Raw genomic sequence first — 57,671 nt, 5'->3', positions numbered from 1 at the left:
GATATATTTTACCAGTTAAAATATACTTTTGGTACGAGATGCTCTTTGGTATGTGCCTGACCATTTTTTATAGCTGTTGAATCCATTATAGATGAGGGAGGGATGATTTGTTTTGGAAAAATCGTCTTTAGGCGTGTTTAATTTTATGATTTACGTTCCTTTATCAAGTGATTCAGCTGGAATTGCAGAGGTAAAACCGGATTACAGATTATATGTCATGGCTCCACTAGGTGAAATAACGGATTGGGACGCCTTTAAAGCCAAGTTAATGCAGTTGAAGGAAAATGGCGTATATGCCATAACGACAGATATTTGGTGGGGATTGGTCGAGAGCAAGAAGGATAACCAGTTTGATTGGTCTTATTATAAAAGGTATGGCGCGGCAGTGGAATCCTCCGGTTTAAAATGGGTGCCCATCTTGTCCACACATCAATGTGGCGGGAATGTAGGTGATGATTGCAACTATCCCATCCCAAGCTGGCTCTGGAATAAAGATTCTGCCGAAAACATGTCATTCAAGAGCGAAAGCGGTTACTGGAATAAAGAAGTGCTGGCCCCTTGGTGGGAAGGGACCGCAACGCAATACGACGAATTGTACTGCTCCTTTGCAAAGAATTTCGCAGATAAAAAAGATTTGATCGCAAAAATATATTTAAGTGCAGGACCAGCTGGCGAACTAAGATATCCCTCCTACCAGAATGCAGATGGATGGGATTTTTCAGAAAGGGGGAAGCTTCAAGCTTATACAGAAGGTGCGAAAAGGGATTTCAGGCTTTCGATGCAATCAAAATATATATCGATAAAAAAACTCAATGCAGCTTGGGGAAAAAGATATAAGAACTGGGATGAGATTCAGCCTCCAGGTAACGGGGATCCATTTTTCATGAAAGGCGGTGAAATCGATACCGTCTTTGGAAACGATTTTATGCAGTGGTATCAGGGATCACTGGAAAAACATCTTGCAAGAATCTCGAAATTGGCCCATAAACATTTTGATGAAGTCTTCGATGTTCCCATTGGTGCTAAAATCTCAGGTGTCCATTGGAAAATGAATGATCCGATCATGCCGCATTCAGCAGAGTATAGTGCCGGGTACTATAATTATTCCCAACTTCTTGATCAATTCAAGGAATCAAAAATGGCCCTTACCTTTACCTGCTTGGAGATGGGGGACTCCGACGCTCAAACGGCACCATACTATAGCTCACCAAAGACGTTGGTTGCCCAAATTGCCACATTGGCGAAAGAAAAGGGTATTTCGCTGAATGGCGAAAACGCGCTGCCCATCAACAATGAAGGCGGATTTGATAATGTAGCGGAAATGGTTTACAACTTTGGTTTTGACGGTTTCACTTTCCTGAGGATGTCCTATTTATTCGATGACACAGGACAACCAACAGTTGAGTTACCAATGTTGGCGAATAAATTGCAAAGCAAATCGATCCCGGTTACATTCACGGTTGAAAATGTCCCTGCCGCACATGGTGTATACTTAATTGGTGACCGAGGAGAAATCGGAAGGTGGAATCCAGTTGATTATGAATACAAGCTCACTCAACGTGAAAAGGGCAGCTGGAGCGGAACTTTCCGTTTAGCGGCGGATCGATATTATCAATTCAAGTTCGTCATGAAAGATGAAAATGGTAAGATTACTTGGCAACAAGGTCCGAATGAAAGTCTTACAACCCCAGCCACCGGCAAAGGAGCTTATACATTCTTCTGGTAAGTCGTATGCCTGCAGAGGGGGGACGTAATCTAAATGTAATCGTTTGTCATTGGAATGCTCTTGATGTTAGGCGTTTCTCCATATACACTTTAAATACGATTGAGGAGTGGATAATTTGAAAGAAATAACGATGGATCAATTAATATTTAAAGAGCATTTATCGATGATCGAACAATTTTCATTGAAGGATTTTATGTTTAAGTGGCTCGGCAGCCCAGATGAAGGATTGGATCACTTACTGCCGCTTACGTACACAGTCCAAGACTTTGCAAAAATGGAAACGACAGCGGAAACCAATCTAAACATCAACGGCGATGAAACGTTCAAATATGTCACCATTACCAAAGATAATCAAATAGTTATGGGCGGCTTATGCAGCAACCAAGAATTGACCTTTCGGATTTTGTCCCTGGATGAACGTTTAGGGAGCTGCTAAAGAGCTGTTCGTGAATAAATAATATAAGGCAATGCTTTAAATGCCTCAGACCGTAGACAAACTCGATAATGATGGAGATTGTCTACGGTCTTTTTGGTTTTTATAGGAACTGTTGGAAATTCAGCTAAAGAAGATTATGTAAAGATATTGGGGCTAATATGGTTTGCACCTACGATACATTGGGGGAAATAGTATTAATGGAAACGAATAATTTGGGCAGCGTTGTTGGGACACTTGGTCAATTGGGCAATAGTAGTGGGCAAGCTGGCACGTTTAAAACAAGCGAAGGCCATACTAATTGTAGAAACATTAAAGGTTAGCTTGGGGGCGACGAGAAAACATGATCCAGAGCGATTAGCATCTGTCGCTGAAAAAATGGACACTGCCTATTGCTCAGCTCTTCAATTTATGTGATGCGGCACTTGCCCACAAATTAGTCATAGTTTAAAAACAATAGAATATTTACAAAATAAATCCAAATATGGAATTGACCTAGTGTATGATAAGGGTTGAAGCAAATTAATTAAAATGCTTGAAAGGGGATAGGGAAATGGGAAGGAAGTTGGCTGAATCGCTAAAAACGCTTTTGAATGAAACGTTTGAGGGACCGGGAAACGGAGGAAGCTATTATACTGATTCAAAACCAAATACAGGCATTTTTGGCACTCTCGAAGGGCTGAACGCGGAAGATGCATCTCTTTCCATTCACGGATCGACAATAGCCGCTCACGCTGACCACACCCGTTATTACTTATGGGTGGTCCGGACGATGATTAGTGGTGTGGAATTTGAAAAGGATTGGAATGCCAGCTGGACCATTTCTCAAGTTGATGAGACAAAATGGGCCGAAATCAAGGAAGGCCTACAGACTGAATACCACTCTCTTTTAGCCGAAATCGATACAATCGATTTAGAGGAATGGCTGACGAATGTAAATGCGATCATCGCTCATTCCGCTTATCATCTTGGAGCCTTAAGACAAATGATAAAAGAACTCGATAGTGAAAAATAAAGATTATAAGTGAATCTAACTGAAACCCAGCAATAAATGCTGGGTTTCTATTTATTGCTTTTTTCCTTAGGGGGGATTCGTAAACGGAAAAGGTGAAGCAAACGGCAGTCCATTGGCAGACGAATATACCTTGTAAATTTTTGCTGGAATGTGTCAGGTTATCTCGTAATCTAAGACTTTATAAAAGGGTTCAAGTCGTAATTGGAGAAATAGTAAGTATCATGACGTTTTTGGGCAGAGAATGATGCCTGCATGAAGATCGAAGGAATAGGAGGGTTTTTAATTAAAAAGAAGCTTTTGGCATTTTTATGTATAGTTTGTTATGCATTCATTTGGGAAGCATCAGGGACTTACAATGTTTTTGCTGAACAAAAAACCTATATCATTGCGGTAGAGAGTGCTCTTCCCCCATTTTCATTCAAAAATGAAGCCAATGAACCAAGTGGCATCAATATTGATCTGATGGAGAAAATAGCGAAAAATAACGGCACTGTTTTCGAGTATCTTCCAATGGAGATACAAGAAGCGGAAAAACGGTTAATGAACGGGTCCGTCGATGCCATCGTCGGGAGTACCTATAGTATCGAAAAAGATAATCAGCTAGATTTCACCCAGCCTTATTTTACCATGTCCCAATCAATCATCATCCCAAGCAATAGGAAAAAGGATATCCATACGTTAACGGACTTACGCGATGCCCATGTTGTCCTTGACCCCACAACACCTGTAATCAGCACTTTTCTCAATATGAGGAATACAAACTTAACGACTGTTTCGAATCAATACTCCGGAATGTTAACGTTAATGAATGACCGAGCAGATGCTTTCATAGGCAACAAATGGACGGCGGAATATTATTTGAAAAAACTCCGCCAGGGGAAAAACTACATCATTCTTGATGAGGTCATTGAACCTGCGGATTATACGATTGCTGTTAAGCAAGGAAATCAAACGCTTCTATTCATGATGGACAATGCACTCACTGAACTTAAAGCCAATCGTCAATTAAATGGGATCATCGATAAATGGCTCATGCCGCAATCCGATCAAAAAATCGCAAGACTGGAGCAATTCATTTTCTGGCTGACCATGATTTTAACCGCCGGAGCCATTATTCTTTTCATTGTTTACATATGGAATCAAAAGCTAAAAAAATCCGTGCTTGCCCAGACTCGGACATTGCACCTATTGAATGAGGATTTAGAGAAACAACGGCAAAAACTGGACAATAGTAAAGCTTTCAAAGAACAAATCTTAAACAACATCAATACAGGCATCATTACCTTCGATCACGATTTCCTGATTACAAGCTGCAATGAAAAAGCATCAGAGATCCTGAACATTTCCAAGGAAATGATTCTGAATATTACAAATCATGCTCAGCTATTGAAGATGTTCGAAGCTACCCATCCAGAACAAAGAGAAAAAATGGGCACAGGTTCCTTTCGGATCCGGGTTTTGCATGGACGGCATGAACAGAAGGAGATTTCCTATTCGATGCATAAGATGTTCAGTACGGAAAAGATACATACCGGGTACTTACTGTCCCTGAATGATGAAACGGAGAAGAAAACGTTGGAGAAAAAATTGGTCACACAGGAAAAACTGCACGCACTTGGTCAACTGGTTGCCGGGGTTGCCCATGAAATTAGAAACCCGTTAACATCGATAAAAACATTCATTGATTTACTTCCAAGCAAATATGATAAGCCTCAATTCCGGCAAGTTCTAATGGAGCACTTGCCCACTGAAGTCAACCGTCTCAATGCAATCGTTACCGATTTAATTGAATATGCACGTCCACGACCGCCGAATATAACGAATTGCCCTGCTCATGAACTTATTTCATTACTTGCATTCCATAAGGTGACAATGGCAAAAAAGCAAATACATTTTGAACAGGCAATAGATGAGGACCTTATCTTTTATATAGATTTACAGCAGATTCACCAAGTTATCCTTAATCTGGTATTGAATTCGATTCAAGCTGTGGAGGAAAGAGAGGTAAAAACGATTACCATTTCCATTGATAGAGAAAACGAGAAAACCGGGCGGATTACCATATCGGATTCAGGCATTGGCATTAAGCAGGATGAGCAGAACCACATTTTTGAACCTTTTTACACAAATAAAGACAAGGGAGTCGGCTTGGGCCTAACGTTATCGTATAGGCTAATCAAAGAAAACAATGGAGATATCCAAGTTAAAAGCCATCCTGATTGTGGAACGACATTCATCATTTTGCTGCCTTTATATACGAATGAACTCAAGAAGGAGGAGAAATATGATGTTACATGTATTAGTGATCGATGATGAACCCGCCATTTGCAACGCGCTTGGCTTTGCGTTGGAAGACTCCTATCAAGTCACGACAACGACAGACCCGGATGAAGGCCTTCGGAAGATTGAAAATCAAACATTTGATATCGTTTTGCTTGATTTGAGGATAGGCAATAAAAGCGGGCTTGATATCCTTCTGAAAATCAAACAACTCGCTCCTAACGTGGCAGTCATCATGATGACTGCCTATTCATCCATCGATACTTCCATCGAAGCCATAAAAAAAGGAGCCTATTATTATATTGAGAAGCCTCTAAATATAAAAGAACTTTCGATGCTTATGATGAGGGCAGCCGAATTCAATCAGATGACGAATCAATTGGAGACACTTCATGAAGAATTGGAGAAACAAAGGGGAATGGAGAATTTTCTTGGTAATAGCAGGGCGATGCAGCGCATTTTTTCCATGATCGATAGAGTGAAAGATATTGATTCCAGTGTGCTTATTACAGGTGAAAGCGGAACGGGCAAAGAGCTTGTAGCCAGGAACATCCATACGCTGGGAAGAAGGAAAAATAAGCCCATGCAAATCGTCAATTGCGCGGCTATTCCCGACATGCTGCTGGAATCTGAATTGTTCGGATATGAAAAGGGAGCTTTTTCAGGTGCCACCCAGAGGAAGGATGGGAAGTTCGTTGCCGCTAATGGAGGCATTCTATTTCTTGATGAAATTAGTGAAATGCCCTTGCCCCTCCAAGCCAAATTATTACGGGTGCTGCAGGAACGGGAAGTGACTCCCCTCGGTTCCAATACGAAACGATCATTGGATGTCCGCATAATCAGTGCGGCCAATAAAAATCTGGAGCAAATGGTGATGGACGGGGAGTTCAGGGAGGATTTATTTTTCAGGCTGAATGTCATTCCCATTTCCATGCCGCCGCTTCGGGAAAGAAAAGAAGATTTGCCGATCCTGATGGATTATTATATGAAAAAACACGCAAGGGACATGAACAGGGAAGATAAGACATTTTCGGCGGCCGCACGGCAGATCCTGCTCGATTATCATTATCCCGGGAATGTCCGCGAGCTTGGGAACATGATCGAATATGCGGTAGCCCTATCAAATACTACATGTATGGAGGATACAGACCTGCCACAATATGTTCAAGAACAAAAGTTCGTCTTTCAGCCGGATGTGTTGGAGGATGATCGAAACAGTTTTCGCGTTCCTCTTGGCATGTCCATGAAAGACATAGAGGAAAAAGTCATTACGGCTACTCTGCAATATTGTAAGAACCATCGGCAAAAAACAGCGCAAGTCCTAAAAATATCGGAAAGAAGCCTGCGTGATAAAATTAAACTCATTTCCCAAAAAGAATAAACTAAAGGCTGAACCGGCAAATTTTTCTGGGGATTCGGAAAATATTGCCGGTTTCCTCTAGATTTGCATCGATACATCGGCAAAATTCCCATGATGAAGCGATTACTTCACTTGGCATGTTACTTGCATCTAAATAGAGTAAGAGAGGAGATCACTATGAAAAATGGAACACTCTTTCTACCATTCATATTGCTATTTTGTTTCATAACGGGATGTTCTTTCATGAATGAGCAGCAGGAAATCTCTCAACCTGCTTCTGCCCTGAGACAGGGACAACCAGATTCAAGCGGACAGGATTTGTCGAATCGGATGCTAATCATAGCAACCGGGGACATGTCAGGTGTTTACTTTACCGTAGGCCAGAGACTGTCTGCGTTGTACGAAAGATATAACGGAGCCGTGTCGGGGACACAGGTCACACAAGCTTCCATCGAAAATACCGAGCTAGTCAGCCAGCACAAGGCCGAAATCGGCTTTACGACAGTGGACGTACTTGAGTTGCCTTCTACGAACAAATCAAGATTACGAGCATTGACGACCCTCTATTCCAACTATGTTCAAATTGTTACCACAAAACGACATGATATTGATTCCTTGGATGATTTAGCTGGAAAAAGGGTTAGTGTGGGTACAAGCGGCAGCGGCACTAGACTAATTGCAGAACGGATCCTTTTGGAAACGGATTTACAGCCTGAACAATTGAATTTATCTTATCTTTCTTTTACCCAAGCTGCCGAAGCGCTGCAAAATGGTTCCATTGATGCGGCTTTCTTCTCTTCAGGCATCCCGAATTATGAAATCGCTTACACATCCAAGCAAACCGAGCTCTCAATCATTCCGATACCGAAAGACATTATTGACCGTTTGCAGAAGCAATACGGTGTGTACGCTCAAAATGAACTCCCAGTTGATACATACAAGGGAATGCAGAAAGAGGTCCAAACGATTTCCATCAAAAATGTCTTGGTCACTTACGATGAAATGTCCGACCGGCATGCTTACAATCTTGTGAAAACATTATATGAGCATCTGCCGGAGCTGCAGGATACACATCCCGCCGCTTCTGACATTTCATTGAATGACGCAGCAGGGCCAGTTCCGCTCGATTTTCATTCTGGTGCAATGAAATATTTTACCGAACATGGATTGATGAAAAAATGAAAAAATGGAGGAAATGAGTATGAAGAAAATAATGAGTTTACTATCCATCATCATCTTGGTTGCTCTTGCAGGCTGCGGTAACCCGACTCCACAAAAACCGGGCGAATCCGTACAAACCAATTCAGGAGAAAAAGGAGAGAAAAAAATAACGATTGCCGGGAATGGAGGAGTCATCGAAAGTGCCATTCGTGATGTCATCGCTCCTAAGTTCAAAGAAGAAACGGGAATAACCGTCAATTATATTTCCGGCTTATCGGGAGAAATCCTATCGAAAGTGGAATTACAGAAAAACGCGCCACAAATCGATATCGCCTTTTTTGTACCAGTGGACGTAATCCGGGCAAAGGAGAAGGAGCTGATCGAACCGGTTGATGAGTCCAATGTGCCGAATATGAAATCGGTGGATCCGCGTTTCATTCCGGCGGAGAAGGCAGCTGCCCCCGTATTCGGGTTAGTCATTGCACCGGCGTATAATACGGAAACCTTCAAAAAGGAGAAGTTGAAACCGATTGAATCGTGGAATGATTTGGTCTCACCGGATTACGAGGGGAAAACGGCCTTTGCGGATATTACGAATGACTGGGGCTTCAATACCCTTAATGGTTTAGCGATTTCAAACGGAGGAAGTACGGAAAATATCGAACCAGGGCTTGAAAAGGCAAAAGACCTTGCTGGCTATTCCAATACGTTTTATAAGAATTCAACACAAATGATGCCTGCGATCCAGCAAGGGGCCGCGGATATAACGGTCATGGGCAGTTATTCAATAGGTGAACTGGCCGTATCCGGAATTCCCATCAAAATGGCTGTACCGAAAGAAGGCGTACCGCTGCAGGCTTTCAGCGCCGGGTTAGTGAAGAATACACCCAACAGTAAAGAGGGCCTAGAGTTCATTAATTATTTAGTCAGTAAAGAGGCCCAACAACTCATTTCCGAAAAAGGATTTTATCCGACGGTGGAAGGGATGAAGATACCGGAGAAATACGAAGAATCAATCGGACTCAAGGAAAGTGACAAAACATTCAAACCTGATTTCGCCAAGTTCGCTGAAATTCGTGCAGAGGTGTCGGACAGATGGGCGAAAGAGGTTACTCCTGAATTAGGAACAAAACTTAAATAAAAAGGGGTGGAGGTAACATGGAAGTAGTGAAAAAAGAGGCAGGAACCAACAGGATGTCTATGAAGTCGATTTACCGTTTCGAGTCAACCAAAAATGACGTGGAGATAAAAGGGGCATTCAAGCAGTTTGGCACGAATGTTGTTCTGAATGGAATCGATCTCGAGGTGAAGCAAGGGGAGTTACTAACCCTTCTTGGCCCTTCAGGATGCGGCAAGTCCACCACCTTGAACCTCATCGCAGGATTCCTCGATGCGGATCGGGGCGAGGTCCATATCAAGGGCAATAATGTTACAAAGGTTCCCCCTTATAAAAGAGATTTAGGGATGGTTTTTCAAACGTATTCGCTTTTTCCCCATATGACAGTCTATGAAAATCTAAGTTTCGGGTTGAAACTGCGTAAAGTCGGAAAGTCCGAGCAAGAAAAGAAAATTAGCCAAGCGCTTGAATTGGTGAAAATGTCCGGGCTTGAGAATCGTTATCCGAGGGAGTTATCTGGGGGACAGCGCCAGCGTGTTGCCATTTCACGGGCACTTGTCGTGGAGCCAGAGCTGCTTCTGCTGGATGAGCCCCTTTCAAACCTTGATGCCAAATTAAGGCATGAATTGAGGGCTGAGATCAAGCGACTGCAAAAGGAGATTGGCGTGACGACCATATTTGTCACCCATGACCAAGAAGAGGCCCTTTCCATGTCGGATCGAGTAGTGGTCATGAATGCAGGGAAAATTGAACAAATCAGTACGCCGACTGATATATACAATCATCCCAAGACTGAATTCGTGTTTCAGTTCATCGGAAAATCGAATTGTTTTGAAGGGAACGTGTCAGCGGTGGATCAACGGAAAATCACAGTCAAGTTAGGTTCTGACTTCGCTCATGTAGACGCTGGTAATATCATGGGCGATGACGGTGATTTGAAACCGGGGGATGCGGTCAGGATATATATCAGGCCAGAAAAAATGGAGATCATCTCTGCGGATGGAACATCATCTTCTCCGCCGTTGGATTTCCATCGTGCTCAGATCAGCCAAATCAATTACCTTGGTACGTCTTGGGAGGTCCATGTACTGCTACAAGGAAAGAGCATTCAAGTATTAACGGCCGCTTTCGATTCTTCATGGCAAAATGGAAGTGAGGTGTTTATCGGATGGAGCCCATCAGAAGTTATGCTAGTCAAGAAATAGAAACTAAGATGAATCCGCTTGAGCCGCAACAGGAACCTAAGTTCAAAAAAAGGAAAGTATGGGTGCCGGGTTTGCTGCTCTTAACGCCCATTCTGCTATTTATATTCGGTTTCTTCGTCATACCGATGTTATACATCTTATATTTAAGCTTCATTTCCACTGATAATCTTGGGGCGGAGAATGCGGTATATAGCTTGAAAAACTATACCCAATTATTTACCGATAGCTACTATCTATCCTCTTTATGGCTGACGGTAAAAATCAGTTTATATTCCGTATTGGTCGCTTTATTCCTAGGGTACCCTGTCGCTTTGACAATGGCAAGAAGTTCAGCGCGAATCAGGGGGTACATCACCCTCTTGATCGTCTCTCCGCTTTTGGTGAGTATCGTTGTGCGCAATTTTGGCTGGTACCTGCTGCTGCTGCCGAACGGAACGATCAATCAAACCTTGATGGCGCTCGGAATCATCAATGCGCCATTGAAACTTCTATTTTCGGAAATCGGAGTGGTGATCGGGCTCTCCAATGCCTACCTGCCGTTCATGATCCTATCGATCGTTGCCAGCCTTTATAATATCGACCCTTCCCTGGACAAGGCGGGAGCCATACTAGGTGCGAGCCCTTTCAGAAGGTTCTTTTCGATTACCTTGCCGCTAAGCATACCAGGCATCGTATCGGGCTGCATCCTTGTGTTCAGCTTATCGATGAGTGCGTATGTCACACCGGCACTCATGGGCGGAGCGAATGTGCCGGTCATGCCCGTTGTCATATACGACCAGATTAATAATCTGCTTCACTGGACATTCGGATCTGCCCTTTCTTATATTCTATTGGCAACGACGGTCCTTTCAGTGACCATTTTTACGAGAGTGTTTGAAAAAGGGAAATTCAAGGAGGTATTCCGATGATGAAAACGTTTGGCGGCCTTCGGATTGCAGTAGCCGTGTTAGCAATCATCTATATCTTGATTCCGCTGATTGTCGTTATCCCGGCCTCTTTTACTAGCGCGAATTATCCTAGTTTTCCAGCTGATGGTTTTTCGCTGCAATGGTATGCAAAAATACTGGAGCGTCCTGAATTTCTCGAAGCATTTTTGAACAGTGCAAAGTTTGCTGCGCTTGCGGCCCTTTTCTCGGTCATATTCGGGACCTTGGCGGCTCTTGGCATCGCAAAATATGAGATTCCGGGTAAATCCTATATTACAGCCCTTTTAACTTCTCCATTGAGTGTTCCGCAATTGGTTTTGGGGATAGCCCTTTTAATGTACTTTACACCCATGATGCTGGCCGGGACGTCTACTGGTTTTTTAATTGCCCATATTGTCATTTGCATCCCCTATGTCATGCGGCTCGTGTTGACGGGTTTAAGCGGATTTGATTACAATCTTGAACGTGCTGCAGCCATACTGGGGGCCAACCCTTTGACTGTATTCCTGAAAGTGACGCTGCCGCTGATCGGATCTGCGGCCATATCGGGAGGTTTATTCGCCTTTTTGACATCGTTTGATAATGTGACGGTTTCCCTCTTTATGGTATCACCTGAAATGCGAACGCTGCCGATCGAGATTTTTTCGCAAATGCAGGATGCCTATAATCCAATCGTCGCAAGCGTATCAAGCGTGGTCATTTTCATATCTGTGCTGCTGATCATCATACTCGAAAAAATTCAAGGTGTCGGGAAGGTTTTCGGCGGTTCACATCATAACGGATAACCGCTATGAACCTAGAAAGGAAGTGAAACACATGGAGCAAGACGCCCTTACTGCTCTTAGTCAGATCATTCCTCGAAATCGGATGTTCCTTGATTTGGCGGAGCGTTATTGTTATAGCTATGATGCTTCTTTTGGGGAGTATTTACCTGAAATCGTCATACAGCCTAAAAACGCGAAAGAAATCAGTGAGTTAGTGAAAATGGCCAATCTACACAAAATCCCCGTTTACCCTAGAGGATCGGGTACCTCTCTAAGTGGCGGCCCCTTACCTGTAAAAGGCGGGATGGTTCTTGATCTTACCCTTTTACGAGATAAATTGTTTATCGACAGGGAAAATATGCTCGCGATTGTGTCTCCAGGCGTGATTACGGCAACCATCCATCAAAAAGCCGACGAAGCGGGTTTGTTTTATCCACCTGACCCAAGCAGTTCCAATGTGGCCACAATAGGGGGCAATCTATTGGAAAATTCGAGCGGACCAAAAGGGTTGAAGTATGGGACGACTAAAGAATATGTGATCGGATTGGAGGTGGTCACGCCTACAGGGGAAATCATCCGTACCGGCGGTAAGACCGTGAAAAATGTTACCGGCTATGACTTGACCCGGTTAATTGTGGGTTCAGAGGGCACCTTGGGAATTGTGACGGAGGCGATCATCCGCTTGATTCCAAAACCGCAAAGCCAAAAAACATTCGTGGCCCATTTCAATCATTTCATTGACTCGGGCCATGCGATAACAAGCATCTTATCATCAGGAATCCTCCCTTCGGCCTTGGAATTAATGGATAATGCATGTATCCGTGCTGTCGAGAACTATCGCCCTTCAGGCTTGCCGCTACAAGCAGAGGCCATCTTGATCATCGAAGTCGATGGTCATCTGTTGGCAATTGAAGAAGAAATAAATAAATGCGCGGATATTTGCAGAGATAACGGGGCTTCCTACGTCAAGATAGCGGAAACGGTGGAGGAACGCCAAACCATTTGGAGTGCGCGTAAATGGGTATCCCCGGCCATTACCCAAATGGGGCCGACGAAAATATCGGAGGATGCCACGGTCCCGCGCAATCAAATCCCGGCAATGATGGAGAGATTACAGCAAATCCGCGATAAATATGAATTGAACTTGGTTGTTTTCGGTCATGCCGGTGATGGAAATTTACACCCGAACATCATTACCGATAAACGAAATAAAGCGGAAATGAAAAAAGTGGAGCTTGCCGTTAGTGAAATTTTTGAAGCAGCGATCGAACTGGGCGGAACGCTTTCCGGGGAACACGGAATCGGTACGTTGAAGTCACCCTATATGGAAATGGAATTAGGGGCAAATGGGGTAAATATGATGAAAAAAATCAAGGAAGCGTGGGATCCGAATAATATCTTGAACCCTGGTAAGATCTTTGCTGAAAAAGGTCAAACAAAGGTCGTGTTGATCACATGAAGGCAACTGCCACATCCAACCATGCAAATAGAGCGGTTGAACAATTGCATGCGAATGCTCATGACTGGACAAATCAATGCGTTAAATGCGGGTATTGCTTGCCGGCATGCCCCACCTATGAATCAATGGGCGTGGAATCCGCTTCACCACGCGGACGGATCAATCTGGTGAAACTGGCCGCCGAGGGGAAAATAGATCTTCAAAAGGATTTAACGGAACCGATCGAGCTTTGTTTAGGTTGCCGCGCCTGTGAAACCGCCTGTCCTGTCGGTGTTCCTTACGGGCATATATTGGAGGCGGCAAAGGAAGCGATCGGAAATCGCCCGCCCAGCAGCGATAACATGACAAAGATGAAGAAACTGGCATTGGTTCACCTCTTTCCCTACCCTTGGCGAATGAATCTGCTCGGTAGCGGGGCCATGCTTTATCAAAAAACAGGGTTATCCAAGCTGGTTCGTGCATCGAATTTGCTCAAGAAATTTTCACCTGTTCTTGCCCATATGGAACAGGCCCTTCCCCCAATCGAATCTCACTCGAAACGGTTCAAGCCAGGGACGATCATACCGGCCAAAGGGGAAACGCGATTAAGGGTAGCCTTCTTCACTGGGTGCATCATGGATTCGCTGATGTCACGAATCAACCGTCTTACCATCGAACTGCTTACCCTTGTGGGATGTGAGGTCATACTTCCGGAAAATCAAAGCTGCTGCGGTGCCCTCCATTCCCATCAAGGCGAAGCGAAGCAAGCGAAAGCTCTGGCGAAAAGGAATATCCAAGCTTTCATGCAGATGGATGCAGAGGTAATCGTCAGTAATGCCGGGGGCTGCGGTGCATCACTTCGGGAATATGAACAGCTCTTGGCTGATGATTGCGAGTGGTCAGGGGCGGCAAAAAATTTCTCCAAGAAATCAAAAGATATCAGCCAAATTCTTCATCAGTTAGGGCCGCTCCCTTTTACTGAAGAATATCATGGCATCGTTACTTTCCAAGATTCCTGCCACTTGCGCAATGTCCAAAAGGTGCAAAAGGAGCCGCGGTTATTATTGCAAGCGATACCAGGTATCACTTACGTGGAAATGGCGGGGTTTGACCGTTGCTGTGCATCGGGAGGCATATACAACCTTCTCCATTTTGAGGAATCGATGAAAATCCTGGATGAAAAAATGAACGACCTTAAAGAAACAAGGGCCACTACAATCGTGACGGTTAATCCTGGCTGCCAAATGCAAATGAGCATTGGCATCCAAAGGGATGGGGCGGCTAACCCTATTAAAAGCTTGCATCTCGTTGAAATTCTTGCCAAGGCCTGTGGCTTGAATTGACAGGTTAACGCCAAGGTTGTTTGAGGATGATGGCAGGCGTAGATAAAGCATGCGAATGGCAGTTTGCTACGAAATTTAACTATATTAAAATATGGAAAAGGGTATAATGAGTAAGGGAATGATGGATGTAAAGTAGAGGATTTATGTAGATTGGAATTACATGCCGTTCACTATCCAGATATTTACACAAAGACAGAAGGAGAAATGATTCACTTGACTAATAAAGAAACAAAAATGAACGAGTTACCTGAAAACTATGAGGAATTAAAAAAGTCCGCCAATCGCAAATCCAATTGGAGGGAACGTTTGGATGCGATAGAAGAGTTAGGACAATCGAAAAACCAACAAACCATCGATATATTAACCCATATCATGAACAGTGATTCTGTCTATAAAGTTCAGGAGGCATCCTACCGGCAACTGAAAAGATTAGGAGAAGACGTTCAATTGCCATCCAGAAAAAAAGGGGAATTGGTTAAAGGGTTAGCGAAAATCCTATTAAGGATAAAGAAGAGTTTGCCGGAAGACCATACGTATGAGGAATTCAAGGAAAAACTTCAAAAGATGCGGATGGATATATACGATACCTATGAGGGGGAAAAGGGCGCACACTTCGATGAATGGCTAGAGAGCACATGGTCTTCCTTATCGAAAAGATAACCTTCCGTACAAGCGGGAATCAACTAAGGAGCAAAATTTTTGCTCCTTTTTGCTATGTGCGGAACAAAAGCCAAGGAGCTTTACATCTGGGTTTCTTTTAGATAAGGGTATTATTCTGACCAATTTTCGCAAAATATACAAAGGCCAAAAAAACGGAAGGTGATTGACATGAAGGAAATATCCCAAAAGAGATTTTGTGAAACGTGCAAGAAGGAGACCATTCATACGGTAACTGAAGATGCATTGGAAATAGAATATTCCTGTAACGAGTGTAAGGAGCACCAAGAGATCTACAAGTCATTTTTTTAAAAACAATTGAAGAAATGGGCGCGGACAATCTCCAACATCTTTAAACCTTTCAAAGGTCAAAGGCTAGCTACCTTAACTTACGATATGATAAAGGGAAGTAAGTTTATATCGTAATGCCTTTTACAAAAAAGCAATCACACAATGTGTGGATTGCTTTTTTGTATCTACTTGTATTTTATCGTTATACAGCTTGTTTAGGATAATGAACTTGTTTAGGTAGAGCAGTCGGCCTCAAAGCCGCGAATAGGATAACAAAAACGAATACACTAACACCTAAAATTAAATAGCTTTTTGAAAAGCCTATCGTATCGTACCAATGACCAAGTATTGGCGAAAGAATGGCTTGACCCACTTGAGACACGAAATAATATCCTACAATATACATCGTAGCCGAGAACTTAGCATCGAAATTAGCATCGATAAATTTTAAGATAGCAATCAACATAATCGGAAGTTCGAAAGAATGTAACATTTTCATTGTAGAAATGCCAATCGGTTCCACCGCCAATCCCGATCCAGTAATACGAATTGCCATGAGTAACCCTGCCAGGACCAAACTTTTCTTGGCGCCGATTTTATTAACGATAAACGGGGCAATAAACATCATGCCTGCTTCTAAAAAGATTTGAATAGAATTTAGATAACCAAACATTTGATTTCCTTGTCCGCTTGTAGAGAATAAGGAAGCATAATAAACGGGAAATTGTTGATCATAGACAGAATAAATACAAGCCACGCCTAGAACATACACCATAAATATCCAAAAAGTTTTGTTCTTTAATAAAGCTAATGTATCTGTTAATTTAATTGAATCCGTTTTCTTTTGTTCTTCTTCTGAAATTTGAACTTTCATTAATAGAAGAAAGAGAATAAGGAAGATACTACATGCCGATGCAACCCAAAAGCTGATATGAGGATTGATGTTAAACAGTTTCCCCGAAAAGAAGGCTGCAGCTGCAGCACCTAATGATCCCCACATCCTTACTTGTCCGTACTCGAAATGATATTTTCTGCCGGTGCGTTCGGCGTATGATTCAATAGCTCCAAACGATGCCAGTAATGTGGCACTGAGATAAACACTTCCGATAATGGCGCCTAAAATAGGATTGTAATGTAATAGAGGACTATAAATATAAATGAAAAACGGACCAATTAGCATTATCAAAAATGTTATAACCCACAACAAATGTTTCCTCAATCCAATTTTATCCGAAATGAAACCGTATAGTGGTTGGAAACAAAGGGTGGCGATAGCATTAATGGAAAAAATCGTACCTACTTGGGCGCCACTTAGCTCTAATGTTTGTCCTAACCATATAGCAAATAAAGACATGGCAGATGTAGAAGCAAAAAAATAAAAAAAAGTAAAGCCGCTTAAAGACCAATAATTTAAATTCTTTTTCATGTTCTCAATCCCTTATATGTATTTTTTTTCATGTGATTTTCAAAACTACACATTTCCCAATAACATAATAGTTAGAAAATTACACAAGGTTGAAGCGCTTTCTTTTTTGATGAAGGAAGTATATCGTCCATTGAAACAAAATAAAGGTTATCCGAAACGTTTCGGAAAATATATAAAACTAAAAACTATTCATTTATAGTTTTTAGTAGTACTGTCTCTAATAATCAAATTCGTATCTACATAACGGCACAAATCCGTTGGATCCTCTTCTAGCATTTTAATGAGTAAGTCTGCAGCTTCAGAACCAATTTTGTACACTTCTTGTCCAATCGTGGTCAATGGGGGCAGACAGTAGGAAGCAAGGGTAATATTATCGTATCCAACTATGGAAATGTCATCTGGTACTGTCTTGCCTAATTTATGGCAGGCTTTTAATGCTCCAAGTGCCATGACATCACTAGCGCAAAATAAAGCATCCATGTCTTTATTTTCTTCTAAGAGCTTATAAGTAACGCTTTCCGATGTTGCTTCTTCAAAGGCACCATCTACAATCCATTCCTTGTTGACGGGAAGGTTATATTCCGTAAGCTTCTCGATATATCCTTTCAACCGTTCTTCACTTACATAAGCCCCTTCATGTCCATTGATCATCCCAATATTTTTATGACCTAGCTGGATAAGATGCTCAATGGCTTTTTTTGCACCTAATACATTGTCCGTCGTTACATATCCAACAGAATCCGTTTGTATGGGAATATCTATCAATACACAAGGAATATCACTTTCCAAGATTTCTTTTAAATATGGATCGTCTTTTCTAATGCCTTGGACAATCGCTCCATCGACACGGCGTTCACGACAAAGCTGTGTATAGGTCTTTTCACGCTGTTTCGTGGTATTCGTGTTAAATAAAATTAAATCGTAACCAAGGGCTGAAGCCGTTTCATTGATTCCACAGAGCACTTCGAATGTAAAATTATCCTTTAGATTTTCCTTACTCATTCCGGACACGAGTAATCCAATGGTTTTGGACTTCTTCATAACAAGCCCGCGTGCTAGCGTGTTAGGGCTGTAGTTCAGCTCTTTAGCAACAGCCAGGATTTTTTGTTTGGTCTTTTCATTTACATCAAAATAACCATTTAATGCCCGGGATACAGTAGTGACGGAAACCCCTGCAGCCTTTGCGATATCTTTAATCGTTGTCAAAAAAAAACCTCCAAAACGTTTCGGATCACTTTCACTATATTTTAGCGCCCTTAAAATAAATATTCAATCTTTTTTTATTTAGAAAATTGATAATAAAGAAATTACTCTTGTTTTTTGTTAAACAGATAGTTTAATGTATTAGTGAACCAATGGGATGCCTAATTATGTAAAAGGTATCGAGAAAATCGATGAGATAAGAGCGGAAAAGGAGGTAAATCATGGCGATTGATAGGCGACATCAGGAAGCGATTGAGTTGGCAGCTCAATCCATTCGTCAAAACGTTAAGAACGTTAGCGGGGATCATTGGAGACTAAATTATCATATAAGTACAGAGGCTTTTTGGATGAATGATCCTAATGGGTTCAGTACGTTTAAAAATGAATATCACTTATTTTATCAGCATCACCCCTATAGTGCTGAATGGGGACCTATGTTTTGGGGACATGTAAAAAGTAAGGACCTAGTCTTTTGGGAACATCTACCGATAGCGTTGGCTCCAAGTGAAGAATACGATCTGGATGGTTGCTTTTCAGGAAGTGCCATCGAAAAAGATGGTTTTCTCTATGTCTTGTATACGGGGAATGTTTGGACAGGAAATGATCAAGACACAGATTTACGGCAAACTCAGTGTCTTGCTGTAAGTGAAGATGGCATCCATTTTAATAAAATCAGTCAAAATCCCGTCATGTTATCAGCGCCAAAAGGAGATATCCACCCTCATCATTTTAGGGATCCAAAGGTGTGGAAGCATGGTGAGGATTATTATTGTGTGGTAGGATCACGCACAAAGGACCATCGAGGGCAAGCATTGCTATATCACTCAAAGGATTTGATAGATTGGGAATTTATGAACGTTATGGCAAAGAGTGATGGGAAGTTAGGATATATGTGGGAATGCCCAGATTTTTTTCATTTAGACGGGCATGACATATTGATGATATCTCCACAAGGGATGAAGCCAGTGGATTATCTTTATCATAATCTCCATCAAGCGGGATATATTCAAGGCAAGTTAGATTATGAAACTGGCTTGCTCCATTATAGTGACTTTCAACTATTGGATTATGGTTTTGATTTTTATGCTCCACAAACCATACTAGACCTTCAAGGAAGGCGTATTATGATAGCTTGGTTGGCGATGTGGGAAAGTGAGATGCCTGAACAAAAAAACAATTGGGCAGGGTCTATGACCATTCCACGTGAGTTAACGGTTCAAGACAATAAAATTTTAGTGAATCCTATTTCAGAATTTGAAAAGCTTCGGGAAAATGCTGTCCAATATACAAATATCACGGTTGAGGGCGAACATACCTTCCATCAAATTTCAAGTGATTGTTATGAAATTGAGGTGATCATTGAGGCACAAGCATCTTTAACTTTTGGAATGAAAGTAAGAAGAAGCGAAGCATTAAATCAAGAGACTTTGCTTATGTACAATCGAATGGAAAGCTTGCTTGAGCTTAATAGAGACCGATCAGGAAGCGGTCCTAAAGGACGTAGGGTAGCTCCAGTTAAGCTATATAATAATAAACTATGTTTACGTATTTTCATTGATAAATCTTCTATAGAGGTTTTTATCAATCAAGGTGAAAAAGTAATGAGTGCCAGGATTTATCCAGACCAGGCAGCCAACGGTATAAGCTTTTTTTCTGATGAAAAGATTACGTTGATAAAATTCCAAAAATGGGATTTAAATAAATCCATATCCATCGGAAGTACCGAAGGCAACAGTAGTCGTTGAAGATGGTGATGTTATCGTGCCTGTGAATCCAGTTTGTTAAAAAACATTGAACTATCAGATTCAAAGAGATAAAATGTAAAGCAAAGTAAATCCGAAACGTTTCGGAACAAGGGGGAGCTCAAGTGGAATATCGTGTAATCAAGGAAAATGATTTGTTTTTATTAACAGATGAAAGAGGCAATATCACAGAAAACCACCAGTATGGGTTAGGACTGTATGCAAAAGATACGAGATTCTTAAATAAACTCAATATTAAAATTAATGGAGAAGATCCAATTTTATTGTCTTCAAAAGCAGATGAGAATTATATGGCGACCATCTTACTTACAAATCCTCATATGGAAAATGATGAAGAAGTAGTTTTATGGAGGGAATCGATAGAAATTCAGAGAAAGCGGTTCATTAACAATGGTGTTTTATATGAGGCAATTACGTTGAAAAATTACTCCCCGAAACCTATTACATTTTCGATCACGGTTGAAGTGGATGCTGATTTTACGGACATGTTCATTGTTCGCGGTTTCCAATCAGGAAAAGTCGGAAAACGAACTGGACAAATGGTTAATGATAAGTCTTTGATTTTTACATATCAAGGTTCTGATAATCTTTCCCGAGAGACTTCTATCTCCTGGGACAGAGAACCTGCCAAAGTAACGGAGACAGGTGAAATTACATTCCATTTTACATTAGAGCATGCACAAGAAGAGGAGGTCGTGCTAACGATACGACCTCAAATCGCAGGAGAGGATGAAAGCGAAATACTCCCCATGATGGAGGCACTTCAGGAATTAAAAGCATCCTACAAACAATGGGAATGCAGTACTACAAAAGTAAAAACTGACCACGAAACGCTTCAACGGTTAATTACCAGAGGATTAAGTGATATCCGTGTTTTACTTTCCGATGTGGGATATGGTCCATTTCCTGTAGCTGGCTTACCGTGGTATGGTGTTCTGTTTGGGCGCGATAGCCTAATTACAGCCTTGCAGATGCTTCCTTTCAATCCTGAGGTAGCCAAAGGAACATTAAGGACTTTGGCTGTCCATCAAGGAAAAGAAAACAATCCATGGCGTGATGAGCAACCAGGGAAGATCATGCATGAAATTCGTTATGGTGAGTTAGCCAATACAAACCAAATTCCATTTACTCCTTATTACGGTACAGTTGATGCAACCCCTTTATTTATTATATTACTAACGGAATATGTAAAATGGACAGGTGATTTTGCGTTACTTAATGACTTACAACCTAACCTTGATGCAGCCTTTGCATGGATTAATGAATACGGTGATAGAGATGGAGATTCCTTTGTCGAATATCATCAAGAATCGAGTAAGGGAATTGCCAATCAAGGTTGGAAAGATTCCGCGGACGCAGTAGTTCATAGAAACGGAGAATTTGCAAAAAGTCCAATCGCCCTTGCAGAAGTTCAAGGTTATGTGTATCAAGCGAAAATGGGCATGGCATCATTGTATCAAGCAGTCAATAAACAAGCGGAAGCTAAATTGCTAAAAGATGAAGCAGCTCTTCTGAAAGCAAAATTTAATGAGCAGTTCTGGATGGAAGATAAATCTTTTTACGCAATTGCCTTGGACCAAAACAAAGAAAAGGTAGGTACCATCACAACAAACCCAGGTCATGTTCTATTATCGGAGATGCTGGATGAAGATAAAGCAGATAAGGTAGCGACCATGCTGTTATCTGATAGAATGTATTCTGGCTATGGCATACGCACCATGGGGGAAGATGAGGCTGCTTATAATCCTATTAGTTATCATGATGGAAGCATTTGGCCTCATGACAACAGTCTCATTATCCTCGGATTAAGTAAAACAGGGAAACAGGAAGAAGCAAATAAAGTCATGGAAGGATTAATGCAAGCGGCCCAACATTTTGAATATGATCGACTGCCTGAGCTATTCTGCGGATATTCATCTAAACTTGGTAAGCCTGTTAAATATCCAGTTGCCTGTTCGCCACATGCTTGGGCAGCTGCAACACCATTAACATTCATCCAGTCGTTGCTTCAATTATTTCCAAACAGCCCTTCTAAAGAGATACACGTAAACCCTTGCCTACTGGATAATATGAATGAACTCAACGTGCAAGGAATTAACATTGGTAAAGGTATTCTTTCTATTACTGTAAAAAGGGAAGATGGACGAACCATAGTCTCCATCGATGAAAATACTACAGGTTACAAAGTGGTTGCTTCTTCAGAATTACAACGAATCGATCGTTCATAATAATAACAGCATAAGACCGCATACAAACAGAGTTCCAACAGTTTGTATGCGGTTTTTGGTTACACCTTTACTGAAAGATAAGAGATTTGAAGTCGCTTTGTTCAGATAGAAAGGTGTTTGATTCAATTGCTTGTTATGTTTGAATGAACGTTTAATTTGGCAATTGAGACATTAATAAAGGATGAAAATTCATTGTGGCCGTGTTTGTTTGTGTACGGAAGATGTAGGATGTTTCTATAAGAATACTGGTAAAATGGAGAAGTGTTGAAGAAAAAATTTGTTTACAATTAACCAGGAACTAATTAAGAAAGGACGTACAAAACTATGGATTTCAATATAGTTATGCAGGAGCTAGAAGCACTCAGTAAGGAACGTACGAAAAAAATGTACATATCCAATGGTGCTCACGAGCCGCTTTTTGGCGTGGCAACTGGTGCTATGAAGCCACTTGCAAAGAAAATAAAAATAAATCAACGTTTAGCTGATGAGCTTTATGCCACAGGTAACTACGATGCGATGTACTTTGCAGGCATTATTGCAGACCCAAAAGCCATGAATGAGTCAGATTTTAATCGTTGGATGGATGGAGCGTATTTTTATATGCTTTCCGATTATGTGGTGGCCGTCACTTTATCAGAATCAGATCTTGCACAAGATATTGCAGACAAATGGATTTCAAGCGGCGATGAGCTGAGAATGTCAGCGGGCTGGAGTTGCTATTGCTGGCTTTTAGGCAATCGTCAAGACGATGAATTTTCCGAGATAAAGATTTCCAATATGCTTGATATCTTGAAAGATTTTATTCATGATTCGCCTGAACGAACGAAATCCGCTATGAATAATTTCCTATACAATGTGGGCATTTCATATTTGCCGCTTCATGAAAAGGCAGTCGAAACCGCAAAGACAGTTGGGACAGTTGAAGTTAAACGAGATAAGAAGAAAAACAGTTACCTAAATGCTTCTGACAGTATTGAAAAAGAAATTCAAAGAGGGAGGCTTGGTTTCAAACGCAAATATGTAAGATGTTGAAATACTTCGGCAGCCAGATATTGAAGCACTTTTAATCGAAGTTACTGAACTGGCGGCTGCTGGCATTAAACAAACAAAAGCGAATTTTTAAAAAAATTAGCCATCATCCAGTTCGAGCACTTTTGCCACAGTAAACCCTGCACCAAAACTGTCATTGAAGGTGTCATCAAAGGCGGACAGATGAAGGCAGAAACAAACTTCTAAAAATAAATGCCGTTTTACATCCTTTATGAATTTGAAGACTGACATAATTCATCATTATGGATATTATCCCTTTGGAAGGAGGTGGTTTTATAAAAAAATGATTGCTGAGGTTTACATTCGCTAAACATGTTGTCTGTTATAGCCATGAATAAGCGAAACGAAATCGCAGGGACGAATCAGAGCGAACAGTCATACCTTTGGGAATACTACGCTCCAATTCCTGTTAATATCCTTCATGTATGCCTGAAATTGTTCTCGTTGGATTGGATTCAGCATCAAATGACAGAAATTACATAATTAATTATCTGAAAACATTGAATTATCTATTAATTATTTGTATAATTATATCGACAGTCGACAGTATTCAGAAAGTGAGGGAGCAGCATGGGTCCAACTAAATTATTGAATAATGCATTATCTAAAGCCATTGCCGAACACATTTCAGAACAAATCATAACCGGAATCCTCAAGCCAGGAGAAAAATTGATTGAACTCAATTATGCCCAAGAATACGGCACAAGCAGAGCACCTGTCCGTGAGGCGATATATTTACTGACCATTGAAGGATTGGTGGAAAGAATCCCCCGTAAAGGCGCCATTGTAAAAGAATATACCGAAAATGAAATATACGATTTGCTCGAAATTCGGAACATGTTAGAGAATATGGCGATGGAACGGATCAAACAGCATGGAACAAGTCCAGAGCTGCTAATGGAAATGAGTCAGCTTCTTACAGACATGAAGAAAACAAATGATATTCAATCGTATACGCAATTGAACCACGCCTTCCATATGTGCCTGATCAAGATGAGTAAAAGTGAAACGATCAAAACCATGTATTCCCGACTTGGCTGGCCGTTGTTAAGGATCCAAAGTCTTTCATTTGGCAATGAAGGAAACATCGAAAAATCGATTGATGAGCATGAAACCATCCTCCAATTGCTAAATGAACAACATATGACGGACTTATCGATTTTGTTGCAAAAACATAATATAGATGTGATTTCCAGCATTCGAAAAAAGCTTCGATAATAGGCACTTGAATCTGAAAGGAGGAGGGCTTTTTGAAGGTTGCATTTTTGTTTCCTGGACAAGGTTCCCAGACACCCGGCCTATTTCTGGAACTTCCAGGTGGCCATGCAGTCAAGGAAGTGCTTCTTGCAGCAAGTGAAGCATTGGATGAAAACGTTTTTCTTCATCACACAAAGGAGTCACTTTCCTCTACCACTTCCGTCCAGATTTCCCTATTGACAGCAAGTATTGCTGGTTTCAGGGCATTTGAAGCGGAAGGTGTTTTCCCCGATTTTGTCGCTGGCCATTCAGTCGGTGCTTTCAGTGCAGCTGTTGCTGCCGGCGTCATTGACTTCAAAGATGCCCTAAACATCGTCAAGCTGCGAGGTGAGCTTATGGAGCGGGCCTATCCAAAAGGATATGGCATGGGCGTGGTTACCGGAATGACGGCAGGTAACCTGCAGTCACTTGTCAGCAAACACCATGATGAACAATACCCAGTATACATTTCGAACAAGAACGCTCCGGATCAATTCACGTTATCAGGTGCCATTTCCGCTATTCAAAAGATTTTAAACGAAGCGAGGAAGAAAGGTGCCTGCAGTGTCTCGCTGTTGAATGTACCTGTACCCTCCCATTGTCCGCTCCTTTCAACCGTTTCGGCAGAACTAGGCGAAGCCCTACATGATATTCCGTTCCATCGTCCATTAATTCCGTACGCAGGCAACCGAAGGGGAAGGCTGTTGTTCGAAGCTGAAGCCATTCGCCGGGATCTGGCTGAAGGCATCTCCTATCCTGTCCAGTGGCATGATATGTCCACCGTTTTATTCGAAAACGGATCGCGATTATTCATTGAAATGCCTCCAGGCAATGTTTTGTCTCGACTAGCCGCGAGAGCGTTACCAGATGCCAGGATCTTGTCAACAACAGAAAACGGATTTGATGATTGTCTGTTCATCGTCAAGCGTGAAACAGCAAAATACTAGAGAGGGGAATGAAATGATGGAATCGATGAATCAGATAGTCAAGCAAAAGCGATCATGGTCTAAAAGGCTTGAGAAAAAGAAAAAACGGATGGACAGTGTGAAGGATCTCGTCAATGGGATGATGATTCCGACCGATCGGATCGTAGATGTGTTGGAAAAGCTTATCAGGCCCCATGATCGAGTAGTGCTTGAAGGGAATAATCAAAAGCAGGCCTCCTTTCTTTCCGAAGCCCTTGCCAATGTGAATGGAAAGGAATTGTTTGACCTGCACATGATTATGTCCAGCATATCCAGACCGGAGCATTTGGACCTTTTTGAACGGGGGATTGCAAAAAAAATCGATTTTTCCTTTGCCGGCCCGCAAAGTCTCCGGATTGCCCAAATGCTTGAGGATGGGAAGCTGACCATTGGTGAGCTGCATACATATGTCGAACTATATGGGAGGCTTTTCATTGATTTGATTCCTGCCGTTGCGCTGGTTGCTGCGGATAAAGCGGACCGGCATGGGAATCTTTACACCGGCCCCAATACAGAAGAAACCCCCACCATCATTGAAGCGACCGCATTTCGGGATGGAATTGTCATCGTTCAGGTAAATGAACTCACAGATGAATTGCCACGTATCGATATACCTGCTTCTTGGATTGATTATATTGTTGTCGCTACTACTCCCTACCAACTTGAACCATTATTCACACGCGATCCCCGGCATATTACCGATATTCAAATTTTGCAGGCGATGATGGTCATTCGCGGCATTTATGAAAAGCATGAAGTGCAATCGTTGAATCATGGGATTGGGTATAACACGGCAGCCATTGAATTGCTGCTCCCTACCTATGGGGAATCACTAGGTTTGAAGGGCAAAATATGCAAACATTGGGCGTTGAATCCCCACCCGACACTCATTCCGGCCATTGAAAGCGGCTGGATCGACAGCATTCATTGTTTTGGGGGGGAAGTCGGAATGGAGAAATATGTGGCAGCCCGCAGAGATGTTTTTTTTACCGGCCGTGATGGCAGCCTGCGTTCGAACAGGGCACTGTCGCAGATGGCAGGGCAATATGCAGTCGACTTATTCATCGGTTCGACCCTGCAAATGGATAAGGACGGAAATTCTTCCACTGTAACACGAGGACGGCTGGCCGGTTACGGAGGCGCACCGAATATGGGACATGATCCAGGAGGGCGGAGGCATTCCACACCGGCATGGTTAAACATGATGACTTCCGATGATCCGCTCGCCCGCGGAAAGAAATTGGTTGTACAAGTGGTCGAAACCTTCCAATCGGGGCACAAACCTATATTCGTTGAATCATTGGAGGCCATAGACGTAAAAAGAGAAACCGGCCTTGCGATAGCGCCGGTAATGATTTATGGCGATGATGTCACGCATGTAGTGACGGAGGAAGGCATCGCTTATTTATACAAAGCGGACAGCATGGAAAAAAGGAGGGAGGCCATTGCTGCGATTGCAGGGGTTACACCAGTCGGCATGATGCATGATCCTAAGAAAACCGAAAACTTGCGGCGTGAAGGATTGGTTGCCCTTCCAGAAGATTTGAACATACGAAGATCGGAGGCAAAACGTTCATTGCTTGCCGCAAAAAATATCGAGGAACTTGTTCAGTGGTCCGATGGGTTATATGAACCGCCGGATAAGTTTAAAATCTGGTAACCGGGAGGTGTCGAAGTGAGCAACGAAAAGGCGGAAGTGTCCAGCTGGTTAGCTGAAGCAGCGATTCTTTCTTTAATAGAAGAAGTCGAGCTGACTCCAAAACCAGGCCTCGTCGATCTGGACAATAATGGATCTCACCAAGATTTGTCCATTCACCTTATGAGAAAATCCGCTTTATCACTTAAAGAAACTTTTGCACGCATCGCCTATATAAGCCATGGCAGAACCCCTTCCCTTCCGTTAAGAAGAGAAATTGCTACGATCGGCCGTGAAGGCGAAACGTGCATGTTCGAAACGACCGGGGGCGTCAATACGCATAAAGGAGCGATTTGGGCGATGGGCCTGCTCGTTTCAGCGGCCGCGATGGGAACTGGCAGCCATACCATTAAAGAAGTCCTCGCACTTGCTGGAGAAACGGCAAGATTTTCAGATTGTCATTCTTCCATCACTGTCACCAATGGCATGAGAGTACAAAAAAAATACGGGGTACTTGGCGCAAGAGGGGAAGCCCAGCGAGAATTCCCTCATATCAGGAACGTATCCTTGCCCATGCTGCACCGTTCTAGAGCTAACGGATTGCCCGAAAATGAGGCGCGGCTGCATTCACTTTTAGCGTTAATCTCCGTTTTGGATGATACATGCATTTTGCATCGGGGAGGTCGCGGAGCCCTTCTATTTGCTAAGAAGCGGTCTGCCGAAATTTTATCGACTGGGAGAATTGAAGGGCTGGATGCCCTTAATGAAGAGTTCATGCTCCATGATATCTCTCCTGGCGGAAGCGCCGACCTGCTGGCTGCTACACTGTTCTTAGATAAGCTCGAACCAAATAGAATCGAGGTTGAAGTGCAAAATGTATTTGGCTGCACATATTAGGAGGTGCTTCAATTGGAAAAGATCACATACACATTTCCTGCCACTAGAAAAATTGCCGCTTCAGCGCATGTTGGAGTGGTCGGATCGGGTGATTTGGAAGTGTTGATGGAACCAAGCGATGTCCTGCAGGCGGAAGTAGTCATAAGAACGGGAATAACGGGTTACCAAGATACATGGAAAGCTGTCATTCACCGCTTCTTCACGCAGCATGATGTCGCTGCCAAAGTGAAAATCAATGACTTTGGTGCAACGCCGGGTGTTGTCGCTATCCGCCTTGCGCAGGCGCTGGAGGTGAGCTTCCATGATTCAAAAATTAACTAACAGTTTTGTGGAATGCAGTGGACGAGAGAGAGCGATGAAATTACTGGATGCTGGAACAGGTAAAGAACTTCTTGGCCCATTCGACGGAATGGAGTCACCACATCTGGAGCCACAAGGAATCGTCCCGCAAAGTGATGATGGGGTCATTGTAGTGAAAGGTACCGTTCATGGACATGAGGCACTCGTGATTTCCATTGAAGGGAAATTTCAAGGCGGGGGCATCGGCGAGGTATCTGGTGCAAAAATCGCTGGTTCGCTCGAACTGGCATTAAAAGAGTGCGAAGCTGGAACGAAGACGGTTCCGATCCTAATTTTGGATACAGGAGGAGTGAGACTGCAGGAAGCCAATTATGGTTTGCTCTCGATTGCCGAAATTGGTTCAGCCATTGTTGCCATTCGCCGCCATGTTCCTGTCATCGCCCTCATTCCCGGAGGAATTGGCGCATTCGGCGGGATGTCGATTACAGCTGGCCTTTGCAGTGCCATCATCATGACAAGAGAAGGCCGTCTTGGGTTGAATGGGCCAGAGGTGATCGAGCAGGAAGCGGGTATCCGGGAATTCGATTCGAAAGACAGGCCGTTAATTTGGGGTACGATGGGCGGTGATCAGCGTACGTCTTCAGGTTTGGCGGATTTATTGATCGATGATGATACGGAAGCAGTTAAAGAAGCCGTTCTTTCCATAATGATTGGGGACATCGTTACTGATCAAAGGTCCATTCAGGTGAAGCGGCACGGTGCATTTTTAAAGACAATCAATCCACCAAAGCGATTAACTCCTGAAAATGTACAGGAAACATGGAAACCATTCATTTCTGGTTCCCTGACTGAGCAAAAAGCTGACATACACGGAGAAAAATCCACCAGCCGCGGACAGACGTGGTTTGATCTGCTAACCGCCGATGCCCCGGAAATAGGCGATATTCCTTCCGTTAGGGTTTCCGATGCTTTCATTGGTACGAAAAAGGTTCGCTATATCACCGTAGTGCCTGATGCTAAAAACCGCTTTCCAAGAGTTAGGCATGGCGAGGTGGGCCTTCAGGAGGGGTGGGCGATTGCGAAACATGTTCGGGAAGCGATCGAAGCAGATCGAAATGGAGAAAAGCGAGCGATCGTAGCAATCGTCGATGTTCCCAGCCAGGCATACGGGCATCTCGAAGAATTGCTGGGCATCCATCAATCTTGTGCAGCCGCCGTTGATGCTTATGTCACCGCCCGGTTGGAAGGTCACCCCGTCATTTCCTTCATTCCCGGCAAAGCCATATCCGGTGCTTTTCTATCACATGGGATGCAGGCACAGCGATTAATTGCCCTTCGTGATCCAGGTGTGAATGTACATGTCATGTCAAAGCAATCTGCAGCACGCATTACGAATAGAAGTATCGACGAATTGGAGGCTGCGGCGAAAAAGGTGCCCGCAATGGCTTATGATATTGAATCATTCGAACAGCTTGGTGCCCTGCATTCATTGGTGGATGGATTGAATGCCGACGATCCTGGTGAAAATGACCGCGATGTCCTGCAAAAAGAGATCCTCATGGCAATTCAAGACATAGAGCAGGATGGATCCAGAGATTTACGTGTTCGATTAACTTCTCGATTGGCTCAATCAGGTGGACGGGCGGCATCCATTTTAGTGAGAGAAAAGCTGATGGACCAATGGAGCTAAATCCACATGACTTGTTACGGATTAAAGGAATCGGTGATGTAATCACCCATGCCCCTATGCCAAATTGGGCGGAGTCATCACTTGCGATATCCCCATACGTCGTCGTGCGCCGTTCCCGTGCTCCCAATGGCCAGGTGGCGGTGGGGGTGCGCGGGTTTGAAAGAAAGGAACGATTCGCTGCATTTTTCCCCATTGAATCCGTCATGAGTCGAATCTCTCCCGAGCAATTGGCACAGGAAAAAGGTTGGCGGCAGCATTCGAGCAGGATTTTTCAATGTTTGGAGCCAGTCAGTGATTTAATGGAACAGTATTCGGTTTTGTGGGGACCGACTGGGAGTGTCGGTTTCGAGCTGGCAACAGGAAGAGAAACCGTCACCTCGAAAAGCGATATCGATATGGTCATCCGCTTTTCCGAAGCCTTCACCCCCGGTGCCGCTAGGGAAATCGTAAATACGTTGATGAAACTTCCTGTTCGGATCGATGTTCAATTGGAAATGAAAGAAGGTGCCGTTTCATTGCTTGAATATGCCGGCTGTGAGGGAAAGGCACTCTTATTCCGTACAGTCGATGGTCCCCTTTTACGGCATGTCCATGAACAAACGTAAGGGTAAAGCGGTGTTCAAGTCCCTTATATCCCTATCGTTGCCTTGAATGAACACGATGAGAGGAGGTGAAGCCGATAGCCCAAAATGAACTGCAAAACGTCGGACAGCAGGAGGTAGTTGTGTAATCCGGGATACAAGGAACGTGGCTATCCATTTTAATCCGCCGTTCCCTTGCCGCTGCATGATGGAAAGTTCCAATCCGACTTTTTCCATACCGATTAATCGAATTTAATATGAAGGAGTGTTGCGCAATGAAGTTGGGCCATTATTTAAGTATGATTCCCTTTCTCGGAATGCTTTTTTCTCTCCCTTTTGTTAATCGTGTAGAACCGTTTGTACTTGGATTGCCGTTCATCATGTTTTGGATCGTTTTATGGGTGGTTCTAACATCCATAATCATGGCGATCGTTTTTAAACTGGACCCCGCCAATCGTGAAGGCGGTGACATGGAATGAACGCCTCGCTCTTTGTGCTGTTTGGTTTTCTCCTACTCGTTGTATACATCGGAATAAATGCAAAAAAAGGAAAGGATATGAATCTTGAGCAATGGGCCGTTGGCGGAAGGGGATTTGGAACGATTTTGGTTTTCCTTTTGATGGCGGGAGAATCGTATACAACGTTCACATTTCTCGGGGCCAGTTCATGGGCATATGGAAAGGGTGGACCTGCCTTTTATATCATCGCCTATTTAAGCCTTATCTACTGTATTTTTTATTGGATGTATCCAAATGTCTGGAAATATGCAAAGGTTCATGGACTGGTGTCTCAATCGGATTTCTTTGCAAGTAAGTATAATAGTTCCTTTTTAGGGATCATCACTGCCCTTATTGGCGTCATATCGATGATTCCCTACATTGTACTTCAACTGAAGGGCCTTGGCATCATTGTCTCCGAAGCATCATATGGGGCCATTTCCCCTACTGCCGCGACTTGGATCGGCGTCATTTCCGTGACAGTTTATGTGATGATTTCAGGTATTCACGGATCTGCGATGACCGCGATAATCAAAGACATATTAATATTCGGGGTGGTTCTATTTATTGGGATCTATATTCCTTTTCATTACTACGGAGGAATAGAACCGATGTTTAGAGAGATCCAGGCGACCAATCCGGATTTTCTCAAGCTGCCAGATAGCGGTCTTGGTGTGTCTTGGTTCATATCCACCGTGGTGATGACGAGCATTGGCGGGTTAATGTGGCCGCATCTTTTTGTAGCCACGTATACGGCATCCGGCCCTAAGGCGATTCGTAAAAATGCCGTTATAACCCCACTCTATACTTTGATGCTATTATTCGTCTTTTTTGTAGGATTCGCGGCGATCAAGCAAGTGCCTGGTTTGCAAGGAGCGGATACAGACCTCGCACTCCTGCGTGTATCCATCCAAACATTCGATCCTTGGTTCGTCGGGGTGATTGGCGCCGCAGGCTTATTGACGGCTTTGGTTCCTGGCTCCATGCTTTTGATGACCGCATCCGTATCATTATCCAAGAACGTATATAAAGTGGTTAGGCCCCTAGCTACAGAAAGGCAAATTTCCACAACTTCCAAAATGCTGGTACCTGTCATTTCACTAATTTGCGTCTATTTTACATTCAATGGAGGCAACTCCATCGTAACCCTTCTCCTTATGGCCTATAGCTTTATCACTCAATTGTTCCCGGCAGTCCTTTTTAGCCTGGCGAAGAATAACAGGGTCACGAAACAAGGAGCGGCTGCCGGCATGATGGCAGGAGTCATCACTGTTGCATACATGACGATTACAAATGCCACCATAGGCACTTTGCTTCCCTCATTACCACAAGTAATGAAGGATTTGAATGTCGGCATCATTGCTTTGAGCATAAATATATTTTTCATGCTGGTCGTCAGTTATTTCACTAAAAAGCTACCGGTATCTTCAAACATGAAAGGTTCTCCAACCATATAACGGATATCACTGAACATGATGGGTATAAAGGATCCATATCAGATAAATGGAATTCAATGAAGTACCAATCGTATACAAAGGGAGGAATTTAGATGAAAAATGCCGACATGATCGAAAAAAGAATCGGACACTCACTCAAGGATGAAGCAGTGAAAGAAAGAATCAAAGAGTCGTTAAGAGAGTTAACTGGATTAGTAGGCGTTTCTGGTTCTGAGCAAGAAGTCGTTAAATATATGCAGGAGAGGCTGCTGCCATTAGCGGATGAGGTAAAGGTGGATCGAAATGGGAATGTAATCGCGATAAAAAACGGCAACGGTCCAGGACCCAAAGTGATGATTTCGAGTCATTCCGATGAAGTAGGCTTTTGCGTGAAAAATATCTTACCGAATGGTTTTATCATGTTCGATAAGGTAGGGGGAGTTTCCGATCAATTATTGCTGGGAAGGAAAGTCTGGATCACGACACGGAAATTACCAGGCATAATCGGAATCAAGGCAGGTCATATGCAAACTCCCGAGGAAAGTATGCGGGTCAAAACAACACGTGAATGTTACATAGATGTCGGAGCTTCCTCTCGGACAGAAGTGGAAGGACTTGGAATAAGAATAGGGGATCCCATCGTATTTCAAAGCGATTTTATGGAAATGGCCAATAAAGACCTTGTTTCCACCAAATCCGTCGATAATAGAATTCACTGTGCGATCTTAATCGAGCTATTTAAAGAACTACAAGGGGTTGAATTTGCCGGAAAGCTGTTCGGCGTCGTAACGGTCCAAGAAGAAGTCGGCCTCCAGGGTGCCGTAATGGCGGGAAATGCCATCGAACCTGATTATGCCATTGTTCTAGACACGATCCCGGCCGGTGATACACCGGATATAGATACGGAAATATCTCTTCCCGTCTACCTCGGTGCGGGACCAGCCTGCCCGATTGCTGATGGTGTAAGAGGTGGCATGGCTTTTAACTATATCCATCCCAAAGTTAGGGAAATCGTTGAAGAGCAGGCAATGAAAGCAAGTATCCCTTTGCAAACCATCACTCTAATCGGGGACGGCTATACGACTGATGCAGCAAGTTTGACATCAGCGAATAAAGGCATACCAGTGGGAGTGGTGGCAACGCCGCGAAGATACTCCCACTCTCCCGTAGAATTGGTCAATCTAAATGATGCCCTGGGTGTGTTGAAAATCGTGACAGGAATTGTCATCGAAAACGGAATGAAGGATTTGAGCTTCATCTAACGACCTATACTAGGTAAAGCGAGAAGAAAAACTTGGTTGTTATACGTGTTAAAGGAATATCATGACCTATCTAAAGGACAGCATGCTGACTCAGTGTGCTGTCCTTTCCATGTTGGCAATCTGCGTGGAACAAAAGATGGTAAGGTCATTTCCGATTATCGTTAACTTGCTAATCATGATTTCATTAACAAATGGTCTGTCATATAGGCGGTGCATTCAGCATTCACCCATTCATCTGCAAAAACGGGTTCGCCTATATCATGGTTTGCATTGTTGGAAAGTGTAACAGCTCGGAATTCAAGTGGACCGATCCTTGTAAAGAGGGGAAAAACTGATGACCCATGATCATGCAGTAACAGCCATTTGGCTTCATGTTACGTTCAAGTGTGCGGAGTGGCTTGGCGCCTTGGGAAACATTTGCAACAATACGATATGATCGATCGTACGTTCACGATTACAGATGTAATCGACATATCCTTTACAAGCTAATAATTTAGCAGGATGATATAAGGAACCTGCCGTTATGAAAAAAGCAATGGCCTATCTAGTGCATTGCTTTTTTCAATTCACCAATTCAGGGAATCTGTTTTCGAATAAATCATCAAATGAGAGTAATAAAAGGTTAAAATGGCATAGGAATCGAAATATACATACGAGTATGGAAATGAAATTGTGACTTTAGTCATCAACTGACACAAAAAAGGGGAAATTATATGTTTACTAGAGAAGCCATTGCATCTTTTAATGAATTGGAATGCTCCTTATACGGATATATCACCAAAAATGCCCAGAAGGTGGCATATATGAGAATTAGGGAGCTAGCGGATGAAACGCATGTATCCACCTCTACCATTCTTCGTTTTTGCAGGAAGGTCGATTGCTCCGGTTATTCGGAATTTAAAGTGAAGCTTAAATTGTTCATGAACGAAAAGCAGCCTATCAAGCTTAAAAGTACTCAGCATTCTTTATCGGAGTTTGTCGAAAGGACGTTAAAAGGAAGTTTCGAATCATATATCCAAGAAACCGCACAATTGATTGCCAAGGCAGAAAGTGTGATATTTTTGGGCATTGGCAGCTCTGGCATCATGGCCGAATATGGGTCACGCTACGTTTCGAGCCTGGGGAAATCGTCCATTTATATTAAGGATCCTTTTTTTCCGATCCATTCGAAGTATTCCAGTAATAGTGTGACAATCGCCTTGAGCGTGTCTGGAGAAACATCGGAAATCGTTGATCTGATCAAAGGGTTCAAAGAAGTGGGAAGCACCATTGTCAGCATAACGAATAATAAGGTCAGCACGATTGCAAGGATTTCCGATTTGAATATAGCTTATTTCGTTACTGAGGAATACAGCGGCAAATCGAATATAACGACGCAAATACCTGTCGTCTACCTATTAGAGGCGATTGCAAAAGAACTATACAAATGATTGGAAACATCCTGTTTCTTTTTTGTGACAGATGACAACAGGCGGCACAAAAAACAGAAAGGAGTAATGGTATTTACCACGATGTTGAAAGCGGATACAATTCTTTATAGAAAGAGGTGAAAAGATGATTCATCAAACGAAACAATCTTTCCCGGATGACTTTCTTTGGGGTTCTGCATCAGCTGCTTATCAAGTGGAAGGAGCTTGGAATGCGGATGGCAAAGGTCTTTCCGTCTGGGATGTTTACACCAAGATGGATGGAACGACTTACAAAGGTACGAACGGAGATGTGGCGGTCGACCACTATCACCGATACCGGGAAGACATTGCCTTGATGGCCGAAATGGGATTGAAAACCTATCGCTTTTCCGTAGCCTGGAGCAGGATATATCCAAAAGGAAAAGGGGACGTCAATGAAGCGGGGCTCAAGTTTTACGATGACTTGATTGACGAATTGCTAAAATACGGCATTGAACCCATTTTGACGGTCTATCATTGGGATGTTCCTCAAGCATTAATGGAGGAATATGGTGCCTGGGAGTCAAGGGAAATCATCCATGACTTCAACGAATATTGCATTACCCTGTTCAAGCGCTTTGGGGGACGGGTCAAGTATTGGGTCACCTTGAATGAGCAGAATGTATTCATTGGCTTAGGATACCGGACAGGGCTGCATCCGCCAGGGGTGAAGGATCCTAAAAGGATGTATGAAGCCAATCATATTGCTAACCTGGCAAATGCGAAGGCGATACAATCGTTCAGAAGGTTTGTACCCGACGGCAAGATCGGCCCGAGCTTTGCATATGGACCGACCTATCCTTATACATGCGAGCCGGATAATATCCTTGCATTCGAAAATGCCGAGGATCTTAATAACCATTGGTGGCTGGATGTTTATTGCTGGGGGACTTATCCGAAAATTAGCATGAAATATCTTGAGAGGGAGGGTATCGCGCCGACAATTTTGGAAGGGGATATGGAACTCCTCGCTTTTGGAAGGCCTGACTTCATCGGGGTCAATTACTATCGGACGGGTACCGTTGAAATGAACCCGCTTGACGGCATCGAACTGGGAGCCATGAATACGACTGGAAAGAAAGGAACGTCAGAGGAAAGCGGGATTCCCGGTCTGTTCAAGTCGAAGAGAAATCCACACTTGGAAACGACGAATTGGGATTGGGAAATCGATCCGACCGGTCTTCGCATCGGTCTTCGCAGGCTCACCAGCAGATACAGGCTCCCAATCCTCATTACGGAAAACGGTTTGGGTGAATATGATACGCTTCTAGATGGGGACGTAGTGGATGATGATTATCGGATTCAATATTTGAAAAGCCACATACTGGCCTGTCAGGATGCCATCTGTGACGGCGCCGATTTGATCGGTTATTGCACTTGGTCATTCACGGATATTCTAAGCTGGCTGAACGGGTACAAGAAACGCTATGGTTTCGTATATGTGAACAGGGATGAACAAAGTGAAAAAGATCTGCGGCGTATAAAGAAAAAGAGTTTCGATTGGTATAAGGAATTGATCAAGACAAACGGAGTTAATTTACAGAATATTCAACCTAATCACCTGAAGGAGGAATGAACGATGAAAAAAATACTATTGGTATGCGCCGCGGGCATGTCCACAAGCTTGCTGGTCAATAAAATGAATGATGCTGCCAAAGCGAAGGGCATCGACATTGATATTGTTGCCTTGCCCATATCGGAATGTTCAAAAGCCGCGGAGGAAGTCGACGTCGTCTTATTAGGTCCACAGGTCCGTTATCAAAAAGCCCAGGTGGATTCCATTGTAGCAGGAAGGGTGCCTGTAGAAGTCATAGAAATGAGAGCCTATGGAATGATGAACGGGGGTGCGATTCTCGATCGTGCTTTAGAGCTGATTGGATAGAACCAAAAAAAATAGATTCTAGGGGGTATAGTATGGGATTCATGGCTGGTTTTGAACGTGTAATGGAAAAAGCCCTTGTTCCTATCGCAGCTAAATTGAATTCGCAAAGACATATTGTCGCGATTCGTGATGCGTTCATTTTAGCTTTTCCAATCACACTGGCAGGTTCATTGATTGTTCTCTTGAATTTTGCCGTGCTGGCTCCGGACGGGTTCATTGCAAAACTGCTGTTCTTGAATAAGTTATTTCCTAATTTAGCAGATTACCAGCAGGTATTTGCACCAGTATTGAATGGTTCAACCAGCATTTTATCCATTTTCATCGTTTTTCTGATCGCCAGGAATATAGCGATTGCCATGAAGGCGGATGACCTTCTTTGCGGATTGACCGCCCTTTCGACGTTTTTCATCGTCTATCCTGCTTATACCGTCGTGGACGGAGCCAGTTTTCTTTCCACCCAATGGGTTGGCGCACAGGGCCTTTTCGTAGCCATGATCATCGGTTTGCTTGTAGGTGAGATTTTCAGCCGATTGTCCAGGTCGAAGCGCCTGCAAATCACGATGCCTGCATCGGTGCCGCCAGCCATCGCAAGAACGTTCAAGGTTCTTTTTCCCATCGTCATCATTACGGTTTTATTCTCGGTCGGTAATGCAATCATATTAGCTATCTATCCAAATGGGATACATGAATTGATTTATGCAGCGATTCAGACCCCATTGAAAAACTTGGGGACGAATATTTTCTCATTGGTGCTCTTGGCCATCGTGTCGAATCTTCTCTGGGTATTCGGAATTCATGGTCCCAATACGATCGCGGCGATCAGAGAAGGAATGTTTGCTGAGGCAGGGCTCGAAAACCTTAACTATGTGGCCGCACATGGCTCGGCTTGGGGTGCGCCATACCCCGTCACGTGGGCTATCAATGATGCATTCGCCAACTACGGAGGGTCTGGCATGACCTTGGGATTGATCATAGCGATTTTCATTGCATCAAGGAGACAGGATTACCGTGATATCGGGAAGCTATCCATTGCCCCGGGCATCTTTAACATCAACGAACCGATCATTTTTGGATTGCCTGTCGTCCTTAATCCGATATTGATCTTCCCCTTCATCCTGGTACCTGCTGTAAACATCTTGATTGGCTATATCGCGATCAGCACGAAGCTGATACCGCCTATTGCCTATGCTGTGCCTTGGACGACGCCTGGTCCGTTGATTGCCTTCTTCGGTACAGGCGGGAACTGGATGGCCTTATTTATCGGACTCATTTGCCTTGCCGTTTCAACGCTAGTCTACCTGCCGTTTGTGCTGGCCTCGAATAAGGCTGCGTCCATCCAGCAATCATCGGAATCCAGCAATAACGACTTACCGGCATAGAAAGGAGAAGGAATGAACACTTATCGAATTCAAATGAATTGCGGGCAAATAGCCTATCTTTGTGACTTCTTCTCGCAATACGAAGACGAACAGATCCAGACTGTCCTTTTATCCGCCAATCGGGTCCAAGCGGTTTTCGAAGCCAAGACCCCACTCGATATCGAGGAAGCGGTGAAGCACCTTAAACAGGTTTTTCAGTTATCGAAATTTGGCCCTGGGCTATACTTTACCATCAAAAATATGTAGAGAGTTACGGGGGTGGCAGCTCATGTCCAACTACTTAGCCTTTGACATAGGCGGAACAGAAATAAAATACGGCTTACTGACCGAATCCGGGGACATATTGGAAAAGGGAGCATTTCCAACGGTTCGTAATAACGGGGAAGTCATCCTTCAAGACATATTGGCTAAAATTTCCCTTTTTCCGAGCTTACGAGGGGTCGCCCTCAGTGCCCCCGGATTTGTCAACAACGAAACGGGATTTATCGAAGTAGGAGGAGCCATCAAGGATTTTGATGGCTTCAACATAAAAAACTATATGGAAGAAATGACGAAGCTTCCAGTCACGGTCGAAAATGATGTGAATTGTGTCGCCCTTGCCGAGAAATGGAAAGGCAAAGCAAAGGAACATGAAAATTTCCTCTGCATGACAGTGGGCACTGGTGTTGGCGGGGCGGTTTTCATCAATGATCGGTTATACCGCGGCGTTTCATTTGGGGCCGGTGAATTTGGATACATGATCACCCATGGTGTTGAAAGGGGGCCGGCTTTAAAAAATACATTGAGCTGGAATGGTTCGATTACAGGCTTAAGAGAGCGATATGCTAGTCGGAAAGGACTTCAGGCAGCCGATTTGACAGGCCTGGATATATTTCAAGCCTATGAAGCTCAGGATCCCATCGCACTGGAAGAGGTTGAACGATTTTATGATAGTCTTGCCATCGGACTACATAATTTGTATTTCCTCTTTAATCCAAGCAAAATCTTGCTTGGAGGAGCTGTAAGCGTAAGGGAAGAACTGATTCCTGAGCTAAGAAGGCGGGTCGAATCGTTAAATGGATATATAAAGGAAGATTGCATCGATGCCTGTCAATTGAACAATGATGCAGGCATGATTGGTGCCCTGTACCACCATCACCAAACATACGCACAACAAGGAAGAAGGGATTAGCCATGGAAGAAATGGAAGCGGTAGCGTTTCAGATTATCAGTAATGTAGGAACAGCAAAAAGCTTGGTAATGGAAGCCTTATATGAAGCGCGGGATGGCCGGTATGATGCAGCCGAGGAAAAGCTGAAAGAATCTCGGACTTATATGCTAGAAGGCCACCATGCCCATTCAGCGCTTATCCAGCAGGAGGCTTCCGGACAAAAGGTGGAATTTTCATTGCTGCTAATGCATGCAGAAGATCAAATGATGAGTGCAGAGACAATTAGTGATTTAGTTGCTGAAATGATTAGAATGTATCAGGAAATGAGACAAAAATAAAAATGATGGGGTGTCATTATGAAAAATGGGATAAAAATCGTGACAATAGGCGGGGGATCGAGCTACACGCCCGAATTGATCGAAGGCTTCATCAAACGCTATGACGAGCTTCCAGTTCGTGAAATCTGGCTTGTTGATATAAACAAAGGAAAGGACAAACTGAACATTGTAGGGAATCTTGCGAAAAGAATGGTGGAAAAGGCAGGTCTGCCCATTGACATACATCTTACCCTCAACCGGCGAGAGGCACTGAAGGATGCGGATTTTGTCACGACCCAATTCCGGGTCGGCCTCCTTGACGCAAGAGCTAAGGACGAGAGGATCCCTTTGAAATACGATGTGATCGGGCAGGAGACGAATGGGCCAGGAGGACTTTTCAAAGGACTTAGGACGATACCGGTGATCCTTGAAATTTGCAAAGATATGGAGGAGCTATGTCCCGACGCCTGGCTTGTGAACTTTACCAATCCAGCTGGAATGGTTACCGAGGCTGTCTTAAGATATAGTCCGATCAAAAAGGTTGTGGGCTTATGCAACGTGCCGATCGGGATGAAAATGGGCATTGCCAAAGCGCTTGATGTTGATGACAGCAGGGTTCAGGTCGATTTTGCCGGGTTGAATCATATGGTATTCGGTCTTGATGTTTATCTGGACGGAAAAAGCGTGAAGGACCAGGTGATAACGGCGCTTGGAAATCCGGAAAATGAAATGACGATGAAAAATATCGCTGGCTTTGCCTGGGATCGTGATTTCATTAAAGGAATCGGCCTTATCCCATGTGGATACCACCGTTATTATTTTAAAACAGATGAAATGCTTGCCGAGGAAAAGGAGTCTTCAGTAACAAAGGGAACGCGCGCCGAAGTCGTCCAGCAACTGGAAAAGGACTTATTCGAACTGTACAAAAATCCAGAACTGAATGTAAAACCGCCTCAATTGGAAAAGCGGGGAGGAGCGTATTACAGCGAAGCGGCGTGCAGCCTCATCAATTCGATTTATAATGATAAGCGGGACATTCAGCCTGTCAATACAAGGAATAATGGTGCCATTGCAAGCATCCCGGACGAGTCGGCGATTGAAATCAGCTGTGTGATCACGAAGGAGGGACCAAAACCGATTGCCATCGGAGACCTGCCAGTAGCGGTTCGTGGATTGGTCCAGCAAATCAAATCCTTCGAGAGAATGGCTGCAGAAGCGGCCGTCACTGGGGATTATCGAACAGCGTTAGTAGCGATGACGATCAATCCGCTCGTGCCATCGGACACCATTGCCAAGAAAATATTGGATGAAATGCTCGAAGCTCATAAAGAAGACTTGCCACAATTTTTTAAAGAGGTGAGATCGTAAACCAAAGACTTTGGTGAAATTCGATGGAAACCAAGACCCTTGTTTATTTAGCAGGGGTCTTGGTTTGTCGATCTCCTTATTTAATACACGCTCTCCCTATATCCATAGAAAGAGTAAAGCAGTCTCGGACTCCATATATTGCAGAGACATAATCGCTTGGAGGCTTACATACATAATGAGGGAAGTGATATGCGGACTGGGAGGTAAGAGTATGGAAGAAAACAATGGGTGGTATCAATTGGCAGGGAAAACCCCCTTAACCAATAATAAGCCTCCAAGCAGAACCGTATTGAAAAGCTCGCCGCCTGAAGCGCGAAAAGGGCAAAAGCATGACGAGCTGACGAAAAGCGATAGCACTGATCAAGCAGCGAACACAAACAACAAACTGCTAGCATCTGCCCGGACTTTTATCCAAGGGATGAATGACGGTCCATCCCAAGGCTACAGCCCCTCTCTGCCTTGGAGTGGAGATATACCGGCAGTTTATCATTCACAGACGGTAGGTGAGCGAGGGCCCGTGTTGGAGCAAGATAGTGTATTGCATGAAACACTGGAGACCTTTGTCCATGAAAAAATCATCGAAAGACCGGTCCACGTAAAGGGATTTGGAGCTTTTGGTTATTTTGAGACGATTCATTCCATGGCCGAATATACAAAACTCAGCTTCTTGCAAACGCCAGGTCAGCAAGTACCCGTCATGGTGAGGTTTTCGCTTGCCGTAAGTACGAAAGGCACTCCAGATACATCCCGAAATGTGCGGGGATTTTCCACCAAGTTTTATACGGAAGAGGGTATTTTTGATTTGGTATGCAACCATATTCCCGTGTTTTCCGTGCGGGATGCCATCCGCTTTCCAGAATCAATCAAGGCGTTTTTACCTTCGCCGATAAACAATCTAATCGATCCGGAGCGTTTTTGGAGCTTTGTTGCCAGAGCTCCTGAATCCACACATTTTGTTGTCCGCCTTTATTCCGATGCAGGCACGGTAAAAAGCCTTCGCCACATCCCTGGCCATAGTGTGAACACCTACGTCTGGAGAAATGCGCAGGGCATTCGCCATTACCTGAAATACCAATGGGTTCCTCTTGCGGGAGAGCAATATATAGACAGCAGCGAAGCCGCCCATTGGATGAGCGAGAATCCGGATATTGCAGGAAAAGACTTATACGATACGATAGCAAAGGGGGATACCGTTGAATATGGGCTTTATGTGCAGCTCATGAAGCCTGAAGATGAAGCCAGTCTTTCTTTTGATCCACTGGATGATACCAAGGTATGGAACGAACAACAATATCCTTTGATGCCGGTTGGACGGATGGTGCTGAACCGAAATCCCGATAACTTTATGGAGCAGGTGGAAAAAGTGGCCTTTTCACCCACCAATCTATTGGAAGGTGCCGAACTATCGGACGATAAAATGCTTCAAGGACGCGCCAATATTTATTCCGATTCACAGCGTCGGAGGATTGGTCCTGATTTTCGCTCGGTTCCCGTCAATCAACAACAAAATTGGTCTCCGGCTGACCTTGTAACCAGTGGTGAAGGAAGATATGTACAAGGGAACCTCGAACGGTCTGACCTTCATAAACAGGATGACTTCACCCAGGCAGGCGAATATTATCAGGCTCTTTCTGCCATAGGGCAGGAACATCTAGTAAATAACCTTGCTGCCGATCTGGCCGGCATATCCAATGAAACCCGAAGCATTGTCCTTAGCTATCTGAAGAATGCCTCAGAGGAACTGGCGCAACGGATATATCAGCAACCTGAGATGCAGCAAAAGCAATAAAAACTTCACTCGATATTACGATAAACCCAAAAAGAAAAGGGAAGGGGTGCTATACAAGCAATTAGCACCTCATTACCCCCTATACGCTTAGTACGTATTCTCATTGTTCCTTGTATAGATTGTTTTCATTAAAAAGGATATTTTTTGCTCATCTGTATTTAGGCTCTTTTCCAGTTGTTTAATGACGAGCTCTTGCCTATGCATTTTGCATAAAAGATAACCGCTACTCTTAAGATAGGTGAAATATGAAAACTATAAGTGAAGAATTCAGGCTTTTCCTCTGTTAATCTACCTTACCATAAAATAGTTTTGCTCTCGTAAAGTTGAAATCAATCGCTTTTTTTACCATTTCCATATTCCGGTCTTTTATGGCTTGGACAAATCTAGTCCGCCATTCAATGCTGTTTTCCCAAGCGCCTGGCACATTAAGGATCTTTAACATTGAATCATGACGAAGGTGAATGATCGTTTGCATAAGTTTACTGTATATTTTATTGTTGCTACATAGACCTAAATGTAAATCAAATTTATCTATAAGCTCTTGGAATGCATAGTTATTTTTTTCTATAACTGATAAATTATATAAGTTTTGTAAAATCTCTTCGAGGTTATTTATATCATTATCTGTTAAATGTTGAGAAGCCTCGAGTAATACTTCAGATTCAATTAATTTACGTGCCGCAAAGATATCTTCAAAGTTATCAATTTCTTTGTAATACATCCATACAATTGTTTCAGCAGGAATGGGTGATTCATGTTCACTTACATAACTTCCTTCTCCTGGTTTGATTGTGATGAGGCCAATTAGTGCAAGCGCTCGTAATGACTCTCTAACCCTACCTCTATTCACTCCAAATTCTTCTGCTAAAAGCCGCTCGTTTGGCAATTTTTCTCCTGGTTTTAGCTCATTTGAAGTAATCCATGAGGCTATCTGCTCCATCACTTGTTCCGTAACTGTAGTTTTTTTAATAGGATTAATATTTACCATAAATACCACCTTAAAGAGAATTCTTATTTGATTGAAGAACTACCAATATACCACTAATATTTTGAAAATTAAATAATATGAAAGGCGTTTATGAACTATAAAATATCTCCCTATATAAGAATAGACGTATTTTAAGGTTAGTGTTTATAGCATTTAAATATACAGAAAATTATAAATATATTGAATTTTAATTATCCTCATGGTAAAATTTCAAGTGTATCTGGTACTACCACGCATTTTTTTATGATACTGAAAATGAAAGCGTTTTATTTAGTTGCGAAAATTGATTTTAAGATGTTATAGGAAAAGGAGGTTTTGAGGTTCTTTAATTTTTTTATGGTACTACCAGGCCACCAACCACCAATTATTCTTTATGGATTTATAAAATATGAAAAAAGAAAGGAAATATCATTTTGATTGAACAAACGTTTCGAACTTTAATGATGAAATCTATTGATAACGTTGCGGTTACTCTGCAGGATGTCCCTCCAAACAGTAATGTGATTGTGAATTTTTCCAACGATTTTTCATTAAGAATTACATTAAAGGAGCAAATATTATTTGGGCATAAATTTGCAGTACGTCCAATTAAAAAAGGTGATGAGATACTAAAGTACGGAGAAATAATTGGTAAGGCAACGAAGGATATTGAAGAAGGAGAGCATGTTCATGTTCACAATCTTGAAGGTATAAGAGGAAGAGGTGACAAAGTTGAAAAATAATGAAGGGGAATTTTTAGGTTATCGCCGTCCTGATGGTAAAGTAGGTGTTCGTAATCATGTATTAATCTTGCCAACGATTACTTGTGCAACCCAAACAGCCCAGCGTATAACAGAACTTGTCCAGGGAACGGTTACTTTCATTCATCAGCATGGCTGTGCACAGGTTGGTGTGGATTATGAACAAACCTTCCGAACCTATGTAGGATTAGGAAAAAATCCAAATGTCTATGGTGTAATAGTTTTAGGGCTAGGATGCGAAACTCACCAAGCTAGAAGCGTAGCTACGGAGATTGCCAAGTGCGGAAAACCTGTGGAGAGTATTTCCATTCAAGATCATGGAGGAACATTGTCAACCATTGCTGAAGGTGCTAAAGCTGCAGCAAAATTAGTTCAAGAAGCATCTACTCAAATGAAAGAGTGGTGCAATTTTAGCGAGTTAATAATTGGTACAGAATGTGGGGGGTCGGATGCTTGCTCGGGCTTATCAGCTAATCCCGCTGTTGGCTCAGTTAGCGATATGATCGTTGAATTCGGTGGAACTTCGATTTTAGCTGAAACAACAGAATTAATTGGAGCGGAACATTTACTTGCAAAAAGAGCGGCAAATGACCAGGTCGCCAAACGTGTATATGAAGTCATTCATGCTATGGAAAACCGTTCGATTAAAATGGGGGTCGACATTAGAACAGGTAACCCGAGTCCCGGTAATATTGCGGGTGGGTTAAGTTCGTTAGAAGAAAAATCTTTGGGAGCAGCAAATAAATCGGGGAAAAGCATTTTAAATGAATTGATAGATTACGCAGAAGAACCGAAAGAGAAAGGCTTAGTGTGGATGGATACGCCCGGCCATGATATAGAGCAGCTAACGGGAATGGTTGCAGGAGGCGCCCAAGTCGTATTGTTCACGACAGGAAGAGGCACTCCAACAGGGTCGCCGATAGCCCCCGTTATAAAGATCTCTACAAATACCTCTATGTTCGAGAAGATGGGCGAAAATATGGACTTGAATGCGGGGACGATAATAGAAGGAAAAGAGACGGTTGAAGAGGTCGGGAAAAGAATTTTACATGAGATTGGTCTAGTAAGCTCAGGCAAGTTGACGAAGGCTGAAATACTAAAGCAACATGACTTTGGGATATGGAGAATAGGTCCGACTTTTTAATTCGATAAGTAAAATACCCAAGCAAATTTACATCCACTGCTGAAATGATTTGGAGGAAGAGGGGGCTTGAATCAATCTAATGAAAAAGTTGATGTTAGCTACTGTTTCAATGTTCTTTATTGCTGCTATGGCTGCATGTTCATCAACTGCATCAGTTGAATCTGAAGAGAAGTTGGTGATTAATATTGCACATGGAAATCAACCTGGGGAGCCTATTGATAAACTCGCTGGAAAATGGAAGGAATTAATAGAGGAACGAAGCGATGGGGCAATTGAAATAAGACTTTTCCCGAGTTCCCAATTGGGCTCTGAAAAGGATGTGCTTGAGCAGGCAACAATGGGGAGCAATGTGATTACAATGGTTGGTTATGACTTTTTGATGGACTACGTTCCAGATACAGGAATTATGAATGCGCCTTATTTAGTTGAGAGTTTTGATGAATTATTATATTTAACTACAACAGACTGGTTTGAAGAAATAAAAAGTGAGTTAAATGAGAAAGAAATTAGTATCGTATCAACAAACACAGTATATGGTGAAAGGCATCTTTTAAGTAATCAAAAGGTATCATTACCAGAAGATTTAAAAGGCAGGAAGATTAGAGTCCCTAATAATCCAATGTCTATTGCGACATTTAAGGCTTTAGGTGCTGCAGCAACTCCTACCCCCTTAGGCGATTTATATACTTCGTTGCAACAAGGATTAATTGATGGTGCAGAAAACCCGATTCCCGTACTAGAAGGAGTAAAGGCGCACGAAGTATCAAAGCATCTTTCTTTAACAGGGCATCAGAAATTTATTACTGCTTGGATATCAGGGACAAATTTTATAGACTCACTTCCAAATGAAGTTGTTCAAATGCTCAAGGAAACAGGTGATGAGGCAGGGGAATACGCAAGGAACGTTTTGGAAGAAGATGATAAAAAAGTGTTGGCGGAATTCGAAAAACAGGGTGTAGAAGTACATGAAGTTGACATTGAACCTTTTAAAGAGAAAGTGCAGGATGTGTATGATAAGTTTCCTTCTTGGACTCCGGGCCTTTATGAAAGAATACAAAAGCTACTGGAGAATCGACCATCATAAAAATAAAAACTGACTAGTTCTTTAAGCTGAAATACTTAATAGTCAATTAAGCTAGTATTCATTTTTTGATAAAGGAGCAAAAAAGATGGTTATTAAGTGGTTAAAAGATATTGATGATATCATTGCGGTTGTTGCACTCGCGGGAATTATTGTATTTACCAGTCTGAATGTTTTTTTTCGTTTTGTGTTAAATAACCCGATATCTTGGGCGGAAGAAATGACTTTAGGATTATTTATTTGGATGGTTTTTATAGGAATTAGTTCTGCAATGAAGCGTGACGGCCATGTAGGGGTTGATTACTTTGTAAAAAAGATGCCAAAGCCTTTACGTATTCTCAGCGAAATTATTCGAGCTGCTGCAATATACTATGCCCTTATTTATGTATTAATGTATCTCGGGTTAGATTTAACTTCTCATGCTGAAAATAAATTGACCCCCGTGCTTGGTTTAAGCTACCGATTTATTGATATTGCAGTTCCGTTAGGCGGGCTGTTGACAGCAATCCATTTTACTGGAAAATTAACAAGATCTAACTTTTCTCAGTCTGAGAATGGAGGAGGGTCCTAATTTGGTCATAACGGTAATATTATGTGTGCTTTTAGTTCTATTTCTATTAAACGTCCCCATTGCTTTTGCCTTAATAATTAGTACATCCATCTACTTTTTGTTTGATCACAGTTTTTCAAGTACAGTGCTTATTCAAAGAATGGTAGGTGGAATTGAATCTGTCCCTCTGCTTGCTATTATTTTCTTTATGACAGCGGGTGTATTGATGAACTACACAGGAATTACTTCCAGGATGCTTAGATTTGCAGAAGTCATTACTCGACCTTTGCCAGGATCTTTGGCCCAAGTAAATGTAGTGCTCAGTACATTAATGGGTGGGCTTTCGGGATCAAATATTGCTGATGCTGCCATGCAATCTAAAATATTGGTTCCTGAGATGGTTAAAAAAGGATACGACAAATCTTATGCAACCGTTTTAACAGCTGCCACTTCTTTAATTACACCTATTATCCCTCCGGGAATAGCGTTAATTATGTATGGATATGTTGGAAATGTTTCTATTGGAAAACTTTTTCTGGCAGGTATTTTGCCTGGGCTTGTTCTATGTTTAATATTTATGATATACGTACATTTTCATGCAAAAAAGTATAATCTTGAAACGGAAAACAAGAAGAAATTTTCGGCAAAAGAATTTTTCGTTTCTTTGAAGGACGCATTACTTGCATTGCTATTGCCAATTATTATTATTGGAGGCATTCGTTTCGGTGCTTTTAGTGCAACAGAAGCCGGAGCTATTGCCGTCTTTTATGCATTATTTCTTGGTTTAGTTGTTTATCGTGAAATGACATTAAAGCAACTTATAAGTGCACTGGTGGAGACAGTATATACGGCTGCTTCTATATTAATTATCATTGCAGCAGGTTCAGCATTTGCCTGGGTACTTACTCTAGAGCAAATACCTCAGCAAATGACAGTACTTATGGCTGATTATATTTCTTCTCCAATGATGTTCTTTATTATCATTCTTATTTTCCTATTAATAGTAGGAATGTTTGTTGAAGGGAATGTCTCTATCATTATATTAACCCCTTTATTTATGCCAATGCTCCAGCAATATGGTATAGACTCCGTTCATTTTGGGATTTTCTTTATTGTGTGTATAAGTATAGGGACTCTCACACCGCCGTTAGGGACAATCATGTTTACTACTTGTTCCATAACTGGAACAAAAGTAGAAGACTTTATTAAACACAGCATCCCTTTCTTAATGATATTAATTATTGCTGCGATGCTAATTGCCTTTGTTCCTGGAATTTCTTTATGGATTCCTACAATTTTTTCATAAATAAACTGACTAAAATATGAGGTGGATAAAATTGAGGATTATTCGTTATTTACAAAAACCATCACAAAGTATATCCCTAGCAGCCATAACAGAAAAAGGTAATATTTACTCATTACCTTATAACGATTATTTAGAGCTAGTTGAACAAGCAAAGAATAAAAGTATAAAAACTGTTGACCTATTAAACGAGTTAATTCATGATAGCTCACCTTTGATTGAACAACTGGAGGAACTGGATTTGACGGTGCCAATCGAGTCACCGGAAGTATGGGCAGCGGGAGTTACTTATCAAAAAAGTAAGGAAGCCCGCAATTATGAAACGACAAATGGAAAATTAGACGCAATAACATTTTATGATAAGGTGTATGACGCAGAAAGACCAGAAATCTTTCTTAAATCAACTAAGGATCGGACCATCGGACCAAATGAGGAACTCTTCCTAAGAAGTGACTCAAATTGGCAAATTCCGGAGCCTGAATTGGGTTTAGTGCTGGGCAGTGATGGTGAAATTATTGGCTATACAATTGGTAATGATTTAAGCTGCCGGGATATAGAAGGAGAAAATCCGCTTTATTTGCCGCAAGCGAAGGTTTGGGCACGCTCTTGTTCAATTGGTCCGGCGATCCTTCCAGCAGATATGGTGCTCGATCCTTACCAATTTAATATTATTTGCAGGATTTTCCGCGACGAAAAACTGTTATTTGAAGGATTTGCAAATACAAGCCAGCTGAAACGTCGATATGAGGAGTTAGTTCACTATTTAAAAAGAGATAATATCCTGTTTCCTGGGACAGTATTATTAACTGGAACGTGTATTGTTCCTCCAAATGAATTCACCTTAATAGATGGAGATCGGGTTGAAATTGAAATTCCCGGCATTGGAAAATTAAATAACGTTGTAAAAGTGCAAGTAAATCAAACAGTTAACTAATTTTAATTTAAGCAACTATCCAAAATATTTTATTTCCAAGGAGAGGATATAGATGGTTACAAGTGCAGATGTAAAAACGATACTAAATTTTGTAGATGGTTCATGGGTAGCTTCAAAGAGCTCAAAGATGGAAGAAAGTATAAATCCAGCAAAGTTCAATGAAATAGTCGCTTATGTTCAAAACTCTACAAAGGAAGTGCTTGATAAAGCGGTGGAATCAGCAGCGAGAGCACAAAAACAATGGAAGGGGCTTTCGGGTGCTGAACGAGGGAGCTATTTATTTAAAGTAGCAGATATTCTTGAAACACGAATAGATGAAATTGCAGAAATGATGACCCGTGAAATGGGGAAAACGCTCCCTGAGGCAAAAGGCGAGACGGCGCGTGGAGTTTCCATATTAAGGTATTATGCCGGTGAAGGGATGCGAAAAGTTGGTGATGTCATTCCATCATCCGATCCAAGCGCTTTTATGTTTACCACACGTTCACCTCTTGGTGTAGTTGGTGTGATTACGCCATGGAACTTTCCAGTCGCCATTCCCATTTGGAAAATAGCGCCTGCTCTTATTTACGGCAATACTGTTGTCTTTAAGCCGGCAACAGAAGCTGCAGCAACTGCAGCAAAAATCATTGAGTGCTTCCATGAAGCTCAGATTCCAAATGGAGTAATCAATTTTGTAACAGGTCAAGGTTCACTTATTGGTCAAGGAATAGCTGACCATGCTGATATTCATGGAATTACCTTTACAGGTTCCGATGTAGTGGGAAAAGCAGTAGGTCAAGCGGCTTTAGCAAGAGGAGCAAAATACCAGCTTGAAATGGGTGGTAAAAATCCGGTTATCGTTGCGGAAGATGCCGATTTAGAATTGGCAGTAGAAGCGACAATTAGCGGAGGTTTACGTTCAACGGGACAAAAGTGTACAGCAACTAGTCGTGTCATCGTCCATAGTACAGTTTATGATGCATTTAAGGAAAAGCTCATTTCAAAAGTTAAGGAGATCAAAGTTGGTAACGGATTAGATGCAGAAATATGGATGGGACCGAGTGTAAGTGAACGTCAATTAAATACTGTTTTACATTATATAGAAAAAGGAAAACAAGAGGGTGCTAAACTCCTTTTCGGTGGTAATCGTCTCTCGGATGATGGGAGAGAAAATGGTTACTTTATTGAACCGACAATATTTGATGAAGTCGATAAACATATGTCCATCGCTCAAGAGGAAATCTTTGGACCGGTACTTGCATTAATAAAGGTAGATTCAATGGAGGAAGCCGTTCATATTGCGAACGATGTTAAATTTGGTTTGAGTGCGTCTATATTCACTACTAATATACAAAAAATGCTCAATTTTATTGATAACATTGAGGCAGGACTTGTTAGAATAAACGCAGAAAGTGCAGGGGTAGAATTGCAGGCACCTTTTGGAGGATTTAAGCAATCAAGCTCTCATTCAAGGGAACAAGGTCAATCAGCCATTGAATTCTATACAGACATTAAAACAGTCTTCGTCAAAGGATCATAATCAAACCTCTTTTTTGAGGATCATTTAATTTTTTCCATTAAGATAGGAGGAGAATCAATGCGATTGAAAGATAAAATCGCCCTTATTACCGGGGCAGGCTCTGGTATTGGAAAAGAGACTGCTTTATTATTTGCGAAAGAAGGCGCGAAGGTTATTGTTGCAGATCTCAATGAATCTTGGGGGAATCAAACGGTTAAAGAAATAGAAAAAATTCATGGGGATTCCATTTTTATTAAAGTTGATGTAACGGATGAAAACAGTGTAAACCAGATGGTGAAAGAGATAAAAAATAAATATCAGACACTCGATATTCTTTTTAATAATGCTGGGATAAGCGGTGTAGGGACATTGCATGAAATAGATATAAAGTTATGGAAGCGAGTGTTCGAGGTTAATGTTACAGGCGTATTCTTGGTTACTCGGGCTGTCCTTCCTTTTATGATGGAAAATAAAGGAGGATCTATTATCAATATGTCTTCCTGCATCGCAGAAATTGGTTTAGCAAACAGAGCTTCCTATGCTGCAAGTAAAGGGGCCATACTATCATTAACCAAATCAATACAAGTAGATTATGCGCCATATAACATAAGAGTAAATGCTTTAATGCCTGGAACGATTTATACTCCATTTGTTGAAGATTATTTGTCAAAGGAGTCCGATCCTGAAGCGGCAATAGCTAAAATTAAGGAACGTCAACTAAGCCGTGATTTAGGTAAACCTATTGATGTTGCTTATGGCGCCTTGTATTTGGCAAGTGATGAATCAAAATTTATGTTGGGGACTCCATTTATGATTGATGGAGGAGTTGTGAATGGGAAAAATAGTTAGCTAGTTATTCAATCAGTTATTTCCATAGTTTTCAACATTTTATAAAAACGGGGGAATGAATAATGAAATTATTAACATTTAAAGAAAATGGTCAATTAAAGGTAGGAATAAAGACAAATCATGGTATTTTACATATTGAAAAAACAGCTGTTTTATTCAATGTAGTAATTCCAAAAAGTATAGAAGATATTATAAATGATAGTGTAAGATTGATACCTCAATTAGAATCTTTAATTAAACAAGCAATTGAAAATAATAAAGAAGGATTATTTTTGGAAGAAAATGATTTAATTTATGGACCAGCTGTTCCGAGACCAGGGAAAATTATTTGTGTAGGGCTAAACTATAAAAAGCATGCAGAGGAATCCAATATGCCTTTGCCTGATTATCCTATCCTATTTAATAAGTATAATAATACGATTGCAGCTGCAAATGAAGTTATTAACTTGCCATTGAACTCAAAAGAAAATGATTATGAAGCAGAACTTGCTATAGTAATTGGAAAGCATACAAAGAACGTCGGGAAAGATGAAGCATTAGACTATGTATTTGGATACTGTAATTCTAACGATTTATCCTCCCGAGATTTGCAATTTCGTACAAACCAATGGCTGTTAGGGAAAAGCTGTGATGGCTTTTGCCCTCTGGGTCCATATTTAGTAACAAGTACTGAAGTTGGAAATCCAAATCAGTTAAATATCAAGGCAACAGTAAATGGAGAAGTTCGCCAAAATTCAAATACATCAGATATGATATTTAAATGCGATGAAATTGTAAGTTATATATCAGACCATATGACTTTAAATCCAGGGGATATCATTTTAACAGGAACACCTGAAGGAGTAATATTTGGTTATCTTGAAGATCAAAGAATTTATTTAAAACATGGAGACCAAGTGACAGTCGAAATTGAAAAGCTTGGTGCATTAACAAATAAATTCAAAAAAGAAGCACCCACAAAAAATGAGCGTACACTAGACGGAAACTTTATAAATAACTAAAGTTATTATAATCCGAAATCTCCTATCATAGAGGCTGTTAAACAAAGTTGTAGTTTCTATATTATTCCATTTGAACAATACAAGGGTGATTATCAAAGTTGCTGACAGTATTTCGAAAAACAAACATGTGTGTTGTAATTGGCAATTAATAGGATTGAAAGTAAAGTGCCTAATACAACTGAGTTTAAGGACAATTCTGTATGTTGCTTCTTAAAAATTTTACTCATTAACAATAATACATACAGAGAGAGTGAAATTTCATCGTTACGAACTTGATAAATGCGAAAAAGTTTTTTACCTTAAAAACACCGATAATAAATAAAAACAAGAACCGTTTAAAGTACGTTAATATGTACCCTATAGTATAAACAACTAAAAACTCCTATAGGGTACTTTATAGAGAAGGAATCAAATGACTATCATCTAATAACACTGTTAAATCTGTAAGTTGAAAAAGAATTACTTATATTAATAAATTTAAGATATATTTATTGAGGAAGTAAAGAAAGGCAAGTTTACAAGGGGATTTCTAAAAAATTGGTTCAAGTAGAAGTTTTAGCAACGGAAGGAATCTAATCAACATTTTCCTAGTTTACATAATATATATTATAGGAAGTTAAATTTTGAACCTTAAAAATATCTCATATCTCAAGAATACTTAACTTAGTGAGACGGAATATTGATTTTGGTTCAATTTAATCTAAATTCATTCTTAACATTTATCCATTCCAATTTGCTGATCGATTATATTTATTTTTTTGTAATTCCTTTATTTTCGTATATTGCCTTGAATGTCATTTGCGCTTCATTTTAAATATGCTCCATTAGCAATTCAATGATTTTATGTATTTAATCCTAATAATTATCAGTTAATTCCAGATAACGATGATGGATTGAGTCATGTGATCCAATCCATGACATTTCTTATATGGTTCAGGTACTTCATTATTTCACTCTTAGGATATCCAGTTTCTTGTTTGTAGAGATTACATCGATCGTATGGTCACCCTTAGTATATAAAACGGATGCCCCTTCTCTTTCTCCTTTTTTCCACCCATTCGCTTTAATGACCCATTCATAGCTAGATGGAATGCCGTTCTCTTCAGAAGCCCTTGACCAATCATAATTCTTACCGTACTCACTTTCCTTAGTGAGCTCAGCATTTTTAGGTACAGGAAATTCGTATAAATCTTCGTTTGTTTCGTAGAGTGCTAAAGTTCCGAAATAATAAAGTACGCTACCGCCAATCAAAAGTGCAATCATGGCAAGTGTCCATCCAATCTTTTTCTTCATTTTTCGAATGCTTCCCTTCAATCCTTTATAAGTTGGGACTATACTATAAAGAGTTTTTTGCTGCAGAAATTCCGATTCTAAGACATATTGTTATATTAAAATATAAAAATAATGCCAAAGTGAGAAAAATAACGGGTTAACACCATGATAAAATTATATAAATATAATAAAATTGTTGAATGATTCAATTGTTTACCACTCCAAACTACCGCTTGCCTGTTAAAAGCACATCCTCTTCTGTTTACTGCAACGTATTTTATCCGCTTGTAAAATGACATTCGTAGCAGGCTATTCGATGAATCCGCTTACCACTTGAAAGAATTACAATATGATGGATTTCGTGAACTATGCCAATCGACGCCCAAGCTAATTTATCTTTTCATTACATTATTGAATTAACTCAAAAATCTGGATTATGATAATGTATGACATGTTTCAAGTATGATCCGAGTTCTAAAAATGCTCCTGCGTACACATCTTGGTCCATTGAGAAATAAATGTCGCATAAATGGACTACAATTGCTTTATATGACTTGTAAATCCACATTAGATCACACTCAATGCCTAGTTATCCAACGAGCCCCTTTATAAGACCATCATGCAATTAAGGGGTGCTACGTACAAAAACAACCCGATAAATATTATTGAAATTTTTTTGATCAGCCTCCGTTTAATACAACCAATCAGTTTAGTCATGGTATATTAGACTTTTTAAGAAATCAATTTTTTTACTATCTTTATCATTATTTTTACCTGCTCTGTAACTATCTTTAGATGAAGCCTCGTAAACACGTAAATATTGTTCGGGATTAAGCAGATAAAACTTTACGTCTTCCATTTGATGCATTTCTAAATCCGTTAATTGTACGCCTGCAAAGGTTGGCAAAGTATCAATAATACCAAACTCAACTGATAATCTCTCTTTAGTAAACTCATGTTCGTGCAGATCTATCAGACTGTATCCCATTGAATTCATGGTTTTTAAAATATCATTCCAATTATGTATAGAAGATTCCAGCGGTACTTCCCATCCTCTTTTGTCACCAGGTACATGAACATCTACATCTTGAGCATCCCAGCTTATTCCTGAAATGACTTCTAAACCAGTTGAACCCATCAATAATGGAATAATTCCCATCTCATTTAGTTTTTTTGCAATTTTAATAAACTCGCTAAACTTATCCATTTCCCCCTCCATTTCCTTGAATTTGTCTGCCAATCATATACTTTTTCCTTTTTTGCACGAATACGGCCAAATTAGTCTGTTACGATAGGTTGACCATAGACTAGCCAATGGATCAATCTCATGTATCGGTAGTTCCTTATTACACTTATGTTTCTTCACAGTAAGTGGATAGCTCAAGTGAGCAAATTATCATTACAATTACCAGACTTATGCATTATCTAAGTTCGGGGTGCATCCGAAATATTCTTCGCCATTTGTCATAAGGGAAATCCTTCATTTATACATCCTGAGTCATTGAATCTCTGTAATGCACGGCAGAAAGTAATTTTAACCCTCTTAAGTGTGGTATCTGTTTATCCACTATTTCTATTGCCTCATTTGTGTTTCCTTCAAGAACGTATTCCTCTGCCTTAAGCCAGGAGAGGTAAACGTTATCCTTGATTTGTTCTTTATAAGAGTTGCAGGCGTGTTGGTTACCCTCGTGAAGGGAAATGACAGCACCATAATAGAACTTGACTTTGTTATCCTTCATTTTTGATAAGAGTTCTTTTGCCTCTTTGTACTTTTTTTGCTTAGTAAGGAGCATGACATTTGCCTGATCTTTGGCTGTTTTCTGTTTGATGCGATTCAATATTTTTTCCGCTTCTGCTTCATTACCGTATAGGAGCTGGTAAATGAAGCGATAATGCGGTATTTTTGATTTGCTTAAGTAATGCTTGATTTTTTCTGCATTTTTCCCAAAAAGAACGTGATAATAGTAAAATCTGAAAAGGTAAGCCAAAAAAAGGAACATCAAGATAAAAAGTCCCCATGATGGTGCCCCAATGACTCCCATTGTAAATGCAGCTAAAAATAAAATGATGAATGCCCAAATCATGTGATTCACCCCCCCCATTGGCACTACAGTACTGAACCCCTAAAGGATGGATCCAACCAACATTCTTAAGACCATGGCAAAAGCTATGCTTTCAGTCAATACCAATAACAAACATCTTGTTGAAAAGATTGAAGCTATGATTGTCATCGACTCCCAACGGTATAATTCCCTGAAACCCTTGCGTCAAGATTCATGTACGGGTCGATTCAAGCCGGGTTTGGACGGATTCGAGCGAGTTATTTGCCTCATGTACGATTTGCTTGATCAGTTCATCGACAGTCAATACTTCCTTAATCAGTCCGACGGATTGTCCGCAAGACCAGATACCTCCATCCAAATCTCCCTCAAAGTATACTTTTTTGCTTCTTTGACCTGTAATGAGCGGAATTAAGGCTTCTATCGTGGCTCCTTCATTTTCGAGTCGGTCCACTTCCTTACTGACAGCATTCAACGCTACCCGTGATGGGCTTCCTATATTTCTTTGAATGACGACCGTATCCATTTCATTTGCCGATACCATCCAGTCTTTAACATGATCATGAATGGGAGCTTCTTTTGTGGCCATGAAGCGAGTTCCCATGACGATACCCTCAGCCCCCAGTGACAAGGCACTAACAAGGCTTCTGCCATCTGAAAAGCCCCCTCCCGCAATAACAGGTATGGAAACGGAATCGACGACCCTTGGCAGCATGACAAGCGTTCCTACATCCCCCATGCCGGGGTGGCCGCCTGTTTCATTTCCAACGATAATTACGGCATCGACCCCTAATTTCTCTGCAGAAATCGCATTTTTGACACTTGCTACCTTATGGATCACGGTAAAGCCGTGCTCTTTAAGTTTTGGCATCAATCCCTCTGGACTTCTGCCGCTCGTTTCGACGATTTTCACATCTTCGTCCACTAAAATATCAATGAAGTCAGCATTTGGCGTGGCCGTTTGACTTGGAAATAAATTGAGGTTCACGGCGAAGGGCTTCTTTGTCATAGATTTCACTTTACGTATTT

At 41.8% G+C, this 57,671-nt stretch carries 51 protein-coding genes; 44 read left to right on the top strand and 7 right to left on the bottom strand.

Annotated elements, in window-relative coordinates:
- The first annotated feature begins 112 nt into the window (after positions 1-112).
- From CVN76_RS03450 to CVN76_RS03390, 13 genes are all read left to right on the top strand, one after another.
- Positions 113-1,726 (top strand): family 14 glycosylhydrolase, encoded by a 1,614-nt coding sequence (locus CVN76_RS03450; protein ID WP_100530299.1) that lies wholly within the window; start codon positions 113-115, stop codon positions 1,724-1,726.
- Between the two features lie 115 nt (positions 1,727-1,841).
- Positions 1,842-2,162 carry a hypothetical protein gene (locus tag CVN76_RS03445; RefSeq protein ID WP_100530298.1) on the top strand — a complete coding sequence of 107 codons (321 nt, stop codon included), beginning with the start codon at positions 1,842-1,844 and terminating at the stop codon, positions 2,160-2,162.
- 550 nt (positions 2,163-2,712) lie between these two features.
- Complete coding sequence (locus CVN76_RS03440) at positions 2,713-3,174, top strand: hypothetical protein (RefSeq protein WP_100530297.1); 462 nt, start codon at positions 2,713-2,715, stop codon at positions 3,172-3,174.
- A gap of 252 nt (positions 3,175-3,426) precedes the next feature.
- Complete coding sequence (locus CVN76_RS03435) at positions 3,427-5,487, top strand: transporter substrate-binding domain-containing protein (protein ID WP_100530296.1); 2,061 nt, start codon at positions 3,427-3,429, stop codon at positions 5,485-5,487.
- The gene (locus CVN76_RS03430) at positions 5,459-6,835 is read left to right on the top strand and encodes a sigma-54-dependent transcriptional regulator (protein WP_332850594.1); all 1,377 of its coding nucleotides are present in this window, start codon (positions 5,459-5,461) and stop codon (positions 6,833-6,835) included. The genes CVN76_RS03435 and CVN76_RS03430 overlap by 29 nt, the downstream gene beginning before the upstream one ends.
- A 222-nt stretch (positions 6,836-7,057) precedes the next feature.
- A complete protein-coding gene (locus tag CVN76_RS03425; RefSeq protein ID WP_157805497.1) occupies positions 7,058-7,996 on the top strand; it encodes a TAXI family TRAP transporter solute-binding subunit in 939 nt (312 codons plus the stop codon).
- A gap of 19 nt (positions 7,997-8,015) precedes the next feature.
- Entirely contained in the window at positions 8,016-9,116 is a 1,101-nt protein-coding gene (locus CVN76_RS03420) for an ABC transporter substrate-binding protein (RefSeq protein WP_100530293.1), read from the top strand.
- A 59-nt stretch (positions 9,117-9,175) separates the two neighbouring features.
- Positions 9,176-10,297 (top strand): ABC transporter ATP-binding protein, encoded by a 1,122-nt coding sequence (locus CVN76_RS03415; protein WP_100530321.1) that lies wholly within the window; start codon positions 9,176-9,178, stop codon positions 10,295-10,297.
- The gene (locus tag CVN76_RS03410) at positions 10,261-11,205 is read left to right on the top strand and encodes an ABC transporter permease (protein WP_100530292.1); all 945 of its coding nucleotides are present in this window, start codon (positions 10,261-10,263) and stop codon (positions 11,203-11,205) included. Before CVN76_RS03415 ends, CVN76_RS03410 begins: the two co-directional genes overlap by 37 nt.
- On the top strand, positions 11,205-12,008 hold the full coding sequence (locus tag CVN76_RS03405; protein WP_100530320.1) for an ABC transporter permease: 804 nt from the start codon (positions 11,205-11,207) through the stop codon (positions 12,006-12,008). Before CVN76_RS03410 ends, CVN76_RS03405 begins: the two co-directional genes overlap by 1 nt.
- A 31-nt stretch (positions 12,009-12,039) precedes the next feature.
- On the top strand, positions 12,040-13,446 hold the full coding sequence (locus tag CVN76_RS03400) for an FAD-binding oxidoreductase (protein WP_100530291.1): 1,407 nt from the start codon (positions 12,040-12,042) through the stop codon (positions 13,444-13,446).
- Positions 13,443-14,768, top strand: coding sequence for a (Fe-S)-binding protein (locus CVN76_RS03395; RefSeq protein ID WP_100530290.1), 1,326 nt, complete (start codon positions 13,443-13,445; stop codon positions 14,766-14,768). Before CVN76_RS03400 ends, CVN76_RS03395 begins: the two co-directional genes overlap by 4 nt.
- Positions 14,769-14,981: 213 nt before the next feature.
- A complete protein-coding gene (locus tag CVN76_RS03390; RefSeq protein ID WP_100530319.1) occupies positions 14,982-15,428 on the top strand; it encodes a HEAT repeat domain-containing protein in 447 nt (148 codons plus the stop codon).
- Positions 15,429-15,918: 490 nt separating this feature from the next.
- On the opposite strand, the gene CVN76_RS03385 is transcribed toward CVN76_RS03390, so the two are convergent.
- Both CVN76_RS03385 and CVN76_RS03380 read right to left on the bottom strand, forming a co-directional pair.
- Complete coding sequence (locus tag CVN76_RS03385; protein ID WP_100530289.1) at positions 15,919-17,142, bottom strand: MFS transporter; 1,224 nt, start codon at positions 17,140-17,142, stop codon at positions 15,919-15,921.
- A 189-nt stretch (positions 17,143-17,331) separates the two neighbouring features.
- Positions 17,332-18,348, bottom strand: a complete 1,017-nt coding sequence (locus tag CVN76_RS03380) for a LacI family DNA-binding transcriptional regulator (RefSeq protein WP_100530288.1) — start codon at positions 18,346-18,348, stop codon at positions 17,332-17,334.
- Positions 18,349-18,566: 218 nt separating this feature from the next.
- Between CVN76_RS03380 and CVN76_RS03375 the strand changes: the two genes are divergently transcribed.
- The 22 genes from CVN76_RS03375 to CVN76_RS03270 all read left to right on the top strand — a co-directional run bounded on the left by CVN76_RS03375 (position 18,567) and on the right by CVN76_RS03270 (position 43,219).
- Entirely contained in the window at positions 18,567-20,090 is a 1,524-nt protein-coding gene (locus tag CVN76_RS03375) for a glycoside hydrolase family 32 protein (protein ID WP_100530287.1), read from the top strand.
- A gap of 122 nt (positions 20,091-20,212) precedes the next feature.
- Positions 20,213-22,336, top strand: a complete 2,124-nt coding sequence (locus CVN76_RS03370) for an amylo-alpha-1,6-glucosidase (protein WP_100530286.1) — start codon at positions 20,213-20,215, stop codon at positions 22,334-22,336.
- 324 nt (positions 22,337-22,660) lie between these two features.
- On the top strand, positions 22,661-23,368 hold the full coding sequence (locus tag CVN76_RS03365) for a DNA alkylation repair protein (protein ID WP_100530285.1): 708 nt from the start codon (positions 22,661-22,663) through the stop codon (positions 23,366-23,368).
- 588 nt (positions 23,369-23,956) lie between these two features.
- Complete coding sequence (locus CVN76_RS03360; protein WP_100530284.1) at positions 23,957-24,604, top strand: GntR family transcriptional regulator; 648 nt, start codon at positions 23,957-23,959, stop codon at positions 24,602-24,604.
- Positions 24,605-24,636: 32 nt separating this feature from the next.
- The gene (locus CVN76_RS03355) at positions 24,637-25,569 is read left to right on the top strand and encodes an ACP S-malonyltransferase (protein ID WP_100530283.1); all 933 of its coding nucleotides are present in this window, start codon (positions 24,637-24,639) and stop codon (positions 25,567-25,569) included.
- A 16-nt stretch (positions 25,570-25,585) separates the two neighbouring features.
- The gene (mdcA, locus tag CVN76_RS03350) at positions 25,586-27,247 is read left to right on the top strand and encodes a malonate decarboxylase subunit alpha (RefSeq protein WP_442857543.1); all 1,662 of its coding nucleotides are present in this window, start codon (positions 25,586-25,588) and stop codon (positions 27,245-27,247) included.
- A gap of 15 nt (positions 27,248-27,262) precedes the next feature.
- Positions 27,263-28,120 (top strand): triphosphoribosyl-dephospho-CoA synthase, encoded by an 858-nt coding sequence (locus CVN76_RS03345; RefSeq protein WP_100530282.1) that lies wholly within the window; start codon positions 27,263-27,265, stop codon positions 28,118-28,120.
- Between the two features lie 12 nt (positions 28,121-28,132).
- Complete coding sequence (locus tag CVN76_RS03340) at positions 28,133-28,441, top strand: malonate decarboxylase subunit delta (protein WP_100530281.1); 309 nt, start codon at positions 28,133-28,135, stop codon at positions 28,439-28,441.
- A complete protein-coding gene (locus CVN76_RS03335) occupies positions 28,422-30,110 on the top strand; it encodes a biotin-independent malonate decarboxylase subunit beta (RefSeq protein ID WP_100530280.1) in 1,689 nt (562 codons plus the stop codon). The genes CVN76_RS03340 and CVN76_RS03335 overlap by 20 nt, the downstream gene beginning before the upstream one ends.
- Entirely contained in the window at positions 30,101-30,715 is a 615-nt protein-coding gene (locus tag CVN76_RS03330) for a malonate decarboxylase holo-ACP synthase (protein ID WP_100530279.1), read from the top strand. Before CVN76_RS03335 ends, CVN76_RS03330 begins: the two co-directional genes overlap by 10 nt.
- A 251-nt stretch (positions 30,716-30,966) precedes the next feature.
- Positions 30,967-31,170 (top strand): DUF3311 domain-containing protein, encoded by a 204-nt coding sequence (locus CVN76_RS03325; protein WP_061142834.1) that lies wholly within the window; start codon positions 30,967-30,969, stop codon positions 31,168-31,170.
- Complete coding sequence (locus tag CVN76_RS03320) at positions 31,167-32,645, top strand: sodium:solute symporter family protein (RefSeq protein WP_100530278.1); 1,479 nt, start codon at positions 31,167-31,169, stop codon at positions 32,643-32,645. Before CVN76_RS03325 ends, CVN76_RS03320 begins: the two co-directional genes overlap by 4 nt.
- Before the next feature lie 92 nt (positions 32,646-32,737).
- Positions 32,738-33,886: a M42 family metallopeptidase gene (locus tag CVN76_RS03315; RefSeq protein WP_232732089.1), complete on the top strand. Its 1,149-nt coding sequence runs from the start codon at positions 32,738-32,740 to the stop codon at positions 33,884-33,886.
- Positions 33,887-34,599: 713 nt separating this feature from the next.
- On the top strand, positions 34,600-35,316 hold the full coding sequence (locus CVN76_RS03310) for a MurR/RpiR family transcriptional regulator (protein WP_061142836.1): 717 nt from the start codon (positions 34,600-34,602) through the stop codon (positions 35,314-35,316).
- Between the two features lie 124 nt (positions 35,317-35,440).
- Positions 35,441-36,910 (top strand): glycoside hydrolase family 1 protein, encoded by a 1,470-nt coding sequence (locus tag CVN76_RS03305; protein ID WP_100530277.1) that lies wholly within the window; start codon positions 35,441-35,443, stop codon positions 36,908-36,910.
- A 3-nt stretch (positions 36,911-36,913) separates the two neighbouring features.
- Positions 36,914-37,216, top strand: coding sequence for a PTS sugar transporter subunit IIB (locus CVN76_RS03300; protein ID WP_061142838.1), 303 nt, complete (start codon positions 36,914-36,916; stop codon positions 37,214-37,216).
- Positions 37,217-37,248: 32 nt separating this feature from the next.
- Positions 37,249-38,595 (top strand): PTS sugar transporter subunit IIC, encoded by a 1,347-nt coding sequence (locus CVN76_RS03295; RefSeq protein WP_061142839.1) that lies wholly within the window; start codon positions 37,249-37,251, stop codon positions 38,593-38,595.
- Between the two features lie 12 nt (positions 38,596-38,607).
- On the top strand, positions 38,608-38,841 hold the full coding sequence (locus tag CVN76_RS03290) for a hypothetical protein (protein ID WP_064465066.1): 234 nt from the start codon (positions 38,608-38,610) through the stop codon (positions 38,839-38,841).
- A 22-nt stretch (positions 38,842-38,863) separates the two neighbouring features.
- On the top strand, positions 38,864-39,766 hold the full coding sequence (locus CVN76_RS03285) for an ROK family protein (protein ID WP_100530276.1): 903 nt from the start codon (positions 38,864-38,866) through the stop codon (positions 39,764-39,766).
- Positions 39,767-39,768: 2 nt separating this feature from the next.
- The gene (locus tag CVN76_RS03280; RefSeq protein ID WP_100530275.1) at positions 39,769-40,083 is read left to right on the top strand and encodes a PTS lactose/cellobiose transporter subunit IIA; all 315 of its coding nucleotides are present in this window, start codon (positions 39,769-39,771) and stop codon (positions 40,081-40,083) included.
- A gap of 18 nt (positions 40,084-40,101) precedes the next feature.
- Entirely contained in the window at positions 40,102-41,430 is a 1,329-nt protein-coding gene (locus CVN76_RS03275; RefSeq protein WP_100530274.1) for a 6-phospho-beta-glucosidase, read from the top strand.
- Between the two features lie 418 nt (positions 41,431-41,848).
- A complete protein-coding gene (locus CVN76_RS03270) occupies positions 41,849-43,219 on the top strand; it encodes a catalase (RefSeq protein ID WP_100530316.1) in 1,371 nt (456 codons plus the stop codon).
- 283 nt (positions 43,220-43,502) lie between these two features.
- On the opposite strand, the gene CVN76_RS03265 is transcribed toward CVN76_RS03270, so the two are convergent.
- Complete coding sequence (locus tag CVN76_RS03265; protein ID WP_100530273.1) at positions 43,503-44,207, bottom strand: FadR/GntR family transcriptional regulator; 705 nt, start codon at positions 44,205-44,207, stop codon at positions 43,503-43,505.
- Positions 44,208-44,623: 416 nt separating this feature from the next.
- On the opposite strand from CVN76_RS03265, the gene CVN76_RS03260 reads away from it, so the two are divergent.
- The 9 genes from CVN76_RS03260 (at position 44,624) to CVN76_RS03220 (ending at position 53,310) form a co-directional block, all read left to right on the top strand.
- Positions 44,624-44,929, top strand: a complete 306-nt coding sequence (locus tag CVN76_RS03260; RefSeq protein ID WP_232732091.1) for a UxaA family hydrolase — start codon at positions 44,624-44,626, stop codon at positions 44,927-44,929.
- Positions 44,919-46,091: a UxaA family hydrolase gene (locus tag CVN76_RS03255; RefSeq protein WP_100530272.1), complete on the top strand. Its 1,173-nt coding sequence runs from the start codon at positions 44,919-44,921 to the stop codon at positions 46,089-46,091. Before CVN76_RS03260 ends, CVN76_RS03255 begins: the two co-directional genes overlap by 11 nt.
- Positions 46,092-46,170: 79 nt before the next feature.
- The gene (locus tag CVN76_RS03250; protein ID WP_100530271.1) at positions 46,171-47,175 is read left to right on the top strand and encodes a C4-dicarboxylate TRAP transporter substrate-binding protein; all 1,005 of its coding nucleotides are present in this window, start codon (positions 46,171-46,173) and stop codon (positions 47,173-47,175) included.
- 85 nt (positions 47,176-47,260) lie between these two features.
- Complete coding sequence (locus CVN76_RS03245; RefSeq protein ID WP_100530270.1) at positions 47,261-47,743, top strand: TRAP transporter small permease; 483 nt, start codon at positions 47,261-47,263, stop codon at positions 47,741-47,743.
- 1 nt (position 47,744) lies between these two features.
- Complete coding sequence (locus CVN76_RS03240; protein ID WP_100530269.1) at positions 47,745-49,028, top strand: TRAP transporter large permease; 1,284 nt, start codon at positions 47,745-47,747, stop codon at positions 49,026-49,028.
- A gap of 31 nt (positions 49,029-49,059) precedes the next feature.
- Positions 49,060-49,959 (top strand): fumarylacetoacetate hydrolase family protein, encoded by a 900-nt coding sequence (locus CVN76_RS03235; protein WP_100530268.1) that lies wholly within the window; start codon positions 49,060-49,062, stop codon positions 49,957-49,959.
- A 52-nt stretch (positions 49,960-50,011) separates the two neighbouring features.
- Positions 50,012-51,481: an alpha-ketoglutaric semialdehyde dehydrogenase GucD gene (gene gucD, locus CVN76_RS03230; RefSeq protein ID WP_100530267.1), complete on the top strand. Its 1,470-nt coding sequence runs from the start codon at positions 50,012-50,014 to the stop codon at positions 51,479-51,481.
- Between the two features lie 57 nt (positions 51,482-51,538).
- Positions 51,539-52,309, top strand: a complete 771-nt coding sequence (locus CVN76_RS03225) for an SDR family NAD(P)-dependent oxidoreductase (RefSeq protein WP_100530266.1) — start codon at positions 51,539-51,541, stop codon at positions 52,307-52,309.
- A gap of 62 nt (positions 52,310-52,371) precedes the next feature.
- Complete coding sequence (locus CVN76_RS03220; protein WP_100530265.1) at positions 52,372-53,310, top strand: fumarylacetoacetate hydrolase family protein; 939 nt, start codon at positions 52,372-52,374, stop codon at positions 53,308-53,310.
- A gap of 945 nt (positions 53,311-54,255) precedes the next feature.
- Here the strand turns inward: CVN76_RS03220 and CVN76_RS03215 are convergent.
- The 4 genes from CVN76_RS03215 to CVN76_RS03200 all read right to left on the bottom strand — a co-directional run.
- A complete protein-coding gene (locus CVN76_RS03215; protein WP_100530264.1) occupies positions 54,256-54,603 on the bottom strand; it encodes a hypothetical protein in 348 nt (115 codons plus the stop codon).
- Positions 54,604-55,291: 688 nt separating this feature from the next.
- The gene (locus CVN76_RS03210) at positions 55,292-55,789 is read right to left on the bottom strand and encodes a nucleotidyltransferase (protein ID WP_100530314.1); all 498 of its coding nucleotides are present in this window, start codon (positions 55,787-55,789) and stop codon (positions 55,292-55,294) included.
- A 277-nt stretch (positions 55,790-56,066) separates the two neighbouring features.
- Positions 56,067-56,666 carry a hypothetical protein gene (locus CVN76_RS03205; protein ID WP_100530263.1) on the bottom strand — a complete coding sequence of 200 codons (600 nt, stop codon included), beginning with the start codon at positions 56,664-56,666 and terminating at the stop codon, positions 56,067-56,069.
- Between the two features lie 190 nt (positions 56,667-56,856).
- On the bottom strand, positions 56,857-57,671 hold an 815-nt coding region (locus CVN76_RS03200), incomplete at its 5' end, for an NAD(P)H-dependent flavin oxidoreductase (RefSeq protein WP_232732088.1).

The sequence above is a fragment of the Bacillus sp. mrc49 genome (assembly GCF_002803435.1).
The sequence above is the reverse complement of the archived record's forward strand: the minus strand, read 5'-3'. Positions and strand labels throughout refer to the sequence as shown.

What these genes read in the sequence shown, in the direction of transcription:
- CVN76_RS03440 (WP_100530297.1), top strand. Translation starts at nt 2,713, where the DNA reads ATGGGAAGGAAGTTGGCTGAATCGCTAAAAACGCTTTTGAATGAAACG.
- CVN76_RS03435 (WP_100530296.1), top strand. Translation starts at nt 3,427, where the DNA reads ATGAAGATCGAAGGAATAGGAGGGTTTTTAATTAAAAAGAAGCTTTTG.
- CVN76_RS03430 (WP_332850594.1), top strand. Translation starts at nt 5,459, where the DNA reads ATGATGTTACATGTATTAGTGATCGATGATGAACCCGCCATTTGCAAC.
- CVN76_RS03425 (WP_157805497.1), top strand. Translation starts at nt 7,058, where the DNA reads ATGAATGAGCAGCAGGAAATCTCTCAACCTGCTTCTGCCCTGAGACAG.
- CVN76_RS03420 (WP_100530293.1), top strand. Translation starts at nt 8,016, where the DNA reads ATGAAGAAAATAATGAGTTTACTATCCATCATCATCTTGGTTGCTCTT.
- CVN76_RS03415 (WP_100530321.1), top strand. Translation starts at nt 9,176, where the DNA reads ATGAAGTCGATTTACCGTTTCGAGTCAACCAAAAATGACGTGGAGATA.
- CVN76_RS03410 (WP_100530292.1), top strand. Translation starts at nt 10,261, where the DNA reads ATGGAGCCCATCAGAAGTTATGCTAGTCAAGAAATAGAAACTAAGATG.
- CVN76_RS03405 (WP_100530320.1), top strand. Translation starts at nt 11,205, where the DNA reads ATGAAAACGTTTGGCGGCCTTCGGATTGCAGTAGCCGTGTTAGCAATC.
- CVN76_RS03400 (WP_100530291.1), top strand. Translation starts at nt 12,040, where the DNA reads ATGGAGCAAGACGCCCTTACTGCTCTTAGTCAGATCATTCCTCGAAAT.
- CVN76_RS03395 (WP_100530290.1), top strand. Translation starts at nt 13,443, where the DNA reads ATGAAGGCAACTGCCACATCCAACCATGCAAATAGAGCGGTTGAACAA.
- CVN76_RS03385 (WP_100530289.1), bottom strand. Translation starts at nt 17,142, where the DNA reads ATGAAAAAGAATTTAAATTATTGGTCTTTAAGCGGCTTTACTTTTTTT.
- CVN76_RS03375 (WP_100530287.1), top strand. Translation starts at nt 18,567, where the DNA reads ATGGCGATTGATAGGCGACATCAGGAAGCGATTGAGTTGGCAGCTCAA.
- CVN76_RS03365 (WP_100530285.1), top strand. Translation starts at nt 22,661, where the DNA reads ATGGATTTCAATATAGTTATGCAGGAGCTAGAAGCACTCAGTAAGGAA.
- CVN76_RS03360 (WP_100530284.1), top strand. Translation starts at nt 23,957, where the DNA reads ATGGGTCCAACTAAATTATTGAATAATGCATTATCTAAAGCCATTGCC.
- mdcA (WP_442857543.1), top strand. Translation starts at nt 25,586, where the DNA reads ATGGAATCGATGAATCAGATAGTCAAGCAAAAGCGATCATGGTCTAAA.
- CVN76_RS03335 (WP_100530280.1), top strand. Translation starts at nt 28,422, where the DNA reads ATGATTCAAAAATTAACTAACAGTTTTGTGGAATGCAGTGGACGAGAG.
- CVN76_RS03330 (WP_100530279.1), top strand. Translation starts at nt 30,101, where the DNA reads ATGGAGCTAAATCCACATGACTTGTTACGGATTAAAGGAATCGGTGAT.
- CVN76_RS03325 (WP_061142834.1), top strand. Translation starts at nt 30,967, where the DNA reads ATGAAGTTGGGCCATTATTTAAGTATGATTCCCTTTCTCGGAATGCTT.
- CVN76_RS03320 (WP_100530278.1), top strand. Translation starts at nt 31,167, where the DNA reads ATGAACGCCTCGCTCTTTGTGCTGTTTGGTTTTCTCCTACTCGTTGTA.
- CVN76_RS03315 (WP_232732089.1), top strand. Translation starts at nt 32,738, where the DNA reads ATGAAAAATGCCGACATGATCGAAAAAAGAATCGGACACTCACTCAAG.
- CVN76_RS03310 (WP_061142836.1), top strand. Translation starts at nt 34,600, where the DNA reads ATGTTTACTAGAGAAGCCATTGCATCTTTTAATGAATTGGAATGCTCC.
- CVN76_RS03305 (WP_100530277.1), top strand. Translation starts at nt 35,441, where the DNA reads ATGATTCATCAAACGAAACAATCTTTCCCGGATGACTTTCTTTGGGGT.
- CVN76_RS03300 (WP_061142838.1), top strand. Translation starts at nt 36,914, where the DNA reads ATGAAAAAAATACTATTGGTATGCGCCGCGGGCATGTCCACAAGCTTG.
- CVN76_RS03295 (WP_061142839.1), top strand. Translation starts at nt 37,249, where the DNA reads ATGGGATTCATGGCTGGTTTTGAACGTGTAATGGAAAAAGCCCTTGTT.
- CVN76_RS03290 (WP_064465066.1), top strand. Translation starts at nt 38,608, where the DNA reads ATGAACACTTATCGAATTCAAATGAATTGCGGGCAAATAGCCTATCTT.
- CVN76_RS03285 (WP_100530276.1), top strand. Translation starts at nt 38,864, where the DNA reads ATGTCCAACTACTTAGCCTTTGACATAGGCGGAACAGAAATAAAATAC.
- CVN76_RS03280 (WP_100530275.1), top strand. Translation starts at nt 39,769, where the DNA reads ATGGAAGAAATGGAAGCGGTAGCGTTTCAGATTATCAGTAATGTAGGA.
- CVN76_RS03275 (WP_100530274.1), top strand. Translation starts at nt 40,102, where the DNA reads ATGAAAAATGGGATAAAAATCGTGACAATAGGCGGGGGATCGAGCTAC.
- CVN76_RS03270 (WP_100530316.1), top strand. Translation starts at nt 41,849, where the DNA reads ATGAATGACGGTCCATCCCAAGGCTACAGCCCCTCTCTGCCTTGGAGT.
- CVN76_RS03265 (WP_100530273.1), bottom strand. Translation starts at nt 44,207, where the DNA reads ATGGTAAATATTAATCCTATTAAAAAAACTACAGTTACGGAACAAGTG.
- CVN76_RS03250 (WP_100530271.1), top strand. Translation starts at nt 46,171, where the DNA reads ATGAAAAAGTTGATGTTAGCTACTGTTTCAATGTTCTTTATTGCTGCT.
- CVN76_RS03245 (WP_100530270.1), top strand. Translation starts at nt 47,261, where the DNA reads ATGGTTATTAAGTGGTTAAAAGATATTGATGATATCATTGCGGTTGTT.
- gucD (WP_100530267.1), top strand. Translation starts at nt 50,012, where the DNA reads ATGGTTACAAGTGCAGATGTAAAAACGATACTAAATTTTGTAGATGGT.
- CVN76_RS03225 (WP_100530266.1), top strand. Translation starts at nt 51,539, where the DNA reads ATGCGATTGAAAGATAAAATCGCCCTTATTACCGGGGCAGGCTCTGGT.
- CVN76_RS03220 (WP_100530265.1), top strand. Translation starts at nt 52,372, where the DNA reads ATGAAATTATTAACATTTAAAGAAAATGGTCAATTAAAGGTAGGAATA.
- CVN76_RS03215 (WP_100530264.1), bottom strand. Translation starts at nt 54,603, where the DNA reads ATGAAGAAAAAGATTGGATGGACACTTGCCATGATTGCACTTTTGATT.
- CVN76_RS03210 (WP_100530314.1), bottom strand. Translation starts at nt 55,789, where the DNA reads ATGGATAAGTTTAGCGAGTTTATTAAAATTGCAAAAAAACTAAATGAG.
- CVN76_RS03205 (WP_100530263.1), bottom strand. Translation starts at nt 56,666, where the DNA reads ATGATTTGGGCATTCATCATTTTATTTTTAGCTGCATTTACAATGGGA.